This window comes from Vibrio sp. 1978 (genome assembly GCF_033344345.1).
In genome coordinates, this window is the sequence record NZ_JAWPOP010000020.1 from 1 (window position 1) to 57,671 (window position 57,671).

Sequence of the window (57,671 nt, forward strand, 5' to 3'; positions counted from 1 at the left end):
GACTTGGGTATAGAATACCACTGGAGTATATTCATGCGCATCTGTAGAAAGTGTCGCACTTCAAACTTGATACTAAGGGATGTATCTAATAAGGCGCTTCGTTATGGCCTTCTATTTTGTTTCGTATTTCTGCTTGCCGGTTGTGCGAAAAAGTTTTTATACAGCAATATCGATTGGTTCGTGCTCGATTACTTAGAGGACTATGTCTCGTTGCAAGGGGAACAAGAAGTCCTAGTGGAAGAGCGTTTATTATTGTTGGCAGACTGGCACAAGAAAGAGGAGTTACCATTATATATCGAACATTTAAAAGACCTTGAGAGATTAAAAGCGAGCGATATCACCTTAAATTACTTACAACAAAATCGAGATAGAATGCGAGCGCATTATGATAGAGTGGTCAGCAAAGCAGCACCAGATCTTTTTGCGTTAAGTTTGCAATTAACGAAAGAGCAAGAACGCGAGTTTTTGAGTAATGTACAAGAACATTATCAAGAGCGAAACGCAAAATATGCCGATAGGACAGAAGACGAAGTGCGTGAAATTATTCTGGATAACACTGAAGAGTGGATGGAAGAATGGCTGGGGAATCTATCAGGAAATCAGCGTCAATTAGCTCAAACATTTTCTCAGCAAGTTATTTTAAACAGCCCTTTATGGAGAGATTATCGAGCCACGGTATATCAAGAGCTCGAATACTTGTTCGACAACAAATCTAATGTTGTGACTTATCAAGATATATTTATGCGACTCTTGTTCGAGCCAGAGAGTTATTATAGTGAGCAGCTTTCTCAGAATATAGACTCTAACTTTGCATTGGTTGATCAACTGACATTAGATGTTTCTCGTTCGATGACCGATAAGCAATGGCGTCATTTTCGTGAAAAGGTTAAAGAGTGGCGAGTACTGGCTGAGGAACTTTTAGATTAAATTCATGCTTCAATGAGCGGAAGCAAAGCGCAAAAGCCTTTCTTATCAAAAAATGATTCAAAGCAAATTCTTATTGAACTAAGAGCGTAACATAGCGTGAGGTTTGATGAGGCAACGTCAGCTTATCAATGCATGATAAAGCCTCATCGTACAAAACAATGAGAATAAATATGAAACATTTAGTTGAAAGATTTCTTCGATACGTCACGTTTGATACCCAATCCAATCCACATGTGACGCTTTGCCCAAGTTCACCTGGTCAGCTTGTGTTTGCTGAGTTACTTAAAAAAGAGATGATCGAACTTGGCTTAAGTGATGTGACTTTGGATAAAAATGGCTACTTGATGGCTAAACTGCCAGCCAATGTTGATTATGAGGTTCCTCCTATCGGCTTCATTGCCCATATAGATACCGCGCCGGATGCATCTGGCAAAAACGTAAAGCCGCAATTCATCGAAGATTACCAGGGTGGCGATATTGCATTAGGGTTGGGGGATGAAGTGTTATCTCCCGTGCAATACCCAGATTTACATCACCTACATGGCCACAATCTTATTACTACCGATGGCACTACATTACTTGGCGCGGATAACAAAGCTGGTATCGCAGAGATTCTTTCCGCGGTAGCTCTGCTACTGGAAAACCCAGACATTCCACATGGCGACATTTGTATCGGCTTTACTCCGGATGAAGAAATCGGTCGTGGTGCAGATTTGTTTGATGTTAAAAAATTTGGCGCGAAATGGGCATACACTATAGATGGTGGCCCGCAAGGTGAATTGGAATACGAAAACTTTAATGCAGCAAACGCTGATGTAATTTTTCATGGTGTTAGCGTTCATCCAGGTACTGCAAAAGGCAAAATGGTCAATGCGATGAACTTGGCTGCGAAATTTCAAGTTCAAATGCCCCAAGATCAAACTCCGGAAACAACCGAAGGTTACGAAGGGTTCTTCCATCTAAAATCGGCAGAAATGGGCGTTGCACGAAGCGAGCTAGGTTACATTATTAGAGACTTTGACCGTCAAAGACTTGAGGATCGAAAAGCCTTTATGCAGAAACTCGTCGATGAAATGAACACGGGTTTACGCCATGGTTCTGTAGAGCTAAAAATAAAAGACAGCTATTACAATATGAGAGAAATGGTTGAGCCTTACCCTCATATCATTGAGCTGGCAAAGCAAGCGATGGAAGCGTGTGATGTGGAACCGATTATAAAACCTATTCGTGGTGGTACAGATGGTGCTCGTTTATCTTTTATGGGTTTGCCGTGCCCGAATATCTTCACCGGTGGTTTTAACTTCCACGGAATTCATGAGTTTATTTCTGTTGAAATGATGGAAAAATCAGTACTCGTTATTGTCAAAATTGCTGAGCTCACAGCAAAAAAACACAGTTAAAAGACTACGTCGAGACCTCTTGCAGATTTAATAACAAAATAGCCCAGATCTCTCTGGGCTATTTAACTATTAAGATGGGATACTAGCGCACGTCTTTGTCTTCAATTTCAATGTCTTCTAGCGGTAACCAGTCGACTTTCACACCCGCTTGATCGAACATATCTTGACTGACTTGGATTTTATCTCCCCAGCGAGATAAAAAGTCTTCAGACTGCTCAGGGCAGTGTACGTGTGAGATCCCTGTTTGAATGATCTTTGCCGCGCAGTTAGGGCAAGGAAAATGCGTTACCCAAATATCACATCCGTCTAAGTCACGTTTTGAGAACAAAATTGCGTTCTCTTCCGCGTGCAGTGTTTTAAGGTATTTCAACTCGCGCTCATCGGTGTCGACACTGTCAGAAACACCATGCGGATAGCCATTAAATCCAACAGATACAATGCGATTCTGTTTAGTAATAACGGCACCGACTTGTGTTGATGGGTCCTTACTCCAAGACGCCACTAGTTCTGCCATCTGGTAAAAGCGTTTCGCCCATTTAGAAATCATAGTCATCCTCTCTGTCGAAGGCGTTGAATTAATTGAATGATAACCCATTTATATTAAAAAAATAGTCAAAATCGGGGTCTTGAGTATGAAGGCGTCACTTTTTACCTTTTTAGCCACAAAACGTTCTTATCTTGAGCACTGAATCTCACTTTACGCCCGAATACAATACTCCCGTTAGTGTTTCCAAGCACACGCTAAAATTCGCGATCTCCTAAGGCGTATATTAAATAGTTATGATTGAGTTGTATGTATATTGCTCATTGAATACCACTGTTAACTAAATTACTTTATTTTCCTTTTGTTTCTCATGTTTACATTTAGAAACACCTTGGGCGCTTTTCAGTGAAGTTTTCAGTGGCAGCAAGGAGTAAGGTTGATAGGAATTCAACAATATCCTGTTCTATAAAGACGGTAAATACATGCAAAAGAAACCACTTGTCGCACTAATGGCGGCTACAGCAATCCTCGCTGGATGCGGGGAAGCTAATAATGCCCAAACGAAAGGTCAAGCGCCTCTCGTAGTGACTCAGGATGTCACGGTTATCGACTACCAACCGAGCAAGTCTTATATCGGTCGCATTGAAGCAGTAGAAGATACCAATATTACCGCGCAGATTTCTGGCTACTTAAAAGCTCGTCACTTTGAAGAGGGGCAAATGGTAGAAAAAGGGCAGCTCCTTTACTCTATCGAGCCATCTTCTTTTGAAGCCCAAGTCGCGAGTGCTAAAGCCGCACTTGCACAAGCTAAAGCGGCGCTAAAAAAAGCCGAATTAGATCATACTCGAGGTAAAAACTTGTTGCCTCGCGGTAGTATCTCTCAATCTGAGTTTGATGCTTTAACTGCGGCACTTCTTGGTGCGAGAGCAGAGCTAGAAGCGGCAAATGCTCAACTTAAACTTGCTGAAGTTAACCTTTCCTATACTCAAATCCGAGCACCTTTTAGCGGACGTATTAGTGATACCAAAGTGAGTACGGGTGATCTGGTTTCTCCGTCATCTGGCGTGCTGACAACTCTGGTGAGTTTAGATCCAGTTCATACCTCATTTAGTGTGAGTGAGCGTGAGCGTTTAGCTATGGGTATGGATCAAGTAAAAGGTGATGGCTCGGCTGAATCAAACCGCGTTGAAGTTCAGCTTGAACTGGAAAATGGACAGTTTTTTGAGCATCTTGGTAAGCTTGATTTCTTAGGTAATCGTATTGACACCAAAACGGGTACGATTGCTATGCGCGCGCTAGTGCCAAACCCAGAGCAGAAGTTACTTCCGGGTCAACACATCAAAGTGAACTTGAGAGATAAGAACACGAAAGACGTTATTGTTATCCCACGACGTGCCGTACAGACTGACTTAGAAGGTGACTTTGTGATGGTGATGGCTGAGGGAAGTGTGGCAGAGCGTCGTAACGTCGAGCTTGGCCCTCAGGTTGAACAAGGCATTATCATTCGAGAAGGGCTCGATCAGGAAGATACGGTTATTACACAAGGCCTACAACGTGTGCGTAATGGTGTAGAAGTGCGCCTTCAAGCACCTGCTGAAGATAAGCAGTAGGGGGCACTATGTTAAGTCGTTTCTTTATTCAGAGACCTAAATTCGCGCTGGTTATTTCGATCATATTAACGCTAGCCGGCGCGATCTCACTGGCGATTTTGCCAGTGGCTGAGTATCCACAGATAAGCCCGCCATCAGTAAGCGTTTCGGCTTACTACACTGGCGCGAGTGCGGAAGTTGTCGAGCAGGCCATTGCGGACCCCATAGAGACCTCAGTCAACGGCGTTGAGGATATGATATACATGTCTTCAAAGAGCGCGAACGATGGCTCTTACAGCCTAAACGTCACGTTCGATGTTGGCACCGATCCAGATATGGCGCAAGTTAACGTGCAAAACCGCGTGTCACAGATTGAGTCAAAACTGCCTCAAGAAGTTCGCATGGTTGGTGTGACGGTGAAAAAGCGTTCACCTGACTTGCTGATGGTACTTAACTTCTATTCACCTGATGGCAAATACGATGATCAGTTCTTGATTAACTACATTAACTTGAATGTAAAAGATCAGTTGGCTCGTGCGAAAGGTATCAGTGAAGTTAACGTGATTGGTGGTGGCGAATACGCAATGCGTGTTTGGTTAGATCCTGAAAAAATGGCCAACCTTAAGCTAACCACGTCAGACGTATACGCCGCTTTGGCTGAACAGAACGTTCAAGTTGCGGCAGGGCGTGTAGGTGCAGCACCATACAACAATCCGCAAGAAGTTCAGTTTAACCTTGTGACCAAAGGTCGCTTGGAAAGCGTGAGTGAGTTTGAGAACGTAGTCCTTCGAGCTAATCCCAATGGCTCTACGGTTTATCTGAAAGATGTTGCTCGCGTTGAACTAGGCAAAAAGTTCTACGATGGTAACGGTAAGTTCCGTGGCCAGGACGCGTCAATCGTTGCGTTGTCTCTTCAATCGGATGCGAATGCGTTAGAAAGTGGTCAGGCCGTCATGGAGCTCCTTGAAGGCTTGAGCAAAAACTTCCCAGAGGGAATGGAATACGAGACCAGCTACGATACAACCGTGTTCGTATCTGAATCGATCAAAGGGGTAGTAAAAACACTGATTGAAGCGATTCTATTGGTGATTGCTGTAACTTACTTGTTCTTAGGTAGTGCGCGTGCAACGTTGATTCCTGTTGTCGCGATCCCCGTTTCTCTGATTGGTACGTTTGCCATCATGCAGGCAACGGGCTTCACCATTAATACGGTTACTTTGTTTGGCTTGATCCTTGCGATTGGTATCGTGGTGGACGATGCGATTCTGGTTATCGAAAACGTCGATACTACCATGGCGAAAGACCCAACCATCTCACCGCGTAAAGCGACGTTGCTAGCGATGAAAGAAGTAACGGGACCAATCATCACGTCGACCTTGGTTCTACTTGCGGTATTCATACCCGTCGCCATGCTGCCAGGTATCACCGGTATCATGTATCGCCAGTTCGCTTTGACCATCTGTATTTCGGTTGTGATTTCATCCATCAATGCATTGACACTGTCTCCAGCACTTTGTTCTCTGGTATTGAAGCAGGGTGGGGGCAATACCGCTAACTGGTTCCAGGCTTTCAACCGAGGCTTAGAGCGCATCACTACGCGTTATGGCCAGATCGCTGGTTTCTTGGTGAAGAAGTCTTTACTGCTCGTGACGTTCTTTATAGTTGCTATTGCAGCGGTCACTTTCTTTGCGAAAACCACCTCTACAGCGTTTGTTCCTCAAGAAGATAAAGGCATTTTGCTGGTTAACGTACAGCTACCAGATTCAGCCTCTTTATCACGTACTGAAGAAGTCACCAATGATTTAATGAAAATGATCGGTGAAGAGCCTGGTGTGGATGGTGTGACGGTTGCGAACGGTTACTCGTTTATGACAGGCGCAGCAGCATCAAACGGTGCTTCTGTATTTATCAAATTGCATGACTGGGATACTCGTAACTCGCTGCAAGGAGAGCACTCTGCTAATGCTATCGCGGCACGTATTAACGGGCGAGCGGCGACAGAGTTACCTCAAGCGGTTGTTTTTGCGATGGGACCACCGGCGGTTCCAGGTATGGGCGCTGCGTCTGGTTTTGAGTTTGTGCTTGAAGACACGCTAGGGCGAAGTCGTACCGACTTGTCGATGGTCATGGGAGAAATGATCCAAGCGGCTAACCAAGCGCCTGAAATTGCCTACACGTTTAGCACGTTCCGCGCGAATGTTCCGCACTACTACGTTGATATCGATCGTGAGAAAGCGCAGCAATTAGGTATTTCGCTGTCGTCTATTTTCCAAACCTTGCAAGGCAACTTAGGTTCGCTTTATGTGAATGACTTCACCATGTTTGGTAAGAACTTCCGCGTAACCATGCAAGCTGATAGCCAGCACCGTAGCAGCATGGAAGATCTAGAGCGTTTCCATGTTCGTTCTTCGAACGGTGATATGGTCCCGTTAAGTACGCTAGTGAGCTACGAGCAAGTGTTTGAGCCTGATGTGGCGTGGCGTTACAACATGTACCGCAGTGCTATCATTCAAGGCCAACCAGCTCCGGGTTACTCTAGTGGTGATGCGATTGCAGCAATGGAACGCGTTGCTGCTGAAGTTCTTCCGCAAGGGTACACGTATGAATGGACAGGTATGGCTTATCAGGAAGTGCTCGCGGGTAACCAAGCCATTTATGCGTTTGCGCTGGCTTTGATCTTCATTTACTTGTTTATGGTGGCTCAGTATGAGAGTTGGAGTATTCCACTGGCTATTATTTTGGTGGTCCCAGTAGCAACGTTAGGTTCCTTCCTTGCGTTGAATCTAACTGGCACGCCGCTTAACTTGTATGCCCAAATTGGTCTTGTCTTGCTCATAGCCTTGGCGGCGAAAAACGCAATTTTGATTGTGGAGTTCGCCAAGCAAGAGCGAGAAGAAAAAGATGCTGATATCGATAGTGCAGCGGTTAAAGGAGGCACTTTACGTTTCCGCGCTGTGAATATGACATCTTGGTCATTTATTCTGGGTATCTTCCCGCTTATCTTTGCCGCTGGCGCGGGGCACGTGAGTCAAAACTCACTCGGCGTGTCGCTGATTGGTGGTCTATTGTGTGTGCTTCTAGCAGGTACATTCTTGATCCCAGGCTTCTACGCTCTGGTGCAAAGACAGCGTGAGAAAGTTCATGGTGGCAACACCAAGCTGGTTCCTCTTGATGATGAATAATCACATCCGAAGTGCGCAGTAAGCACGAAGTGACAATTGAAAAAAGCCCGAAGCAATGATTGCCTCGGGCTTTCTATTTTGAAAAAGGGTTATTTTAGCGCAGTTTTGAATTGTGCAACGGCTTCATCCATATCATGAGCTTGAGCAGAGACAGAGTTCACTTCATGCAAGCATTCCTGAGCGGATTGCATGTTATTCTCAGATATTGCGTTTAGCTCGGTGATTGAACCGCTAACTTGGTTCATAACGATACCTTGTTCTTCAATTGCTGAAGCTATGCGCTCCGAATTACCTTGAATTGAATGCATGTCAGTGATGATCTGCTGTAGGCTAGAATCCAGTTTTTCAGAAGCATTAAGTGTTTGTTGCCCTTGATCGTTACATTGATCAATATCAGCAACAACTGTAGACATTTGAGTTTGAATGTCTGCAACGACCCGCGTGATTTCCTCTGTGGATTGATGAGTTCGGCTAGCTAGGGCGCGTACTTCATCGGCGACAACTGCAAACCCGCGGCCTTGTTCGCCTGCTCGCGCGGCTTCAATTGCTGCGTTGAGAGCTAGTAGGTTGGTTTGCTCTGCAATTTCTTGGATGATGTTCACGGCACCACCAATTTTATCTACATGCTGATTCAGCGAGCCAATCGACTGCTGGCTGTTTGATAAAATCGTGGTTAGTTGACCGATGTTGGTTACCGTCGCCTCAACAACTCCTCGACCTTGTTCGGCATTATTCGCTGCCTGATGTACGCCTTCTACCGCAACTGATGTGCTTTCAGAGATTTCACCTATTGTGGCAACCATTTGCTGAACTGCCGTCGCCATTGATGCTGTGTGGTCAGTTTGCGTGTGGAATTGCTCCATAACGCCTTCTAACTCACGATGCATATTATCGGTACTTGCAGTGAGTTGCGCCGATTTTTCTTGGGTACTACTAATTAGATGCTCAAGCTTATCCAATAGGTCATTGAGGTGATGACTGATATCAAATAACTCGTCTTGACCTTTCAAATCAGATCGAAGTCCCATGTTGTTCGTTTCGCTGATACTTCGAATGGTGCCAAGTAAGCTATTCACTCGCGTATTGATTGAACGTGAAATTTGCCAAATCAATGCGAAAATAACGACTAAGATCAGAGCTGTAATGACCTGCTTGATGGTCGACATTTGTTCATCACGTTGTGCGGCAGCAGAGCTAAGGGCTGTGGAAAAGGTTTCAAATTGCTCTTCTACGGCATGGGATAATGCGCGAGTTTCACCGAGTAGGCCTTTGTCATAAGCAACCCCAACAACTTGCTTTTGGGCCGCCAATTGCTTACCTGTTTTGATAAGCTCCGGAGCATATTGCCCCTCAAGCAAGTCACTATTGAATAGTCCTGCTTTTACTGCAGAGTCAAAACGGACTAATGCCAATAACTGCTGGTGGTCTGAACGTTGTTTTGCTTCTAATAGTGCTTGTTCGTAACCAGCGAGAAGCCCACTCTTTGAATCAAGCCCGTATCGTTGGTAAGCGCTGACCAGATTCTGAAAGCCCCTTTGGTATGCGAGCAAGTCTTGCTTAAATTGTTGACTGGAAGGTAATTCATTACTCTTGAGTATGTTCGCAAGCTCTTTTTCTGTGTCTATAAACTTGTCAACATTGGCGTCAAACTTATTTAGATATTTGTCACTACTACGTAGTAGGAAATCTTTTTCATTTCTGCGTAAGTTGAGTAAGCGTATTTCTAGATCACCAACGAGTTTGATGGCGTGATTAAGATCATTGCTCTTATTTTCAAAATGGGATGACGTACCCAAAAGGGCCACGATGCCTAAAATGGCGATAACTCCGAGGAAGTAGAGTTTTTGCCTAATAGTCATATTGTTGTTTCCTGAATAAGTAACTAAAAAGAGAAATCCAATGAGATTTCCAAGGGCTAGCAAACGTTGTTCAACTAACATGTCGAGAAAACGACATGCACTAATACAGCACTTTTTTACGTTGCTGTTTTTTCGCTCCGTGCTTGTTTTTTGTATCAAGTCGTCGGCGTTGAGAAGCGCGGGTTGGTTTCGTTTTAATACGCTTCTTCTCCTGTAAAGCGGCAGCTTTTATCAATGCTTGAAGCCGATTTAGGGCGTCTTCCTTATTTTGTTCTTGTGTCCGAAATTGTTGCGCTTTGATGATGATCACGCCATCTTTACTTATACGACTATCAGAAAGTGCAAGTAATCGCTCTTTGTAAAAGTCAGGTAAGCTTGAATGCCGGATATCAAAGCGCAGGTGTATAGCGGACGCCACCTTGTTAACGTTCTGGCCACCATTTCCTTGAGCTCTAATTGGGGATAATTGAATTTCCCACTCTTGAATTGTGACGGAGTTCGAAATTTTGAGCATGATAAGTAAATGCCGGTAAGGACGATTGAAAGAGCTGATAAATTAACATTACAGATGCACAAATAGAAGAAAAGACATGAGCACGATTGATTTTAGACCCTATGAGGGATTCATATTTGATATGGATGGTACTCTAATCGATACCATGCCAGCCCACTTGGCAGCTTGGCAAGCAACTGCTGAGCGTTTTGATTTTCCGTTTTGCCAGGAATGGTTTCACAGTTTGGGAGGGATGCCGAGCTTTAAAATTGTTGAGGAACTAAATCGTGTGCATGAGCTTTCGTTAGATCCTAAAACTGTCGCGACATTTAAAATGGAAACATTCGCTGCTATGGAGCTTCATGGTGACGTTATTCCTTGCACGAGCATAGTGTTAGAGGAATATTTAGGCCATAAGAAAATTGCAGTCGGGACTGGCAGCCAACGAGAAAGTGCCATGCGCTTATTAAGTCATGCAGGTTTATTAGACAAGTTAGATGTTGTAGTAACCGCGAGTGATGTAGAGAACCATAAACCCTTTCCAGATACCTTTTTGGTGGCCGCGGAACAACTCGACTTGGAGGCGTCACAGTGTCTTGTGTTCGAGGATACTGAGTTGGGGAAGCGAGCGGCGCATGCAGCTGGTATGGATTGCGTTATGGTGCAAGATAATGAGTTGATCTTTTTCCCAAAACCATAGTGGCAATATCCCTTAATATGAGATCAAAATGGGGTGCAAATGCACCCCATTAATTTTTACCACATCATCGATCATGAATCATAGATGCTTATTCTGGTTGAACTAGCTCTTGGTATTCAAATGAAGGTACCACAACTTCTACGCGACGGTTTTTCTCACGACCTTCGCGAGTGCTGTTGTCAGCAACTGGGTTTTCTTCACCCATACCTTTAACTGTCAAACGATCTGAACCAATGCCAGCTGCGGTTAGGTAATCAGCAACAGATTGAGCACGACGCTCAGACAGTTTTTGGTTGTATGCCGCAGGGCCTGAGCTATCCGTGTAACCAGTAATCTCTACTTGAGCTTGAGGATATTCGTTCAAGAATGAAACAAAGTTGTCCAGACGTTCAGAAACGGACTCTGTTAACTTAGCACTATCGAATTCAAACGTACCTGTACCGTACTCTTCTTTGTGCACCTTGCTCATCATCACTGGTTCTGGATCTGGCTCGATCACTTCTTCCGTTACAACTGCTGCAACAACTGGAGCTGCTGCGAATTTGTAGTTAACACCGATACCAAAGAAGTTAGCATCCATGTCGTCCCACACGTCGTCAGACATGTCTTGGTAACGTTGGTATTCAGCGCGAACACTCCAGTTTCTATCGATCGAGTATTCAGCACCCAAAGAACCTGTTGGGACAAAGTCTGTTTCGTCATCAGACATCATGTAAGCACCACCGATCTTAGCAAACAGATTCCAAGAGTCGTTTAAGTGCCAGTTGAATTTAGGTGCAAGTGTTAAAGCCGTTAGATTGCCGTCAATCGTATTAACCGTGTTAGCCCCTGACATCGAGTTAGCTTTGTAGTCGCCTAAGAAGTCTACGCCGTACTCTAGCCCGATGATATCGGTAAAGTCATAACCGATATGTAGTCCTGCACCAAACGCTTCATCATCACAAGGGCTATTTAGATAGCAAGCGTCGTCAAGTGTAGTCATGCCCACTTTGCCCCCGATGTACATTTCAGCTTGAGCAGAGTTTAAAAGCGCGCTACTACCAGCTACCACTGCTGCTACTGCAATTGCTACTTTGTTCATAATGTTTCCTTGTATTGATTGCATATTAACTTCTACTTCGTTTTATCAAAAAATTAGAAAAAACCAGCGTTTATAAGAAATTAGTTTAATATTCTAATCATTTCATATCAAGCAACAATATATTTGAACTTGATCAACATTTACTACCCAAAAATACCTCACAAACTTCTGATATTTCTTACATTGTAGTAAAGATTTTTTGGTGCATAAGAAAATTGATGATTATTTTGAACTTTTTTTCGTAAACTTTACTTTACATTGTGCGCAGTAGTTAACAGGTGTCTTTTATTTGCATTTATTTGCAAAAACTGATTGCAAGTCTACGCCTAAGCCGATAAGTTACTTAAACGCTAGACAGAAAATGACCACAGCCCTTGATGCTGCTCGCTTTGTGAACAATGTTGCAATGAGTTCAGTTGGTAAAAATGGGGTCGGAAATAAAACCAGGAAGTAGAAGTAATGTTTCAAACTGATGATGTAAGAATAAATAGAGTAAAAGAGTTATTGCCACCTGTTGCAGTATTAGAGAAGTTCCCAGCGACTGAAACCGCTTCTTCGACCACTTTTGATTGCCGTAACGCCATTCACAATATTCTTGAAGGAAAAGACGATCGATTACTCGTGATCGTTGGCCCGTGTTCTATTCACGATCCGGCTGCCGCGGTTGAGTACGGTAAAAAGCTAAAAGTATTACGTGATGAACTGGGCGAGCAGCTTGAGGTTGTTATGCGAGTTTATTTTGAAAAGCCGCGTACGACCGTTGGTTGGAAAGGCCTTATCAATGACCCTTACTTAAATGACACCTATAAGCTAAATGATGGTCTACGTATCGGACGTAAACTTCTTCTTGATCTAACCGATATGGGCTTGCCAACGGCAAGTGAATTCTTAGATATGATCACACCTCAGTACGTGGCGGATTTGATCAGTTGGGGCGCTATCGGTGCTCGTACGACAGAATCTCAGGTTCACCGCGAGCTAGCTTCTGGTCTTTCTTGTCCTGTAGGTTTCAAAAACGGTACAGACGGGAATATTAAAATAGCGAGCGACGCGATTCGTTCTGCAAGCGCTTCCCATCACTTCCTTTCAGTAACAAAATACGGTCATTCCGCGATCGTAGAAACCGCTGGTAATCCAGACTGCCATATTATTCTACGTGGCGGTAAAGAACCAAACTACAGTGCAGCACATGTAGCTCAAATTAAAGATGAGCTGGACACCGCAGGTCTGCCGAAAAAAGTGATGATTGATTTTAGCCATGCTAACAGCTCGAAGCAGTTCAAGCGTCAAATGCTGGTGTCTGATGATGTATCCGAACAAATCTCTGCTGGCGAAGAAGCCATTTTTGGTGTGATGATCGAGTCTCATTTAGTTGAAGGTCGCCAAGACTTAGTGGATGGCAAAGCAGCCACTTATGGTCAGTCGATTACTGATGCATGTATTGGTTGGGAAGATACGGAAACGGTACTTCGTCAGCTTTCTGATGCAGTAAAAGCGCGCCGCAACAAGTAAGCTCAACAGAAAAACTTTTTAAAAGCGAAAAGTGAATAGTGAAGAGCCAGAGGTACTATGCCTCTGGCTCTTTTTGTTGAGAATTACTCTCATATCTTTCTATTGTTTCTGCTTTCCTATATGTTATCTGTATACGTTGTAACCAAAAGGAATTTGGAATTGAATCGTAATGTATGGCTTCTATCCCTCTGCCAAGCCTTATTAATGACAGGGAATATTTTACTCATATCTGTTATTGCCCTTATTGGCAAAACACTTGCGCCGTCATCAAGTTTTATCACATTACCAGTTGCACTGCAGTTTTTGGGACTGATGGCCGCGACAATTCCTGCGTCGCTAATTATGGGCAAGTTAGGGCGTCGCCTTGGTTTTAGCCTTGGTAATGTCATTGGCATTTTGGGTGCTAGTCTAGCGACGTATGCATTAAGTCAACAAAACTTCTATCTGTTCTGCATGTCTACGTTTTTGCTTGGTGTTGGTATAGGTTTCGGTACTCTATACAGGTTTGCTGCCATTGAAGTGTGTGAAGAGTCGGCAAGGCATAGGGCGATTTCGATATCTATGGCGGGTGGGGTGTTAGCGGCGATCCTTGGGCCTAATCTGGCCGTGTACTCGCAGCAGTGGTCAGATGATGGCTTATACATTAGTGCATTTGCTGTGCTTGTCGTGCTTTATATAACCGCGTTGGTTGTGCTACAAACCATTCGTTTTCCACCTGCACACACGCAGGCGCTACACGCTAAGGCGGATAAGCTGAGACTGATTATTCGTCGACCTAATTTCATGCTGGCCGTTATCGCGGCAATGGTTGCGTACGCGGTGATGAACATTTTAATGACAGCAACTCCTTTAGCGATGATTGGTTGTGGCTTTGATTTTGATAAAGCGGCGGGAGTGATCGAATGGCACGTGTTGGGTATGTTTGCACCTGCGTTTGTCACGGGCCGTCTGATAGAGCGGTTTGGCGCTAAGAATATGATTTTGGCGGGTGGGTTGCTATTTGTTGCTTGTATTGGAATTAATATACATGGAGTGTCTATATGGCATTTTAGTCTTGCTTTAATCCTGTTAGGAATAGGGTGGAACTTTATGTTTATCGCAGCAACCGGGCTGTTTAGTCAAAGCTATGAAGCGAAAAACAGAAGCAAGGCTCAAGCGTTTAATGAATTCTTCGTGTTCAGTTGTGTCACCATCACCGCATTACTATCTGGTTGGCTTGAGTCTACCGTAGGTTGGCAGAATCTTAATCTGTATGTTCTTCCATTTGTGTTACTCGTTATCGCGATGTTTGCGTTAAAAACGAATAAAAAGCCAGAATCACAAACCGCTTAATTAAGTCTTAATATATAACCCGGCCTATCGTGTCGGGTTTGTTTATTAGCTCAAATCAACAATCTCCTCTTTATGTTTTTATCGATAATGTGAATTCCCACAATAAAAATGTCGATTTGATAAGACTTTTTATCTAACTTTTTGTAATAAAAATAAAAATCCTGTATATATCTTGCCGAAAATCAATAAAAACTAAAGAAGTTTCGTCTATGTCAGCCAATATTTCTCATAAAGCTCAAGAAACTCTCGTGAGGGAGTCTGAGGAACTCGTCTCAACAACGAACTTACAAGGTGTTATTACATATTGTAATGAAGCCTTTTGCCGCGTTGCTGAATACACTCACGAAGAACTTGTCGGTCAGAACCATAATATAGTTCGTCATAAAGATATGCCTAAAGCCGCTTTCGGTGATATGTGGGCACGCCTTAAACAAGGTAAAGCCTGGCGTGGAATGGTTAAGAATGCCACTAAGTCTGGCGGTTACTATTGGGTTGATGCTTATGTCACCCCTATCTACGAAGACAACCATGTTGTTGGGTATCAATCAGTGCGCGTGAAACCAAAGCGAGAGTGGGTTGATATTGCGACAAAAGCCTACAAAAGCATGCGTGCTGCAGAGAAGTCTGGCCGAACTTGGTCGTTGAAAATCAATGAAACCATTCGCTATGCGATTCTACTTGGTGCACTAACCGCACCTGCAACCGCATATGCGTTGTCTGTTGAAGGGCCGTTGGCTTGGCTTGCAAGTGCGTTACCTGCAAGTGTTCTAGCTCTGTTATTCCGCCAAGAGTTAATTGATACACCTCAGCAACTTAAAAAGTTACAAAAGCAATATGACAGCGTAAGTCGCTTGATCTATTCTGGTAACACGGCATTTTCGATTGCCGATTTCCATATCAAAATGCTATCCGCAAGAATTCGAACCGTGTTAGGAAGAATGACTGACTCCGCATTGCCTTTGCAGCATTGCGCCGAAGAGCTTAGTCAAACAACGGCAGAAGTCTCGGCTGCATTAAATCAGCAAAATACCGATATTCATCGTGTGCGAGATGCTACCCAAGAGGTGGAGTTGTCGGCAAATTCGGTTTCTTCGAGTACCAATGATGCCCATATGTTGATTGATGATACATTGAAGTCATGCTTGATGGCGAAGGAGACCATCGATCAAACGCACACCAATCTAGCGCAATTAAGCCTTCAAGCTGAAAAAGCGACGGAAACGACGTATCAACTGAGTGATCAGGCGCAGAAGGTGAACCATTTGATGGAAGAGATTGGTGGGATCGCAGAGCAAACCAATTTACTGGCACTTAACGCGGCGATTGAAGCAGCAAGGGCAGGGGAGCAAGGTCGTGGTTTTGCTGTTGTAGCTGATGAGGTCCGCGCGCTTTCTGGGCGTACATCCAATGCAACTGAACAAATCCAAGCTTCTATCTCCACTATGTTGGCAACGATTCAAAGTTGGCAGAAAGATATTCTGGCAAACAAAGAGCAAACCGATGCCTGTTCTCAAGTAGCAGAACAAAGTGCGTTGCGTTTGTCTGAAGTTGAACAGATGATGCAAACCATGAGTGGGCTGATGGTTGATGTAGCAGAAGCGGCGAATAACCAGTTAAAGCTATCTAGTGATGTAAACCAGCACATTCATTCTATCGCTTCGACCGCAGAACAAAACTTGGCAGCAACACATTCAGTTGAACAAAACAGCCGACAGTTGAAAGACCAAGTACAAGATTTCTATCAGCTCGCACTTCGATTTGAAGACAAATAGTCGTAACGAAAGTTGTGATGTTTATGTCCTGGCTGCGTTTATACGAATAGGAGCCAGATAAAAGAAAGCCCCGCCATTGCTGGTGGGGCTTTTCAGTTTTCACATTCGCAATAGAGAAAACTGACTATCTTTTTACTGCAATTACGCGAGTAGCTCTTTTGCTGTGTTCACTACGTTTTCAGTCGTGAAGCCAAACATTTTGAATAGTTCGCCAGCTGGTGCAGATTCACCGAATGAAGTCATACCGATGATGCGACCGTCGAAGCCTACGTACTTGTACCAGAAGTCAGCAATACCTGCTTCAATTGCGATACGTGCTGTTACGTCTGATGGCAGTACAGCTTCACGGTAAGCGGCGTCTTGTTTGTCGAATGCGTCTGTTGATGGCATTGAAACAACGCGTACTTTCTTACCTTCAGCAGTTAGCTGTGCTGCTGCTTCTACTGCTAGTTCAACTTCAGAACCTGTTGCGATAAGGATTAGCTCTGGCTTGCCTTCGCAATCTTTCAGAATGTAAGCACCTTTCGCGATGTCTGCTACTTGTTCTGCTGTGCGCTCTTGTTGCGCAAGGTTTTGACGAGAGAAGATAAGTGCTGTCGGTGCATCTTTACGTTCAATCGCTAGTTTCCAAGCTACAGCGGACTCAACTTGGTCACATGGACGCCATGTGCTCATGTTTGGTGTTAGGCGTAGCGATGCCATTTGCTCAACTGGTTGGTGAGTTGGACCATCTTCGCCAAGACCGATAGAGTCATGCGTGTACACTTGGATGTTCTGAATTTTCATCAGCGCAGCCATACGCATTGCGTTACGTGCGTACTCCATGAACATTAGGAATGTTGCGCCGTAAGGAACGAAACCACCGTGTAGCGCGATACCGTTCATGATCGCTGTCATACCGAATTCACGTACGCCGTAGTGGATGTAGTTACCAGAGAAGTCGCTTGCTTCTAGAGACTTAGAACCAGACCACATGGTTAGGTTAGAAGGTGCTAGGTCAGCAGAGCCACCCATGAACTCTGGTAGTAGAGCACCAAATGCTTCTAGAGCATTTTGAGACGCTTTACGTGATGCGATGTTTGCTGGGTTAGCTTGAAGATCAGCAATGATTTGGCTTGCTTTTTCTTCCCACTGTGCAGGAAGCTCACCGTTTACGCGGCGTTTAAATTCAGCTGCCAGCTCAGGGTACGCTGCTTCATAAGCTGCAAATTTCTCGTTCCACGCTGCTTCCTTAGCTGCGCCTGTTTCTTTCGCTGACCATTCTGCGTAGACTTCTTGCGGAATTTCAAAAGGACCGTGCTCCCAACCTAGTTCTTTGCGTGTTGCTGCAATTTCTTCAGCGCCTAGTGGTGCACCGTGACAGTCGTGTGAACCAGATTTGTTTGGTGAACCAAAACCGATGATAGTCTTAGTACAGATTAGAGTAGGGCGAGGATCCGCTTTTGCAGCTTCAATCGCTGCGTTGATTGCTTCAGAATCATGGCCATCTACTGCTGGGATTACGTGCCAACCGTAAGCTTCGAAACGCTTAGGTGTGTCGTCAGAGAACCAACCTTCAACGTGACCGTCGATAGAGATGCCGTTGTCATCCCAGAATGCGATCAGCTTGCCTAGACCAAGAGTACCTGCAAGAGAGCATGCCTCGTGCGAAATACCTTCCATCAGACAGCCGTCGCCCATGAACACGTAAGTGAAGTGGTCAACGATGTCGTGGCCTTCTTTGTTGAATTGCGCTGCTAGCGCTTTTTCAGCTAGAGCCATACCAACCGCGTTAGTGATGCCTTGACCTAGCGGACCCGTTGTGGTCTCGATACCTGGCGCGTAACCATACTCTGGGTGACCAGGAGTTTTAGAGTGAAGCTGACGGAAGTTTCTCAGATCGTCGATAGACAACTCGTAACCTGCAAGGTGCAGTAGAGAGTAAATCAGCATTGAGCCGTGGCCGTTAGACAGTACGAAACGGTCGCGGTCTGCCCACTCAGGGTTTGATGGGTTGTGGTTTAGATGAGAGCGCCAAAGAACTTCAGCGATGTCAGCCATACCCATAGGTGCACCTGGGTGACCAGAGTTAGCTTGTTGAACACCATCCATGCTTAGCGCACGGATTGCATTTGCTAGATGTTTACGATCCATAGTGATTACTTCTCGATATTTGATTTAAATAGAGGGAACTCGCCGAAACAAGTTCAAATAGAATTTTTTGAAAATAGTGCTGATGGTAAAAGCGAGTAGACGGGCTACTCGCTTTTGGTAAGCAATTAAAGCTTAGCTTCGATCATCGCTTCTAGTTTGCCTTGGTCAACGGCGAAGTTGCGGATACCTTCAGCCAGCTTCTCAACAGCCATTGGGTCTTGGTTATGTTCCCATAGGAATTCAGCGTGAGTCATTGGTGCTGGACGCTCAGCTGCGCCTTTAGAATCAACTAGTTTCTCAACTACTTCACCTTCAGCTGCTTCTAGTTCTGCAAGTAGAGCAGGAGCGATAGTTAGACGGTCACAACCAGCTAGTTCTAAGATCTCACCGATATTACGGAAGCTTGCGCCCATAACTACAGTTTTGTAGCCGTATTCTTTGTAGTAGTTGTAGATCTTAGTTACAGATAGTACGCCTGGATCTTCTTGAGCTTCGAAGTCACGGCCTTCTTTCGCTTTGTACCAGTCCATGATACGACCAACGAATGGCGAGATTAGGAATACACCCGCTTCTGCACAAGCACGTGCTTGAGCGAACGAGAATAGAAGCGTTAGGTTACAGTTGATGCCTTCTTTTTCTAGGATCTCAGCTGCGCGAATGCCTTCCCAAGTTGAAGCCAGTTTGATAAGGATACGGTCGTTAGTGATGCCAGCATCGTTGTACATTTTCACTAGTTGACGAGCTTTCGCTACGCTGCCTTCCATATCGTAAGATAGACGAGCGTCTACTTCTGTAGAGATACGACCTGGGATAGTTTTTAGGATTTCTTTACCGATGTTTACTGCAAGCATGTCACAAGTATCTTGAACTTGTTGAGCTTTGTCGTTGCTCTGTGCTTTAGCGTATTCGATTGAAGCATCGATTAGAGGTGCGTACTCTGCGATTTGAGCGGCTTTAAGGATAAGAGAAGGGTTAGTTGTTGCGTCTTCTGGCTGATACTTTTTAATTGCATCAATCTCGCCAGTGTCTGCTACTACAGTCGTTAGTTTACGAAGTTGCTCTAACTTGTTGCTCATAATCGATCATCCTATTTAAATGGGCTTAAGCGTGATTTTTGTTATCACAGCTTGTGCATTTGCAAGCGAGTTAGCTAACCGTCTCATCGCATTTAATGAGACATCTGCTCAGCCAACTACGGAAAATTTCGTTACCGAACAAATGCTATGAACATTTGATCGATAGCTGAGTAAATGATGTGTCCATATTTATCCTATCTATGCTGAAAGTCAATCGCTGAAATGGACTTATAGTGAACTTCATCAACGTTTTTTTACTGTGTGTTTAGTGGTTAACCCAAATAAACGTTTGCCCTTATTGTTCAAAGCTTGAGCGTTGTCCAAGAGGGTAAAAAATTGTAGTGAGAAAATGTTATTGCGATGAGCAAATGTAGCGTTTAAATTGATAAAGAACATATGCTAAGTCAATGAGCATATGTTCACTTATTGCATACAATATCGATCCTCTTAAAGGGCGAGAGAAACCATGAGCAGTTCTAATCAAGATATTTCCATTGAAAACACGGATTTGTTGACAGAGATTTCCGTCGCGTATTATCAAGACGGTGCGACTCAGGAAGAGATATCGAGAAAATTTGCCATATCACGCGCAAAGGTCGGGCGAATGCTCAAGCAGGCGCGTGATGAAGGCATTGTTGAAATTACCGTTAAATACCATCCGGTGTTCAGCGCCAAGATTGAACAACGTTTGATCGAGCGATTCGGCGTTAAGCGCGCGCTTGTTGCTCTTGATCAACCGAATGAAGAAGCGCAACGACTACAGGTATCGGGATTGGTGTCCAATTATCTCACTAGCACGCTCAAAAACGGCATGGTGGTGACGGTCGGACAAGGGCGCAACGTGTCGTCTGTCGCTCACCATATTGGTGTTATTACGCCGCGTGACTGTAAATTTGTGTGTGGTATTGGTGGTATTCACCCGCGTGGCGGTATGTATAACGCCGACCATATTTGTCGTCAGTTGGCGAAGAAATATGGGGGGACCTCTGAAACCCTTTATGCGCCGGCATACGCAGAAAATAGAGAACAGAAGTTGGCCTTCATGCAAAATGCAACCGTGAAACAAACGCTCGACCTAGCACGTAAAGCCGATGTTGCTTTGGTTGGTATTGGTGACATGAGCGAAAACAGTTACATGGTCGACTTAGGTTGGTTTACGCCTGATGAAGTGGTTCAGTCGAGACTTCAACAAGGTGTGGTAGGGGATTTTGCAGGTTATGACTTCTTTGATATTCACGGTAATGTAGCGAACACGGTAATGAGTGACCGAGTAATTGGACTTGGTATTGAAGAGTTTCGGCCGATCTCGGAAGTTATTGCGATCGCAGCTGAGAACAGCAAGCCACTCGCTCTACTCGGAGCATTAAGAACTGGAGCGATAGACGTGATCGCCACGAGCGTTAGCAACGCATTAACCGTGCTCAACTTAGATGAGCAAATGCACGGTAACGCGACATCTGAACGCTAACGGAAATAGTCGGCTTTTGATGTAGTCAGGCTATGAGGAGGGACAAATCACTCATAGCCAGTTTCTATTTCGAAATGACAAGTTTGGTTTAGAAGCTGCGTTTAGTTTATTGGAACACATCATCTTTAGATAAACGTAAGATACTTTGTTAAACAGACACTTGTCTTAACACTCGATAGGTAGAGAGTGGTCTGCACCCCATTCGGTCCAAGAACCGTCGTACACCGACAGGTTGTCCAGACCAATTTGATACGCCGCGAGTAATAAAATGCATGCGGTTACACCGGAACCGCAACTAAAAATAATCGAATTGTCACTATCTATCGTTAGTGCGCTAAATATCTGTTGCAACTCTGAATTTGGTTTAATGTGACCGTTGGTCAAGAGTTCTTGAAACGGTAAGCAAACCGAATTTGGAATGTGCCCACTACGTAGACCTTCTCGTGGCTCAGGCACTTCACCAAGGAAGCGAGCTTTGGCTCTGGCATCGATGATATTGGCACTTTTATTGGTTGAATGAGCAAGAACATCTTGTGCACTCAAAAAGGCATTTTGGTTGAGCTTGCCCGCAAAGTTGCCTTCTTCGCTTGGTTGCGATAGGGCACTTTCGACAGGAAATCCGGCTTCAATCCAAGCAGGAAGACCGCCGTTTAAGACTCGAACATTATCATGTCCCATAGCTTTGAACATCCACCAAGCTCTTGGCGCGGCTAAAGTGCCAGAGTTGTCGTAAACCACAATCAAATCTTCGTTGTTCAAACCGAGTTGTTTCGCATTTTGGTTGAAGCCTTCTTCTGTTGGCATCATATGCGGCAGAGAAGAACCGGGTAAGCAAAAGTCATTGTCGTAATCAAAGCGTAAAGTATTTGGAATCCACTTATCTTGAATCTTTTTGCCTTCAGAAGGGATTTGAAACGCAATACTAGCGTCGAGGAGCTTGACGTTAGGTTGGCCGAGAAGGCTATTGAGTTCATCAGTACTAATCAGTGCTTGCATTGTCTTTAGTTTGCTAGGTGGATAATCTTACTGTTTTACAACAAAAAAATCGCATGTTCAAAAGAACGATGCGATTTTTAAGCTTGAGATTGAAGATTTATGATGAAAGGTCGCTTTCGCTATGCCTTCAATCTATCTAGTTACATGGTCCAAGTGTTGTCTCCAGAAGTAATCACTTTCTGAATTGGGTCACTGCCGTCATAGAACCAAATTTCAACAAGTAGGCTACCTTGGCTATCAGAAACATTAAAGTCGACGTTTGCTGTACCGTTGTTGAGTGGAACCGATGCGACTTTGCTTGGATATTTTGCATCGTAGTTACCTGAACTGTTCTCGACAAACTCTTTGTACACGCTTAGGTGTGCACGTTGTGAAGAGAAACCACTGATGTCTACATTGAGCGTACCCTCCGTCACTGGGTTGTAGCTAAAGCCATCCGGTACTACTAGGTCCTGCATGGTTGCATTTTCTACAGTTACGGTAGTCTCTTCTACGGTTATTTCTTCCTGCTGGGTTGTGTCTTCCTCTGCAACGGTGGTTTGGGTTGGTGAAGGTGGTGTACTGTTACCACCTCCGCCGCCACCGCCACAAGCTGTTAGTGCTAATCCCATGATGATTGTGATAAGTGCTTTCATAATGTTATCTCCCTATGGAATGTAGCATTTGTTAGGTGTTGGAGCGGTGTGCCAATCTGTGCTTCGTTCGCCACCAGACTCAGCCCAAGTTTGGAATTGAGGGTATGCATCGACCATGTCTACACGCTCTAGCGGCCAATCCCAATCTTCTACTATCAACAGTGCCCAAGGTAAGTTGTTTGCTGTTTTGAAGTACACACCTTGCGCAGGGTCACTTGCATCGACGCCGACACCGAAGAGGTTTTGGTCATCAAACTGTTCTGTTGGTGCTTGGTCTGCTAAGTGAACTTCCCATTTACGACCTGGTTGGAAGGTAATCCCGTCGCCATGGTAAGTCCCCGGCGTTGCGAAGATGAACGGGTCGTATGGCATGGCTTGAATGGCTGAACGGTCAGATCCTTCAGTGAAGTACACATTCAAGGTAAAGGTGAGTGAAACGTTATCATCACAGCCAGACTCGGTACGGAAGTAGCTACAGCTGCTAGCCGCGTGTGTGCTTAAGTCTTCACTGATGATGAAAATGGCTTCATCAGAAATACTTTCCAAACCATTAGATGCTTGTTCTACACCATTGAAGGATAGCGTTGTTAATCCGTTTTCAATCGAGCTTCTCAATACACCCGGTAGTCGGATTGCGAAGCCATTTTTGTAACTTGCGCCGTAGGCCGCTAGGTCACCTGTAATCTGGATATTCTCAACATGACCAGCAAGACTGGTTTCAGTGATGCGGAATTTCACGACCACATCGTTCATGTCGTAGTCTGCGGTGTATGGCCAATTATCTTCATAAGCCACGGTGGCGTAATCTTCTGCACTCGGGAAATATTCCACTGAGTAGCCATTACCAGTGATGGTAATTGGGTAATCTTCCACCTCACCAGATGTCGAACCACCATCGTAGTTTAATCCGGTTTGTTGGCTAAAGCGGAATCGACTCCAGCTTGAACCTTCCGTTGCAGCGGTTGAAACGACAAACGGTAGGGGATTATTACCCGCAGACAGTAATTGGTCAGTAAAGACTTGTTCGCCTTCATCATCAAAGTCACCATCGCGGTTCCAGTCAAACCATGCTGATAGGTAGCCAGAAGTAGAAGCCGTCACATTCACAATTGAACTTAAGCTTGGGTCAAGTGCGGATACAAAACCAACACCATCTTCATCAGCGGTGCCAACAGAGTTGTCGTTTGCCTGACCGTCTGCATCACCATCTGGAGCAACAGAACCAAGCCAAGTTACACCGTCCACTTCGTGGCGAGGACCGTTTGACGCAAGCGTGGTGTGATAGCTGTCTGGAGCATCACCAAAATCAATTGGCTCGTCTTCGTCAATCACGGGAGCATTTGCACAACGTGCACCGTCATTTTGGCTTGAGCTTGGACCGTTGGATACAAACTCAACCGCAGGAACGATACCTGCTGCGATATTGGCTGCGTTACCTTCCGAAAGGTCAACGCGATAGATTTTGCCATCTTGGTTACGTGACACGTAGTAGTTGCCGTTTACATCGAAGTAGCCAGCACCAAATGTGCCTTTCTCACCTGTGTCACCTATCGCAGTTGCGCTACCATTTGATGGGTTGAACTGATATAGCACACCAGAGTTGTTGTCGATGCCGTAAAGGGAGCCATCACCTGGATGGAATGCAAAGTCGGTTAGGTTCACTGTCGCTGTTGAGCTGATTTTCACGATGCTCAATGTCGCATTTGGATCAGAATCGAGCGGAGAAAGGTCAATGGAGAAAAGTCCTTTGCCTTTGCGGTACAAGTAGTAGACGTGGTTGTAAACGTCACCTACGTAAAACGTGTGGTCGGTAGGAAGGCCCGAAACATCAAGCGTCTCTGCTTGGAAGTCTTTACCAAGACGAACAATCTTTTTGTTTGTGGTGTCGTAGCCGTAGATATAACGGTCAGTGAAGTTAAAGCCTACACCGTTGATGCCCGAAGCCAAACCTGTGTCGTCCTCTAAAAGAGTCGTAGAGCCTGTAACCAAATTGACGCCATAGATTTGAACCGGGGTTGATTGGAACAGGTATGCTTGGCTTGGGCACGTATCAAATGGCGCCGCTTGTGCGTAAGCGCTCGCTATTAGAGACCCAAGTAGTAGTGATGTCCTTTTCATAATTCGCCCTCTCATTGGTTCGTGATATATGCAATGAAAGGAATGTGCCAAGTTTTAAGTTGTTGAATTTTATTGATTTAATATTTGTAAGAAGAAGGGTTGTAAATCTGATTGTCAAAATGAGAAAAAGCCCAACATTGAGTTGGGCTTTTTGGGAATGATTAGAGGTTTAGAACTAACTACAAACCGGACAGGTGGGCATTTTCATCAGATTCATTTCTCGCCAAGACATGCTGAGCGCGTCCAAAATCAGAATTTTGCCTTTCTTTGGTTGGCCGTAATCAGCAATCACTTTAATCGCTTCCATCGCTTGTACTGCGCCAACAATACCCACAACAGGAGCCATGACTCCGGCTTCGACACAACTTAACGCACCGCTGCCGAAGAGGGCACTTAAGCACTGGTAACATGGTTGCGCTGGGTCATCATAAGTAAACACACTCACTTGGCCTTCCATGCGAATGGCCGCGCCTGAAACTAGCGGTGTTTTGGCCGCAAAACATAGGCGGTTAAGTTGATTGCGCGTATCAACGTTATCTGATGCATCGACAACAATAGTGTGCTCCGTAATCAGGCTCTCTAACGCGGTATCATCAAGACGTTTTGCGATGGTATCTACGATAATGTGCGGGTTAAGCTCGCGTAGCGCATCGGCCGCCGACTCTACCTTCTTACGACCAATATCCGCATCGTGGTGCAGCACTTGGCGCTGAAGGTTAGACAGCTCGACGATATCATCATCAATCAGCGTGATTTTACCGACACCAGCCGTCGCCAAATATTGGCTCGATGCACAGCCTAAACCGCCAGCACCAAGCATCAATACCGATGCTTGTTTGAGTGCTTCTTGTCCTTCAAAGTCAAACTGACGAAGAATGATTTGGCGGTTGTAACGCAACATTTCCTGATCGGAAAGAATATCCACAACGTCTTCCTAGTAAAGGGTTGAGTTGAATAGTTGAATCTGAACCGTTTCGCCCACTTCAACTCGGCCGCGTTCACGTTCCAATACAACAAAACAGTTCGCTAGGCTCATTGAGCGGAATGCACCAGAGCTTTGGTTACCGGTTGTTTCAACCACAAACTTGCCATCTTCCAATGTATAGATGCCACGTTGGTAATCGGTACGACCTGGCGCTTTCTTAAAGGCGGTTTTGGTTGTTGCTGGAATAGACTCGGGTGCTTTCCATTCGGTATGGCCTGCAAGTTTTGCCAGCATTGGTTGAACAAGCACGTACATAGTAAGGACTGCAGAAACCGGGTTACCTGGCAGACCACAGAACCAAGCTGTACTTAGCTTACCAAATGCGAAAGGTTTACCCGGCTTGATTGCTAGCTTCCAGAAACCGATTTCCCCAAGTTCTTCAAGGATGTCTTTGGTGTAATCCGCTTCGCCTACACTGACACCGCCTGAGGTCACAACCACATCTGCCAATGTTTGCGCTTGTTCAAAGGTTGCTTTTAGAGTCTCTGGGCAATCTGGAATGATGCCAAGATCTACGGCTTCACAACCGAAGTTCTCAATAAGCGGTTTAATGCCGTAACGGTTACTGTCGTAGATTTGACCTTCGTCTAGGGGCTCGCCTAGTGGTTTAAGTTCATCACCAGTAGAGAAGAAAGCAACTTTTGGCTTACGTACTACTGTCACATGGCTCACACCAAGAGACGCAATCATCGGAATATCGCGAGGTGTTAAACGTGCGCCTTTTGCCAGTACGATGTCGCCTTGTTTGATGTCGTCACCTGTTGGGCGGATGTTGTTTTGCGGCTTCACGTCAGTTTGGTTGAACTGAATACCAGTATCCGTTACTTCTGTGTTTTCTTGCATGATAACGGCATCACAACCCTGTGGGATTTTTGCGCCAGTCATGATGCGAACACAGGTACCTTGAGGCCATTCACCTTCAAAAGGTTGTCCTGCAAATGATTTACCTGCCAGAGGCAATACAGAAGATGACTCAAGATCTTGAATGCGAATAGCGTAGCCATCCATTGCTGAGTTATCGAATGGCGGTACGTGAATAGGAGACAGGATGTCTTCTGCCAGTACAAAACCGAGTGCTTCAGCAAGTGGAAGAGAAAGCGTTGTTTGGATAGGTTTGATTCGCGATAGCATTTTGTCCATCGCTTCTTCAATTGGCATCAAGCCAGGTGCGTCGCAGCAGCCCATTGAGAAAATCCTGTGTTCTTTTGTTTTGTGGCAACTTTACCATAAAAAGGGGACCGAGTAAGAATGTCCACCTATAAAATATGGGTGTAATTATTCAAAAATCCGAGTATCCTTGTCAGCCATCCGAAAGGGGTAAAAAGCCCGCGGAGCTCAATAAAATCAGCTCAGTACCTATATTTGATGTGACTTGGTGTAAAGACACGAAACTGAGCAGCTCAAAGCGAAAAATATGAATGCAATTTTGATTGGGTTTGTATTGAAGCGGAAGTAACAAAAGAGGAAGTGGAATGTCAGGTCTTAGCGAGTCAGCGAAGTTAGTAAAAGAAGCGCTAGAGCAACGCGGTTTGGAAACGCCAATGCGTCCAAACAACGTAAGTCGTGAAGAGAAGAAAGAGAAGATCGAACACCACATGCGTGAGATCTTAGGTCTACTTCAACTTGACCTTACCGACGATAGCCTAGAAGAGACCCCTCACCGCATTGCTAAGATGTACGTTGACGAAATCTTCTCTGGTCTGGATTACTCCAACTTTCCTAAAATCACAGTGATTGAGAACAAGATGAACGTGAGCGAGATGGTTCGCGTGAAGGACATCACCGTGACCAGCACTTGTGAACACCACCTTGTGACCATCGATGGCAAAGCTGCTGTGGCTTACATTCCACGTGGCAAGATCATTGGCCTATCAAAGATCAACCGTATTGTTCGCTTCTTTGCCCAGCGTCCACAAGTTCAAGAGCGTATGACTCAGCAGATTCTTGTTGCACTTCAAACGTTGCTTGAGTCTGATGATGTAGCAGTGACAATTGACGCAACACACTACTGTGTGAAATCTCGCGGTGTGATGGATGCAACCAGCGAAACGACGACGACAGCGTTGGGTGGTATCTTCAAAAGCAATCCAGCAACACGTGCCGAATTTCTGCACGGTTTACGCTAGGTAACTAAGCAAGTTTCTAAGAGGATGGCAAACGCCATCCTTTTTTTATGCTTGTTTAGAAAATGACTTCATGATTTCTGGCCAATACATTTTGACGTAACCTGCCGATACCCAAACAACCAATACAGTCGCGATACTGAGCTCTAGAAAACCAAAGTCGTGTAGCCAGTGCCAGTGAGGGTGCGATTCGGCAAAAAAAGAGGTTAAGCGATGCATTGCGATAGCGCTGATCACGGAAGGAAAGGTTACTGCCGCGATAGAAGGTTGAAACTTCAAGCGAAGTAAGCGGAAGTAACATAAGTAGATCAATAAAGTCATAGTGATGGCGATCCCGGCCAATGCGCCTGTTAGTATCGGATCAGGTAAGGGAAAGTTCACCAAGTATGCTGCTAATGATAAGTTTACCGGCGCGGCCATAATCGCGAGGGTCGGTCTTGCTCGCCTTGGTAGAGAGCCGAAAAACACCAAACGATACAACACGAGTGGCAGCATGAAGAAATAAATGCCGATGCACATCATCGCTAGCGTTTCGGAGAATAAGTTGTGACCTAGTTGAGAACCGGCTAGTGAACTACTGATCAGCCCCACCGGATAAAGAAACCAACTCGGTACGATATTGGACATTTTGAAGTTCATTAGCTGAAAGCTAAAAAACAGCACCATCATAGTAAAATGCAGCAAAAGCGCCATAAACCAAAGTGGATAAGCGATGATAGGCGCTACAGCGGCAAGATAATCTGCAAGGATCAGTAACGCCATACTCATTGGTGCCATTAAACTACCACTCAGCGGGTGACGAATGTCGACCATGAATAATCGTGGATTAGCGGCATATTTTATGAGTACAGGGGCGAGTAAAAGTGCGCCGAGTGACGCCAAAAATGGGCGTATCGGTTCACCAATCTCAGGAACATAGAGTGCCCAAGCTTGCCCTAAACCTATCATACCTAGTGCCAACGCGGCTTGAGACGGCGGGACACTATAAAACTGCACAAGTCTTCTCCAGTTCAAATCTACTCCATTTGATTTTTGCCTGAATGAAACGAAACATGACGATTTGGATGAAATGCTCTATTTAAGTAGCGAATACTAACAAGTATGGAGAGGGGTTTCTCATGAAAGGTGGTGAGCAAATATCAGAGAATGATAATTTTGTGAGTTTGGTATCGAATATTTGGGAAAAGATGTAAAAATGCAGAGTTTATCGCTCCAAACCCTTCGATAGTCTGGAGCGAAGTGATAACAAAGAGAATGTTATGTTGATTGATTCTCCGGTAGATCCTGCTGGCGTAACTTTTCGTTTTTGATTGTACGATGCAGCAGCTGGCTGTAAATAGGTTGTCCACCCAACAATTGAGCAATAATCACAGCGCCCAAACAAGTAATGATCAATGGCAGGATTAAGTAGTAGTTATTCGTCATTTCAATCACTAACAGAATACCAGTAATCGGTGCACGTACCGTTGCAGCAAACAGGGCACCCATGCCCGCAATCGCAAATACACCAGGCTCGATATCAAGCGCAGGGAGCAAGACATCAGCACTTGCTCCGAACGCATAGCCAAATAAGGTTCCCAGAGCAAGCATAGGTGCAAAGATGCCTCCCGGCGCACCAGAACCAAAACAGAGCAGGGTTGTAATTACGCGACCAAAGAAAAGCAAAACTAAAATAGATACCGAGTAGTTACCGTTAGTAATGTCAGGAATAAGGCCGATACCACCACCAGTTAGTTGGGGTACGTACAAAAGAAGCAAACCAAACACGCCTCCCAGTAGCGAACCCACAATCAAGTAGCGCTTACGATCGTTTTTGTGAATGGCGACAAAACTGTCTTGTGCCACGGTAATCAGTTTATTGAAGATCACGCCAAACACGCCAAACAATGCGCCAAGCAATAAAAACAGCCATAGGGTTTGAAGCTCTGGCGACTGGTATTGCGGCATAGTGATAACGGCGTCTTGCCCGTTGATGGCGCGAAACACTATGTTCGCCATAATGGCAGAAATGATCACTGCGCGAATTGAGATCAAAGAGTAGCGAAACTGAGGTCGCATTTCCTCCACAACGAACATAATGCCTGCGAGTGGGGCATTAAAAGCCGCAGCCAAACCGCCAGCAGCACCAGAAGCGAGCAGGGAGTGGCGGGTATCGTCATCCTTTACGCGGAATATATCGGTCACCATTCGACCAACAGCGCCCCCCATTTGAACGGTTGGGCCTTCACGACCCAGCACCATACCTGAGCCAAGTGCGCCCATGCCGCCGAAGAATTTTACTGGTAGAACTCGCCACCAGCGCACTGGACGAATACTATCCATTGCCCCTTCGATTTCAGGAATACCAGAACCTGCCGCTTCTGGCGCAAAGCGGTGCACAAGAAAATAGCCAATAAAAGCTAAAAGTGCGCTAATGAGAACCGCTGCCAGCCACAACGGTAGAACATTACCAATTTCGCTTCTTAACCATTCTGTTCGTGTTTCAGAAACGAAATGAACGGCAAGCTCGAAATACGTACCGACAAAACCAGCCAACGTACCCACAATGGCGGCCATAATGAGAACAGAAAATGGTGTTGACCCTCGAGAGACAAACTGGTTAATCGCATCTTTCGGTACGTGCGCCAACACAGATTTCACAATTCTCTCGCGTTTGGTCATTAACAAGCTCTCCTGTTGCCGGGGGGGAAGGGACGAAAGAAAGTATACGCTTCGCAGAGTCTAGACCTAATCAATAAAGATGCAATTTAGCTTTTCACTATTGAGTGTTTGAAGTGTCGCGATATTATTCATTCACTCAGATTGTGCTATTGCTCTCATAATTTAGGATAAAAAACTTGTTTTTTGAGAAAAATGAACCATTCTTTAAATGTAAAGCAACATGACTGCTTCAGAAGGAGGGATGTGAGGTTTTACACACAATTTGGATGGATTCAAACCCTACGGTAAGTCCTCGTTTTATGTTCGGGATGCATCAATAGACATCGCCGATTCGCACACTCACGATTGAGTAACGAGGTAGAGGCGCACGCACATGTGCGCCTTCTTAATTTCTGCGTTATAACTTTCATCACCATAACTTTCATCGCCACCTGCCACTATTTTTCTCTTGAACATTTTCTTGCAGTTAGTAATGTCTTGGTTCGATGTCAACCAACTAGAGCAGTGCATGCGCTTTTATCTTCGACTCTTACTTTCTTTATGTTTTTGTTCGGTAACGTTTCCGGCACTTTCAACGCCGAGCTGGTGGCAAGACACGTTGTCAGCTATGCCATATTCCAATCTAAAAGAACGTATAGAAAAAAGTGGGAGCTGGTATAGTTGCGAAGTGCAGCTGCTAGACAATTCAACGTTTATCAGCGCATTTTGTTTGGATGATTTTTCGTACTACCAGCAGCACTTGTATGGTGAAGTGGTTTTGAGAAGAGAAAGTGCTCAGTTCTCGTTTCTCACTGAATACGAGTGGCAGCGTCTGAATGACTTACTTCTCAACTTAAGAAAGGATGGGTTAGTTTTACGCAGAGTTACTATCGGACAAGAACACTATGATGTCGTTGAAGCTCTGGAAAAGAAATCTTCCGAGCTTGTCGATAAAGAAGTTATTTTGTTGATGAACCGCTATCCACAAGAAACGATTCGAAGTTTGCTTTGGGTAAAACCGGACGAGTTTCTGACGCCATCACCGTCCTTAAATGTGCAATTGCGCAGTGATGGCGAAATTATCGAGGTCAAAGTGACTCGTTTTTAGATTCTTTATGGAGAGATAGGAAGGTCGCCATTGCAGACTCATCCAAAAAACCATCCGATTTTTTGTGAGCGCGCAGGTATTGATAGCCTGCGATTAGCTTGCGGTGTAGCTCTTCTGCATCGTCTGACAACGGCTGATTCATAACGTGTTGAAAGGCAAGTTTGTACGCATCCATATCCACGACTTCAGCACGGCGATATAAATAACCACATCCCGTTGCTAACCATTCGAGAGAGCAATTGGCGCGCATTGCAATTTGATTTGCTTTGGTTAGGCTAGGTTCACTGCCTTTAAGGTATTTGCGTATTAAAGCTTCAGACACATCGACGCGTCGAGCGAACCCGCTGATGCTTTCTTCTCCGATCAGGGTGGCTAGGCGTTGGGCAAAAGACATATTTCGTACTCCAGTTCGAATTGCGAAAGTTTACCCGTTGAGCTGGTACGAAAACAAGACTACGATGAATGCAGATCAATTGAAGGAGAAAACCCATGGTTGCAAAAGTAGTAACTGCACCAAAAGGCCCAGAGTTCTCAGAGCTGGTTCAAGGATATTGGCGTGCAGTTGAGTGGGGAATGACGGCTCAAGAGCGTTTGTCATTTCTTAAGCAACACATTGAGTTAGGCATTACGACAGTCGATCACGCCGACATCTACGGTAATTACGAGTGTGAGGCGTTGTTTGGTGAAGCGTTAGCTTTAGACAAGAGTGTTCGTGAGCAAATTCAGATCGTGACGAAATGCGACATCAATTTGTGTGGCGATAAAACGCCAGAGCGTAAGATCAATCACTACGACACGAGCTCAGCACATATCTACCAATCGGTGAATAATTCGCTAGAACGTTTGAATGTGGATGAAATCGACGTACTTTTAATTCATCGTCCTGACGTGTTAATGGATGCGGACGAGGTTGCAGAAGCATTTTCTGAGCTTCACAAAGTCGGCAAAGTGAAGCACTTTGGCGTGTCTAACTTCACTCCACGCCAGTTTGAACTGCTGCAATCTCGCTTAGGTAAGCCGTTGGTTACTAACCAAGTGGAAATCAACCCACTTAACTTTGAGGTTGCTCACGATGGAACGCTTGACCAAATGCAAATGTTGCGTACGCGACCAATGGCTTGGTCTTGCCTCGGTGGAGGTTCAATTTTTAGTGGTGACAGTGAGCAAGCTGTTCGTGTCCGTAACGAATTAGAAGCAATTCGTGAAGAAGTGGGCGCAGCGAGTATTGACCAAGTAATTTATGCCTGGGTACGTCGTTTGCCATCTAACCCTATTCCAATCATTGGCTCTGGTAAAATCGAGCGTGTGCAAACTGCAGTTAATGCATTGAACATCGAACTTACTCGAGAGCAATGGTATCGCGTATGGGTGGCTTCTAAAGGTCATGGTGTGCCATAGAATTGATATCTTATCGATGAAATTGTTATTAAAGGCATCCTCTAGCAGGGTGCCTTTTTAGTTTTAGCGCGTTACTGTTTACCCATTATGGAAATGGAAAGAATGAAATTCGAGCAAAAATGGGCTTTGGATGTTAGCTGCAACTTTTTGCTTACTTTGGGTGGAGGAGTTTTACCCATGTTTGTTTTATGTCACTAAACAGCGAATGTGATGCTTGCTTTTTAGTCATTTTGTTCACTCATTCATTCATATTGCGTATGCTTATTGAATAATAAAGAAATAAAAAACTCGTCAGTTTTCTCGTATTACATGCTGTAACAATCTGTTAGACTCCGGCGCAGATTGTGGAATATAAAAAGGTGATTGAATGTCTTTTCCCGTACTCATCTGTGATGATTCAGCGTTAGCACGCAAACAGATGGCGAGATCACTACCAGCCACATTGAATGCCGATATTACGTTTGCTATCCACGGAAAAAACGCGCTAGAAGAACTCGAAAAAAACGAGTTTAAATTGATGTTTCTTGATTTGACCATGCCAGAAATGGATGGCTTTGAAACACTAGAGCACATGCAACGGTTGGGGGATAAAACTCCGGTGGTTGTTGTGTCGGGGGATATCCAACCTAAAGCGAAAGAGCGCGTGTTCGCACTGGGTGCAAAAGCGTTTATTCAAAAACCGATCGCCAAAGATGAACTCAAGAAGGCGCTTAAAGAGTTGGTCGAGCCAGAACCTCGTCCTCAAATTATCACGCCTGTCTCTATTGAGTTACCGATTTTACGTCGTCGCGATATTTACATGGAAGTGGCTAACGTTTCAATTGGTCGAGCAGCCGATGCATTGGCGCGTCACTTTGATGTGTTTGTGCAACTACCTCTGCCGAACGTCAATATCTTTGAAGTGAGCGAACTTCACATGGCCCTACGCGACTTGGCGTCGCATGACAACGTATCGGGTGTTTGTCAGGGATTTTGTGGCGAAGGTATTGCTGGCGAAGCGCTAGTGATTTTGAGTGATTCAAGCGTATCTGATCTCAAAAAGTTGATGAAAGTACCAGCAGACAGCGAAGAGCTAGAAGAGCTTGAGCTGCTAATGGATATTTCTAATATTTTGGTGGGGTCGTTCTTAAATGGTTTAGGCGAGCAGTCTGAAGTCCGATTCTTCCAAAGTCCACCAGTACTCCTTGGTCAGCATATCTCAATTGACTCGATCATTGAATCTACAACTGGAGCATTCAGCCGCACGATGACATTCGAAGTGAGCTACAACATTGAAGGAACGTCGATTCGTTGTGACTTGTTGTTTATGTTTGTGGACGAATCCTTGCCGCTGCTTGATAACAAACTGTCTTATCTAATGGAGGAGTTCTAATGTTGAATATGCCAGCAGAGTTTGAACAATTCCATTGGATGGTGGATATGGTACAAAACGTTGACATGGGCTTAGTGGTCATTGATCGAGATTACAATGTACAGGTCTGGAATGGGTTTATGACTCATCACAGTGGTTTGCAGTCTCATGATGCGATAGGTCGTTCTATATTTGATATCTTCCCTGAAATCCCACAGGAGTGGTTTAAATTAAAAACAAAACCAGTGTATGACCTAGGCTGTCGCAGCTTCATCACATGGCGACAACGACCTTACTTATTCTGCTGTCGCAATGTTCGACCAGTTACGCAGCAAGCGGAGTTTATGTACCAGAATGTTACGTTGAACCCAATGCGCACACCGACTGGAAAAATCAACTCGTTGTTTTTGTCTATACAAGACGCGACGGCTGAAGCTCTGATGTCTCAGAATCAATAGCGATAAAAAACTTTCTCAAAAGCCAAGGTCCGCCTTGGCTTTTTTGTATACTTATAATTGTGTTTCCCAATGCGTAGAACGTGAATATGGACTTTAATCTCGCCCTAAAACTCTACACCGCAGAGCAAGTAAAAAACGGTGAAACGCTGGCTGCGCAAATGGCTGGTGTTTCTATGTATAGCTTAATGCAACGCGCTGGTATGGCCGTGTATGAGCGCTTTTTACATCTGTATCCTAAATCAAAAAATATCTTAGTGATTTGCGGTAAAGGGAATAACGGTGGCGATGGTTACGTATTTGCATCTCTTGCGAAACAAGCTCAACTCAATGTACATGTTTTCCAAATTGGTGATGTATCTGTGCTAAAAGGTGATGCTTTGCGCGCATACGAAGACTGGCAGTCAATCGACGGTGTTAACAATGATTGGGATGAATGGAATACCGCATTGCTAGAAGCAGATGTGATCATCGATGCCATGTTAGGCACTGGTTTAAGCGGTGAGGTTCGTTCGGAGTATCGTCGCTATATTGACCAAATTAATCAAATTCATACCCCTGTGATTGCAGTCGACGTTCCTTCTGGTCTGTGTGCTAATACAGGTGCAGTTTTAGGTGATGCTATTCGTGCCGAGCATACTGTAACCTTCATTGGGGTTAAACAAGGCTTATGCACTGGACAAGCGAGAGATCGAGTTGGCGAGCTCTACTTTTGTGGTTTAGGCGTCAATACTAAGTTTGATACTATCGAAGTAGAAAGTGCATTAGGTATTGATCATCAGGTTGTTTCAAGATTAATGCCCAAGCCAAATCCAACGGTCCATAAAGGTGACAACGGGAAGTTGCTTTGTGTTGGTGGCAATCAAGGGATGTCTGGAGCGATTCGTTTATGTTCCTCCGCTGCGATTAGAGCCGGAGCGGGTTTAACTGCCGCAATTACTCACACGAGTAGCCTTATTCCACTGCAGGTTGGTTGCCCAGAAGTAATGAGCCAGAGCATCACCGCTGACTTACTCAGGGATACTGAGAACGACTTAACTAAACGCATTCGCTGGGCTGACGTATTAGTGTTTGGTCCTGGCTTTGGAGATGATGAGTGGGCTTATCAAGCCTATCAATATCTGGCTCAAGAGCAGAAACCTAAAGTTGTTGATGCTGATGGCCTCAATATTCTAGCGATGCTGAGCCAGCGATGCGATGGCACTCTGGTGTACGACAACCATCGAGTGATCACGCCGCATCCTAGAGAGGCTGCTCGACTACTAAATGTAACCATTCAACAAATAGAAAGTGACCGATACTCTGCTGCAAGACAACTGCAAGAGCGTTATGGCGGTGTAGTGGTTTTAAAAGGCGCGGGGACGCTTATTTACGATGGAACGAGAATGTACGTCTGTCTAGCGGGTAACGCCGGAATGGCGACGGGGGGAATGGGAGATGTGTTATCTGGAGTCATTGGTGCATTACTAGCCAAAGGTTTACCAATTTCTGTTGCCGCACGTTTAGGTGTGGTACTTCACAGTCATGCTGCTGATATAAACGTTAGTCAGCATGGTCAAATTGGTCTTTTGGCAAGTGATGTCGTTAGCACTCTTCGTACCGCTATCACCCAAGAGCTCTATCGAAATTAATTAGATTTCATGCATTGCAGAGAAAATTGGTCGATTTTTTTGAGTACTTTTTTACGAATTAGCAGGGCATCTTAGTATTAGGTGATTGAGTTTTAGGCAGATTTGAGAGGTGATGCGTTTTAATTTTTAAGATATGACGCAAAGGTTTGCGCAATGGGTTAACTTAAGTGCTTTCTCAAGTTGTTGATAGTTATAAATAATAAGAGGTTTTGGTGACTTGGGGAGCGTTTTTGATATGCGATTTTCAAGATGGTATCACAAAAAAAATTCAAATATCAGACTTGTAGGAAATAAATCACAGCCTATAATGCTGAAAACCGGAGCGTCTGCCAACGCTCCGGTTTTTTTGTGTCCGAAGAACAGTGAACTCGTCTGCCAACGAAATCACTACGCACTCTGAAATGACACATATACATATGAATCAAGGAATTACACAATGCGTATCGAACAAGAACTTAAGTTAGGTTTTAAAGATGTACTGTTTCGCCCGAAACGTTCTACCCTTAAGAGCCGTTCTCAAGTAAATTTAACCCGCGATTTTACATTCAAGCATAGTGGTCGTCAATGGTCTGGTGTGCCGGTAATCGCAGCAAACATGGATTCGGTTGGTAGCTTTGCAATGGCTAAAGCGCTGGCTGAGCATGGTGTAATGACCGCTGTTCACAAACATTACACGGTAGAAGATTGGGCTGAGTTTGCTAAATCAGCAGATAAAGTAACCATGAATAACGTTATGGTGTCTACTGGGACATCTGACGCAGACTTCCAAAAAACCAAAGACATCATGGCACTTTCAGATGAATTTATTTTCATTTGTATCGACATTGCAAATGGTTACTCAGAGCATTTGGTCGAGTATGTTGAACGCGTGCGAGCAGAGTTCCCAGACAAGGTCATTTCTGCAGGCAACGTGGTTACTGGTGATATGTGTGAAGAGCTAATCCTAGCTGGTGCAGACATCGTTAAAGTGGGTATCGGCCCAGGCTCTGTATGTACAACTCGTGTAAAAACGGGTGTTGGTTACCCGCAGCTTTCTGCAATCATCGAGTGTGGTGATGCAGCGCACGGCCTTGGTGGCATGATCGTCGGTGACGGTGGCTGTTCTTGTGCGGGTGACGTAGCGAAAGCATTCGGTGGTGGCGCGGATTTCGTAATGCTAGGTGGGATGCTAGCGGGTCACGAAGAGTCAGGCGGCGAAGTGATCGAGAAAGACGGCGAGAAGTTCATGAAATTCTATGGCATGTCGTCGAAGAGCGCGATGGACAAGCACTCAGGTGGTGTCGCTGGCTACCGTGCGGCCGAAGGTAAAACCGTATTATTGCCATACCGTGGTAGTGTTCACGGCACTATTCAAGACATCCTTGGCGGCGTTCGCTCAACATGTACATACGTAGGTGCAGCAAAGCTTAAAGAGCTAACCAAGCGTACTACATTCATCCGTGTTCAAGAACAAGAGAACAACGTGTTCGGTAAAGAGTAAATCGACTGAATGTAAAAAGTGTAAAAGCAACCATATATTGATATTTGGTGCAACCATAATTTGATATTGCCTCTTCATAAGTCTATTGCTTTTTATGTTTATGACATTTTTGAAGGGGCTATTTTATATCTGCTTTAGGATGAAATACCTAGCTAAGTGAGTTTGTTTAACACTTCTATCATGGCGTAGGTTTTTCCAACTTGAGCATTGTAATTTCTCAAACTTAACTAAGCGGCAATGAAAATACATGCTTAACCATAGGAGCCATCGTAATCGCTAAGTCATTAAATAGGCGAGGTCTTCCAGGTTGGTTCCCTTGCTTGATTTGCTTCCATAGCTGAACCGTCTCTTAATTAAAAATGTCCGTTAACAGCGGGTGATTAAAGCTTGGTTGTTGTGTTTCCAATTGGTTGTTCTGTAGCGAGGCTGGCTATTAGCCTAAGTATATGAGTGAACTTAGCTGCTCAGCTCATGGGTTGAAGATTTAGTTGCCTGATTTAGGAAACAAAGCTAGTACCCGGCACTAATTTGAATTTTAAGGTAATAAATCACGAATATAACAGTAGAAGTGAAAGACATGCGCTTAATCTGATTAAGCGCATTTTCTGTGTTTTAAGTTTAGTATTTCACTTCGTAGTTCAAGTGGAAGCGACGACCCGGTGCGTTGTAGTAACGTGAGTTGTTACGCTCTGATTGCGCGTACGCCGTCATGTAGTCTTCGTTGAATAGGTTTTCAACAGCGAAGCTTAACGTACCGAACGGAAGATCGTAGTCCACACCAGCGTTTGCAACGAAGTAGCTGTCTACTGCGTATTTCGCGCCAGAAGTGATTTCATCTTCTTTATCACGGTTGCCTGAGTAAACCAGCGTCATGTTGTAGCGACCGAATTCGTAAGCGTCGTAACTGATAACAGACGTTACTTTCAATGGTGCGATACGCGTGCCGTCTAGTGGTTCCCAGCCGCTGTCTTCGTTAAGTTTACGCTCACCTTCTTGCCAAGAGATCGTGCTGTCTGTACGAAGGTTAGCAAGAATGCTGTAACCAAGCGTTGCTTCCGCACCCCAAACTTTTTCTGGTGCACGAGTACTTTCTAGCGCATCGCCGGCTTCGTTTACGTTCAGTGTCGAACCTAGGTCAGATTCGCTGTAGAACGCTGCAAGAGAGTAGTCCGCTTCACCAAGGAAACCACGCACACCCACTTCGTAGTTGTCAGTAGTAATTGGCTTGATAGCACCTTCAACTGTTGAGCTGTTGCCAGAACGAATGTCACGTAGTGCTTCGTTCGTTGACATACCTTGCGCGAAAGATGCAAACAGCTGGTGGTTGTCGGTCAGATCGTGTGTCACACCAATGTTGAATAGGAACTCGTCAAAGTACGGATCACCGCCTTGAACTTGATCACCTGCATTGTTGTGCGTGTTACCTACCGTGAAATCATCCACGCTTAGGCGAACGTACTCGTAACGGATACCGTAAGAAAGAACTGTGTTATCGCTTACATCAGTAATGAACTGTGCGAATGGTGCGATAGCAAATTGCTCTACATCCGGTGTGTTGTTGTAGAAACCGACGCTGTTTGGCTGTTTGAACGACTGTTGTTCAACGTCCATACCCCAAGTCACGAATGCCCAATCAATTTGGCTAGAGATGTTGGCTTTCACGCCGAAACGATCAAAATCTGTCTCGTTGTGGCCATATAGCGTTTGACCAAAGGTTGGAGAATTTGGGTTCTTATCTTTCATCGCAAGCGTGAACGTCTCAGTATCTTGAGCCATCCAGTAACCCGTTACATCGAGCATACCTAAGCTAAAGCCCAGATCTTGGTAACGCGCTTGGTAGTTAGCGAACGTACGTGTCACATCGTTTGGTTTCGCGCCATCTTTGCCTGCAACGCCGTTGTTGTAACCTGGGCCACAGTGAACCGCTTCGGCAGGTTTGCCGTTAGCTGCATCGCCATTCGCTGCACACCAGCCGTCGTTGTCAGTAATGTTACGAACGCCAACAGTCAAAGTCAGTGAACGATCTTCGTCGATGTTACGGTTCCAAACGCCGTTTACGTTTAGGTTGTCCATGTCATCTTCGTTGTTTACCGAAGGTAGGCGGTCACCGTTAGCATCGTAGCTGCCGCCACGTTGCTCGTAACCCAGACCTAAACGCCATTGATCTTTCTTATCACCGCCAGTCGCTTCTTGGTAAACGTTCCAAGTGAACGCATCGCTACCAAACTCTTGGAAGCTTGTGCCAACTTTAGTGCGATATTCTACTGCGCCTTCTTCTGGCATTTTGGTGATCACGTTGATGATACCGCCCTGTGCGCCAAGGCCGTATACCGCAGAACCACCGCGGATAACTTCGATACGCTCAACGTTTTGCGGATCAATCGCCGACAACTCTTGGCCAAAATCTAGGAAGCTGTTGTTTTGTGCAACACCGTCAATCAATAGCAGAACGCGACGACCACGGATTTGGTTTTGACCTTTGCTGCTCAGGTTACCGTGAACAGAAGTCCCCATACCTGGAACCAAGGTTGAAAGCACATCGTTGATGCTGCGGCTTTGGTTCAATTGAGATTGAAGTTGTGCTTGGTCGATAACGGTCACAGAGCGAGGAACGTCGTTAAGCAGCTGTTGAGAACGGCTTGCGGTAACAACCATTGTTTCCATTGCTTGGACTTGGTCGTTACTTTCCGCTGAAACGCCGAAAGGTGAAAGAGTAATTGCACTTACCACTGCAATATTTAGCTTAGATAGTTTGAGTTTCATAGCTTCCTGCAACTAAAAGTTGTCTTTTATAAACTTGTTAATAAATTGATTTAGCTAGCGATTATTGAGCACTTTGTAATTACGTGGTAGTCTAGCACGCAAAGAAGTAATGTAAATATCAATAATTATCATTTGTAATTTAATGGGCAGTTTTACAGCAGTCGTTATCATTTCAATAATTAGCCAAATGCTGTCTATTCAGCTTGCTTATGCAAGTGGATTAAACGCATCAGTTGTCGATGATCTAGACCATACTATTTCGACGTCGAATGTGACCCATTTCCCGCGTGTTGCAAGCGTGTCTACTTTTGGTGCAGAGCTAGTAATAGCAATGGGTGAGAAGCCTGTTGGTGTATCCGATTATCCTGGTGGATTTCCTCCTTATCTTTCTGCTTTAAATGACGTGCCAAGTCTTGGTAATCGTTCAAGAACCAGCTTTGAAGCTTTGTACGATGCGAAGCCAGATTTGGTTGTTGGTTTGGGGCGAATGTTAGAGCCTTACTATCAGCGCTTCGTCGAAATCGCACCGCCTCTCGGTTTTGATTTGATTACTTTAGAAGACAGTTTTTCTGCGGTAGAGCGTGCAAGCATGGCAATGGGGCGAGAAGAGCAAGGGAAATCACTAAATATGTGTTTTCAGACTTTTCTTGATGAAATGCAATCAAAGCTCGGTAATAGACAGTTTTCTGGTTTATTTCTGACAAGTGCAGGCGTCACTCCGCGAGCATACTACTCACACTTTATGTCCGTTGCTCTTATGGAAAAATTGAATATCCGAAGTGCGAATGGTGACTCGCCGTACGCGACGAAAACGCCTTTTTCTGGGCAAGTGGGTCTTGAGTGGTTGGTAAAACTCGATCCCGATGTGATTTTTATGTACCAGAACGCCGAGCCACAATTTACCGAATCGAAAATTTGGCAAAGCCTAAAAGCGGTGAAGAACAATCGAGTTTACTTGGTTGATATGACATGGCGAGAGCCAGAAGGGCCACTTTCACGAATTTGGGTCGCGATGGATATCGCCCACAAAGTGTATCCCGATCTTTTCCCTGCGCCTTCTGTTGAACGAGTTTATGAGGTGATCAATGGCTCATGTTCTTAGGATAACCAAACCAAGTGCGGTGATGGTTCGCAGTTTGGCGACGGCTTTGTTACTAGCTGTGGTTTATGTGTCTTTGTCGAGTGGCATTTACCATTTTGATGCCCAGCAGATCATGGCGTTTTTGATTCCTGATTCAAGCAGCCAAGCATCTTTAGTGTTTTGGGAACTACGTTTACCTCGTACCTTGATCGCACTCTTTGGTGGGGCGGCGTTGGCGGTATCCGGCTCGCTCATGCAAGACATCGTTCGCAACCCGTTAGCGTCTCCAAACCTGACCGGTGTGATGTCTGGCGCAGCGCTTAGCGTGTTGACGGCGACCATGTTTTTGCTGCCATTGCCAACGTTGTTTTGGGGGATTGTAGGTGGTTTGCTTGGCGGTGCCATTACCTTATCCATTAGTTGGAAACAGGGCGTCACACCAGCGCGTTTGGCGTTAGCTGGCATTTCCGTGAGTGCGTTTTGCCAAGCAGCGGTGACCTACATTCTTCTGTCGGATCGCGTAGACAGTGAGTCACTGTTTTTCTGGTTAACGGGCAGTAACGCAGGCGCGAATTGGTCGGTGTTTACGCCGCTTGTTTATACCGTCATTCCTGCGTTTATATTGCTTGCGGTGACACATCGACAGCGTGGTTACTTACTGCTGGATGACACGGTTGCTCGTGGTTTAGGTATCGCGATTAACCGTTATAGATTGGCGTTTGGTTTTGTCTCTGTCGTGCTTACTGCGGTTGCGGTTGGTGCATTTGGTCCTGTCGGTTTTGTTGGCCTTGTTGCCCCTCATCTCGCTCGCATGATGGGGTTGGGACTTGGCGGTGCAGCTTTGATTGGTGCGGCACTCGTTACCGCAGCAGATCTCCTTTCTCGAACCCTGCTTATGCCGTTGGAAATTCCGATTGGCGTCATTACCGCGACTTTAGGTGCGCCTTGGTTTCTTATGTTGATTGTTCGTGAGCTGAGAGGGAAATAATGAAAACGCGTTTCTTATTCCCTTGCTTGGCTTTGCTGGTGTTCGCTCCTGCACTGTTTATCGCTTCTAACCCAGAGCTTAGACAAGCAGGTGAACTGTTTATTACTCGCGGTACTTACCACCCATTTTGGTCGCTAACGTTACCAAGATTTTTGCTGGCGATTATGGCGGGTATGATGCTGGCAGTATCAGGCTTATTGCTGCAAACCACCCTCAAAAACCCGTTGGCAGACAGCGGTATTTTAGGGGTGAACGCTGGTGCTTCTCTTGGTGCTGTTTGTGCGATTTTGTTGCCCGCTTGGTTTAATTGGAATATCACCACAGAAAGCGCGTTGCTGCTGTTTTCAATGGCGGGTGGTTTGCTCTGTGCGATTCCTGTTTTGATCGTTAGCCGAATCGGAAATACCAGTCTCACTCTACTCACAGGTGTAGCGATCACGGCGATTCTTGGCGCGTTGAGTTCGGCGCTAATCTTCACTATTGGTCAGGGTAAAACCGATATCGCATTGCAATGGATGGCGGGTGGTATGTACGGCCGAGGTTGGGAACAAGTGAGTTATCTTTTGCCTTGGTTCTTGGCCTGTTTAGCGTTCATTATTTTGGTGTATTTGCCATTGAAATGGGTACGCTACGATGACGCGATTTTGCGTGGCATTGGTATCAACGGTGCTTTGCTGCGTTTGGGGATTTTGTTAGGCACAGTATTTATTACCGCGCCCGCCGTCTCAGCCGTTGGGCCAATTGGTTTTGTGGGATTGGTGATTCCGCACATTGCACGTTTGCTCAGTGCGAATGATCCTTTGCGAACCATGTTTATGACTTTGACTTTCGGCGCTGGCTTCCTCGCACTTTCAGATGTTTTAGCCAAACACTTACTGTTCCCAACCGAAATTCCAGCGGGCGTGATTACCGCACTGCTTGGTGTGCCATTTTTCCTCTTCTTGTTAAGGAAACACTCATAATGACCCTATCTTCAAAAGGGCTTGAAGGGCAATCGCTCACCTCAGGCTACAACGATACGATGATCTTGAACGATGTGAACATCCGTCTTCAAGAAGGTAAGGTAACGGCGTTCATTGGTCCAAATGGGTGCGGTAAAAGTACGCTGATGAAGACCTTAACCGGTGCGATAAAAGCGAAAAAAGGCGACGTGACTTTTAAAGGCAAAGCGCTTAACCAATGGAAGCTTAAAGATCTCGCTAAACACATTGCGATTCTGCCTCAACATCCTACGGCACCAGAAGGTGTATTGGTTGAGCAGCTTGTTGCGCTTGGTCGTGTTGCTCATCGCAAGTGGTATCAGGGCAATAGTGAGCGTGACCAAGAAGTGATGACTGAGTCGCTTGCTTCTGTCGGGTTGTCTGGTTACGAAAAGCGTGTAGTGAGTACGTTGTCGGGTGGTGAGCGTCAGCGCGTTTGGCTGGCGATGTGTTTGGCGCAAGAAGCACAGTGGTTATTGCTAGATGAACCAACCAGTTATCTCGATTTAGGTCACCAACTCGAGTTACTCGAAGTACTCGATAAGTTGAACAAGGAACGCAACTTAACCATTGTTTATGTTCTGCATGAACTGAGCCAAGCTGCGCAGTTCTGCGATGAACTGGTACTAATGAAAAAAGGTCAGATTTTAAAACAGGGATCGCCTTTGGATGTGCTCACTGAATCGACCCTTGAATCGGTGTTTAAAGTGGAAGGAAAAATGGAAGTCATTGATGGCTACGTTTACTGTTTACCAAAAGCTTATGTTCGTGAGGAAGCGCGTTAATGGAAAACCTGTTTAATCAGTTTCGTACTTTGGTGGCTTTGCCTGAGAATGTTAAAACGCTGAGCATCACCGAGCAGCAAGCCATCTTGAATCGACACGAACCTTTCTTCCGCTTACGTTTTGTTGAACAGCCGAAAGGCATTAAAGCCAGTGAATGGTTTGAGCGTGATTTTCCTGCTGTTGTGCAAGATTACGCAAACTCTATTGAGGCAAAGCTGCCTTTTGCCGTGCCTATCTGGCAGAAAGTGTTCAACGCGATTTTGTTGACGTCGCTGGTCGGTCACCGTGTGGTGTTTGATCGCGTGTTGCAGTTAACACTCGATGATCTGTATCTGACCATTGGTGAAGACCATCGTATCGCAAGCATTGAAGTGTTGAGTGCAACGCCTTTCTTTGCTCTTGAGGCTGGTAACGAAAACGCGATGCAAGTGGAGTCAGAACTGGCTTTAGATGAGAAACTTGCGCAATTCATTACGACGCTCTCTGAGCCATTGGTGCCGCTGTACAAAAAGCAGAAAGTTAGCCCGAAAGTGTTTTGGGGGAATGCCTTGTACGCGTGTGATTTGGCGTTTTCTAAACTTGCGCATCAACCATTAGCCAATGACAGGTTAGATCTAGACGTGCAAGCGGCATCAAAGTGGCAGCAAAACCTATTTAACGCGGTAACACCAAAAGGCGGTGAGTTAAACACGGTAAAAAAGGTGACCTTTAATGGCTTTCAAAAGCTCTACGTGAGACGAGAAACGTGCTGTCTGAAATACAAAATTGAAGGCAAAGAGAAGTGCTCAACCTGTAACTTGCACGATTCAGAAATCCAAGAAAACATCATGCGTATGAACATGCTTGGGTTATTTCAGTAAAATCGATAAATTATCATTTTTTATTGACCACATGTAATTTCAGTAAAAGTCGCTTATTTGAAAAGGTTTTATGTGATTTAGAGCAAAGTTATGGTCTACTGTAGTTGCGGATAAATGACAGTAGGAAGAATACACGAATCGAAGTGGCTGTTGTTACCTATTTGACTGCTCATACCGTTGCCATTCCGCTGTTAACTCTGCTTTTTCTTTTCTCGCTGCAATCAGCATTTCTATATTTACGTCAGTGTTTGGGTGCCTTTGAATGTATCGTTCGTAATCAACCGGAACACCATTGATGTGCAGTTCAAGATGTAAATGCGGCCCTGTTGTTCTTCCTGTGTTACCCGTTTTCCCTATCACTTGTCCTCGGCTGATCTTCTCACCAACATGGACGTTGCGCTGAGATAAGTGTAGGTAGCGTGATACAGAGCCATTTGTGTGGCGGATATTAATGTAGTTGCCGGCAAAACGGTTGTAGCGGGACTTTAAAACGACGCCATCAGCAATACTACGAATCGGTGTACCTACAGGTGTGGCATAATCAGTGCCTAAGTGCGGAGTCGTTATATTGGTCACTGGATGTGTTCGCTTTAAGTCATAGTCAGAGCTCACTCTGTAGTTTTTATCAAAGGGTGAAGAAAACATGAACTGATTATTTATCGACACACCATGCTCATCAAATACGTTACCGTGACCATCATTGATAATAAATAAATCAGTTTTACTGCCTAAATAGTAAAAAGAACTAATGTAAGTTTCATTTTTACTATTTAATTTAGTTCTTAAGATAAAGTTATCACCTCTTTTAATAGAGTCAATAATATTAAACTTGCTTTTGATAAGTGCTAATAGCAAGTTGATCTCTTTTTGACTCACTCCTGATTTTAATAATGAAGCGACAAAAGAGTATTCAACAACACCGATAGTGATTTTTTGCCTACGAGTATTCTTATTAATTGGTGGCTGCACATTCTTACTTTCGAATTCTAAAGGCTTGATGGTAGGTAGCCTATCCACAGGAGTGAGGAAGTAGTGAGAAAGCGATACGCTAATCAATATGATTAACGCAGTAGTGATAAAGGCTACGGTAGGAGCTTGCACACTCCTTTTTATTATTAAAATAGTCATTAGTTTTGTTGATTTATCAATACTGACAGTTGTGCGTAGAGTATAATATTTTAAATAAAAACTAGCATTAAAGCATGAGTAATTCCTCTGTTTTAACTAAGTTAATAATTATAGGATGTAAGAATAATTTTAATAATTCAGTCAAAGTGACGGTTGGCTTGGTGTTTATGCCTATTTTGTTGGTGTTAATGTCACGTTGAGAAAATATTTTTCAATAATATAATCTCGGGAAAATATATTTTGCCAAATTACTATGTTCGCTAAAAATACGCTGAAATTAACATTAGGTCTTACGCTTACATCTCTTTTATTGAGTGCATGTGGTGGTGGTGATGGAGGAGACAACACACCGCCAGCTAGAAGCAAAGGAAGCATTTCCGGTATGGTGTTTGACGCCCCAGTCAATGGCGCCAAGATTGAGGTTTTCGAGTTCAAAAATGGAAACTTAGGTCGGAAGTTGGCTAACACAACGTCTGATGCCTTCGGAAACTATCTGCTAGAGTTTGAATCTTCGTCAATGCCTCTTTTTGTTGTTGCAAAAGAGGGGAGTTATACCGATCCGTTTACAAATGAAACGGTATCTGTGAGTAATGCGAAGACACTTAAATTTGAAGGTGTTGTGAACTTTAAAGAGGGGAGTGAGCAAAAGTTAATGCTTACTCCGCTGTCGAACTTGGCAGCAGGCTTGGCAAAGTACAAAATTTCTCAGGGGGCCACAGATGAAAGTGCCTTTTCAACTGCTTTGGATAGTATCAATAGCATGTATGGCTTTGACGTAAATGAGACCAAACCTATTGATATTACCAAAGGTGGGCAAAGCAGCTTTGCTAGTGTAGGGCATCAATACGGCGCTTTATTAACAGCATACTCGTCTTACTCTTACGATCTTATTAAAAAATACGGCAACAGCGATAACGTCTACACTTCGATGCACTTCGCTGACATCCAATATCGGGATGTTATTGCAGATGGTGTTCTTGATGGTCTTGAAGTGAGCCAGACTTCCGGAGCAGTGACTCCCCTCAGCTTTGGACAGAAAAAGATAAACAGCGACGTTTATACACGTGACTTATCTCAACATGTTTTGATCGTGGTAAACGACCCAAGTATCAATATTTCTGGTACTGATGCTGCCGACTATGTCGACTTTAGTAAGAAGCTTAATGACTTAGGTACATATGGCAGTACAGATGGCGTCATTCCACCGCGAGATGGGACGGAGATCGATACCACAGCGCCTATCGTGACACGCATTGACCGTGATGTACTTGCTGGCACCGATAAAGTTGATCTAAAAATTGTTGATGATATCGGTGTAGAAGACGTATCCGCCTTTATTCAGTATCAGATTAATGGCTCTTGGTCTGGTGAATTTCAATGTAACGACATACAAGATTTTGGAAGCACATTCTGTTCGGTTGAATTTGATGATTTTGAAGTTGGCCTTCGAGAGACCAACGTTAAAGTTAACATTAATACCAAAGAGATCGATAGTGTAGATATGAACCCTGCCACAGGGCTCTCAAACGTAACAGCAGCACGGTTAGTCTTATATACAGCGGATGTACTGGGTAATGAGTTAATTCCAGGCAGCCATTCGGGTCTTCATATCAACTTTGAATGGGATAACGATGCGCCTGTTATCGATATTACATCGGCGAGTGCAATTAATAACCAACTTAAAGAATACGTTCTGAAAGGGGTTGTAAAAGAAAGCTCGCAAGAGATTAGTTCGGTCAGTATTTCATTTAAAGATGGCTTACATGAGGGCGTCACATGTTCTCCTGTCACTGTAGAGTCTGGAAATGCTTGTGAGTTTAGTAAGGCTTACCCAACTGATGAATTCCTATCTACGACGGTCTTTGAGGTTCGAGCGAGGGATAGCAAAGGCAATACGGGCTCTGCGCAGCATGCAGTAAGTCGTGACGATCAAGCGCCAGCACAGACGATAACCTATCCTGAAGGTACGTCAATGACGTACGTAAATGTGGGTTTAGATGGTGAACGAACCACTTACGATGGTATCTACTCTCAAGATACGTACACCCCAGACAATGTTCAAGCAAGCCGCGATTTCCTGAAGATTGATTATGCGTACGCAAGTTTAGGGATTAAGAACTCATTAAAAGGGATAGATTTTAGTAACTTCAACGCTAATTTATTGAAAGAGAATAAAATCCCTTATGTTCGTGTGAAAGTTTCAGACGTAAACACCGATACGGTTTTAGGCTCCAACGCTAATAAGCTTAAGCTCGTCGTCAAGTACTACGTAAGCCAAAACAACGATAACAACTACTCACTTCAGCAAGTTATTGATACAACGGCATCAGATGACGATTACATCGCAAAAATTCCGCACGAAACGCTGTTAGATAGCAATGGGCGAGTAGAGGATGTCATCTATTACATTCCTTTTGTAAGAGATATTTTGGGTGACAGCTTTAAATCGGTATCAGAAAACAGTAGTCAAAAGTTAGTCATTCAAACCATCGATGAGTCTGATAACGAAAGTACTCCAAGAGAAGTATATTTTAGAAGTAGCTTTGACCTACCAACCATAAAAGTGGTGACACCATTTATTGGTGCGCGAGCTCAACTTGAAGGGTTGAGCCCAAGTGGTGAATTCACTTCACTTGCAAGTTGTACCACTATCCAGCAACTGGAAAGTGACCAGTCTATGGCTCTTGACGTAGCGAGCTGTGAAACCACAACTGACGTAGTGAATTATGATTTCATGCGTGTTCGTTTAATTGGTATCGAAGGTAGTGAGCCATACTATTACCAATGGAAAAGAGATCCAGGGACCAAGAAAGTAACGGTTGACTTAAACAAGGCCAATATTGGTGTGTATTTTAAGCTCAAAGGTTCTCAAACTTACTATATTACTGAACTATCGACATATCAGACTGGTTTGTTTGATTTCCAGTGGGATCAAGTGACAGCGGGAGAGAAAACTTCAGAACGTGCGATTCAAATTCTTGATGAGGTGCGCTACGCGTTATCAGGTACGAATAACAACTCATTCTTTGGGTTTGATCCAACGGTTGTGTCTTATGCAACCAATGAAATGCTTACGACTAAAGCGATTCCAGACAAGCCATCAAATGACTATCTACACCGATTCCTTGTTGAAGCAATTGATAGTATTGCCGAGAGAATGCCAAGAAATAACTCATTAGATTTTGCATCTGCTATTTACGATGATTTTAGCTACGATGGAAAAGCAAATGGTATAGGGGCCGGAGGAAGTCAAGTTACGCTCGATTCTTACACGTTTGGCGCTGAAACTTACCGAAAAGATCTGGCGCAATCCTATTATGAAATCATGGCGAGCAAATACGGTATTGAGACCAATATCGCGCAGCTCTATGCTGATGATATTTCGATGGCTAATCCTGACTTAAATGGTAAGAACATTTTTGATACAGAGGGTAGCAGTATCGATACCTTGCCGCCGCAGCCAAAATTAACCATTGAAAGCGGTAGAGAGACGATGGTTGGTAATAGGCTTTATATCGCTGGCGAGGTTGTTTCTAAAATTGTCCTAGACGATCCTTCTGGTATTGTAGGAACCGACGCTCACGGCCCGAAGTTTAGCACGATGTGGTATCAAGCCAATGAGCCAAATATTGAAATACCACTGGACATCAACATCGTAGAAAACTCAGACAGCAGCAATGCTTATCGAAAAGAGTACTTCTTCATCCTTAACTCCCAGTCTAGTGAACTAAAAGATATTATAGAGTTTGCCGTGGAGACCAGTGCTATGGACCCACATGGCAATGCGTATGGTTATAATGGTAAATCTCCGTTTATAGAATCGGTGTTTATTGATAACGATTTCCCTAAGGCCAGTTACCTTCCACCCAATGATGTCGATGGTAAACCTGTAGAAAACGGTATTTATTTAAATGCGAACAATACTCATGAATTAACCTTCAAGGTTGAGGATATTGTTGGTGATAAGCTTGCCTCGAGGGGCCTTGTTTTCTACCAGCAAACCGGTGAAAAAGTAACATACACACCAGAAAACTTTGCAAGTAACTCGAAAGACGCGTTTAAAGTCAAACTATGTACGGGCGAGATTTGTTCAAATCAAGGCTCTACGATTTATCCTGGTGATGGAGATTGGTTAGTTGTTGCAGCAGCAGAGGACAACTTAGGTAACTCCGTTTCAGAGTTAACTAGCACCGCTCCGAGATTCAATATTCGTATCGACTCTGAAGCCCCTATTGTAAAAAGTGAGCAGGTTCAAAGCCGTTTAGGTGGTAATAACCAATGGGCACCTGTCATTGATTGGGGGACGTTAAGCTCTGGCAATAACGTAAAAATAGATTTGCGCCGCGGATCTGGTCAGGCTCTGACATTAGAAAGCTGTGACCCTCTAACAGAGGCGTGTGACGTACCATACCTAGTTGGTGAACAGCCTGACGTCAAAGTCCAACTGGTTTCAAAAGCATTTGATTACGATGAATGGAATGAATTTTACGTCACTGCGACGGACAACGCTTACCCTGCCAATGTCAGTACAACAGGGAAATTCACATTCCAAGTCGATAACAAAGGCCCTGAAATCATCCTAAATACACCTTGGGTTGAAGACACATTGTCCAAAGAGAACTATGTCATAGGGCGTGAGTTCAACGTGCGATTTAAATCCGTAATAGACGATTCAGACCTTGAGCAAGTCTCGCTGTATCAAAGTGGTAAAGATTCGCCAATTAAGACAATTGTGCCAACGGATTCATCTAAAGAGTTTGTCATGTCTCTTATCAAGAGTGACACAGATAAAATAGACATTTCTGAAGATGAAAAAACAACGTCATTGTATGTAAAAGCAACCGATATTTATGGTTTTGAGTCTAGTTCTAACACGCACAAGGTTATTCTTGATCGTGATGGACCAACATTAGGATTAAGTGGTTTCAATGCGAATGACTACTACTTAGGTAACTATGTCTTTGACCTAACGGCGCTAGACCTAAATGCAAACGGTGATGTTTCAATTAATGGCGTAAATCGAGAAAGCCTAGAGTATTGGACGTTTAGCGATCTGGAACCATTACCTGGCTCTCCCGGTACAAAAATCAATGAGGATCTCAAAGTGAGCCTTGGTGATTTAGGTACGGGTACACACAAGGTTCGTTTAAAAGGGTCTGATGTTCGTGGCAACACAACCTTAACCAGTGATGAGCAAGATTTTACCGTCAAAGTGTACAACTCAATCCCGCAGGTGACGCTGGCGATGAGTTACACGGATGGAACGCCAATTACAAACAACACCATCTATCAAGATGGGAATATCGTACTTACGCTTGATATTGTTGATGATAGTGGCGTTGATCGAATTGACTCAACTTATAGATTCTCTGGAGAGCAAAACGGGACTAACTTTACGTTCTCAGAAACCGCAGATGGCACTTGGATTGCAAAGTTGCTTTCTACACAAATTGCCAAAGATGGTAATTATGAACTTGATATCAAAGTTTATAACAAAGTTCGTTACCTTGATGAAAAAGACCGAAAGGTTGGAAAAGTAAACCAAACCTTTAGCGTACAGCGTGAAGGCGTGGTTCTAACAGTTGAAAGCCCGCTGGACTTCCAAAATTACTTATCTGATGGTGTTCTTGATGTCACCTTTACTACATTGAGTGCGGTCAAAGCCAAAACGTTAGAGTGTTGGGTTCGTGAAGAATACAACTCTCTGGATGCGCCACCAACTAATGAGCAACCAACTTCTGGTGTTATCAACGTATCGCAAGAACCTTACAGTTGTAGTGTCAATGTTGGGCAAAACATGACCAAAGCACCTGTTACTTTGATCACTAAAACCTTGGGTACAAATGGGCGTGAAACGATCAACAAGTTCAATTTCTCGATGGTGGATATTGATGCACCGACAGTCGTAGATGGTAACTCATACAGTTTTAAAGGAAGTGATGTTTGGTTTGATGAAGCTTTGAAGAAGAAGATGCTCACATTTGAGCTCTCTTTCAATGATGCTTTATCAGGCGTGAATACCGAAAGTTCAGATGAATATCCAAAGTTGGTTCGTAATCTTGGCAACAAAGCTTATACACCAACGACTTGTGCCAAAGGTGTTGGAAATATCAAGTGTACGTATTCTGAATCCTATGCCGATATTATTGATGGCCTGAGTACAACTCAAGAATACAAAATCAAGAACTTATCTGATTTAGCAGGAAACTTGACGCCAGAGCACGATCTATTGCTTGAATTACCTAAAGGTTCGGTAGTCGTTGAAATTACTGATCCGGTTGGAAACACAACCATTAATGGTCAGCAGCTTGTCGCCAAGTTCAGAATTAAGCTGTATGAAAACTCTAGGCTAGACAATGTGATGGCCAGGTTTGGAACGGAATCCTACAACTATAAAGATAATCCGGAGAAGTTTGCACAATTAGAGGTGTGTGCAGATGATCCAACCTACAAGTGTTCAACATTTACAAGTGAACTTCCTAGCGATGCGGATGGAAAAACGATCAGGACGACGATTACAGCAACGGATGTTTGGTCGAGAGTCGGTGAAGCGACCGTTGATATTAAAGTTGACAATACATCTCCAAGTGTTGGCGATGAGATTATCGTAACTGAATCGCCAACAAATCCAGATAATGTTCGTTTTCGTTTCGACATAACAGACACTGGTAGCAGCCTGGCAAAAGTAAACTATTCAATTTTAAACCCAAGCTATCAAGAAGAAAGAGTAGAGGATGGGAACGGTTCATCTACGTACTTTGAACTACCGAAATCTCAGTTAGAGGGGCGTGGTTCAATCACGGTTGATATCAAAGCGACAGATAGTGTTGGGCTATATTCAGACATCAGAAAAGTCATTGATATTAGTGTTCCTAAAGTCACGGTTGATTTCGATGGAATTACGAGTTTGCAGGGGGGCAAACTGTTTTTTACCAAGGCGAGCCAGCCGTTTACGGTATCTACTGTGGAAGGAGAAAGAGTGAAAGCTTCACAATATTCTGTGGAGCTTATTCCAAGCCTCGGTGATTCCTTGCGTTACTCAGGTGATGTTATCTCATCTAGTGGTAATGGAATGATGAACTTTGCCGTCGATAACCAAGGGTCATACACCCTTAAGGTGACGGTGACGGACTCAGTTGGAAGAGAGAATACAAGCTTTGAATTACTGGGCAAAAGTTATGATGGAAAGGTTATCGAATCTATTGTTGATTATGACGCTCCAAGTATTTCGGGCTTAAGTGCTAATCAAATTTCTAAGGTACCGACAAACGATAAGTATCAGCTAGAAATTAGCGCATACATTACAGATAAAAATTTAAATCTCGTCACGTCAAAAGCGGTGAGTGGTGGCAGCACTGTGGCTCCTCAAGCGATTACTGAGCCGACAACCGAAGCGGGGCCTTATGTCATAAGCTATTTGTTACCTAAAGGCGATCATACGATCACGGTGGCAGCAACAGACAAGGTGGATAACAAGAGTGAAAGTTCTATTGACGCGCATGTGGAAGCGGCAACCGTTCCCGGGCTAAGTATATCTACTGCTTCAAGCGCCCCTCTTTTTGGAGGTGAAGAGATTACACTTACGTTTAACTTTACAGAAGAAGTTACTAACTTTGATATCTCAGATGTCCACCTTGTCGCTAGTGATAACGGCGCAACAGGAACGTTAAAGCAAGATACGTGGTCCACGTCAGACAACGTTACGTGGACGGTTAATTACATCAGTCCAGAAAAGCAAGATAAAAACATAACAATACAGGTAGAGGATGATAGCTACCAAAGTACCAACACCATTCCTGGAAAAGGAAGCAGTTTAAATATCGCGGTTGAAGGAACCTTACCAAAACTGACCAATGTGACATTTAACCCTGAGCATCAGAGCGTGGGGCAAAGCGTGAGTATCTCGCTTGAGTTTGATAAAGAGCTCCAAGAGGCGACCGCTACGCTTGGCGGAAATCGCATTAGTTCTCTGTCAGCAACGGCAGATAAAAAGGTCTGGGTTGGTGATGTACAAGTTCCGAGCACCGCGCTGTTAAGTGTCGACTTGGTTGTTAGTCAATTTAAAGATTTGACTGGCAACATAGGTGAGGATAACACCGCTCACGAATTACCGATCACGCCAACCTTAGCTATTGCGCCAGTGGGCAGTGTGGATGAAACGCATGCCGCCACGCTACAATTCGAAGGCACGTCGACACGTTTTGACGGTCAGTCCCTGCGTTTTGAAGTAAAAGCCCAAGGCAGCGCGACGGTATTGAAAAGCAGCAGTGCGACGGTACAAGCCGGTGGCAATTGGACCAGTGACGCGATTGATATGAGTCACCAAACCAACGGCACTTATACCGTGATTGTGACAGGGACGAACTCTGCGGGCATTGAAGTGAGTGAAAGCCAGAGCTTTACACTGGCGCAGTCTCTGCCAACGCTGACTAACGTGACGTTTACGCCTGAGCACCAAGCCATCGGCCAAAGCGTGACGGTGACGCTGGAATTCGATAAAGATCTGCAATCCGCCGCAGCGGAGTTAGGTGGCACGACGATCACCTCGTTAGTGGCAACCGCGGACCCAAGTGTTTGGACTGGTGATGTAGTGGTACCAGACTCGTCAGAGCTGAATGTGGCGTTACTAGTTCGTGACTACCAAGACTTATCAGGGAATACCGGTAGCCAGAACACGGCTTACTCCATGCCGATCACGCCGACCTTAGCTATTACGCCAGTGGGCAATGTGGATGAAACGCATGCCGCCACACTACAATTCGAAGGCACGTCGACACGTTTTGACGGTCAGTCCCTGCGTCTTGAAGTGAAAGCCCAAGGCAGCGCGACGGTATTGAAAAGCAGCAGTGCAACGGTACAAGCCGGTGGCACTTGGACCAGTGACGCGATTGATATGAGTCACCAAACCAATGGCACTTACATCGTGATGGTGACGGGGACGAACTCTGCGGGCATTGAAGTGAGTGAAAGCCAGAGCTTTACACTGGCGCAGTCTCTGCCAACGCTGACTAACGTGACGTTTACGCCTGAGCACCAAGCCATCGGCCAAAGCGTGACGGTGACGCTGGAATTCGATAAAGATCTGCAATCCGCCGCAGCAGAGTTAGGTGGTACGACGATCACTTCATTAGTGGCAACCGCGGACCCAAGTGTTTGGACTGGTGATGTGGTGGTACCAAGCACGTCAGAGCTGAATGTGGCGTTGCTTGTTCGTGACTACCAAGACTTATCAGGAAATACCGGTAGCCAGAACACGGCTTACTCCATGCCGATCACGCCAACTTTAGCTATTACGCCAGTGGGTAATGTGGATGAAACGCAAGCCGCCACGCTACAATTCGAAGGTACGTCGACACGTTTTGACGGTCAGTCCTTGCGTCTTGAAGTGAAAGCCCAAGGCGGCGCGACGGTATTGAAAAGCAGCAGCGCAACGGTACAAGCCGGTGGCACTTGGATCAGTGACGCAATGGACATGAGTCACCAAATCAATGGCACTTATACTGTGATGGTGACGGGGACGAACTCAGCGGGCATTGAAGTGAGTGAAAGCCAGAGTTTTACATTGGCGCAGTCTTTGCCAACGCTGACTAACGTGACGTTTACGCCTGAGCACCAAGCCATCGGCCAAAGCGTGACGGTGACGCTGGAATTCGATAAAGATCTGCAATCCGCCGCAGCGGAGTTAGGTGGTACGACGATCACCTCGTTAGTGGCAACCGCGGACCCAAGTGTTTGGACTGGTGATGTGGTGGTACCAAGCACGTCAGAGCTCAATGTGGCGTTGCTTGTTCGTGACTACCAAGACTTATCAGGAAATACCGGTGGCCAGAGCACGGCTTACTCCATGCCGATCACGCCGACCTTAGCCATCACGCCAGTGGGCAATGTGGATGAAACGCATGCCGCCACGCTACAATTCGAAGGCACGTCGACACGTTTTGACGGTCAGTCCCTGCGTCTTGAAGTAAAAGCTCAAGGCAGCGTGACGGTACTAAAAAGCGGCAGTGCAACGGTACAAGCCGGTGGCACTTGGACCAGTGACGCGATGGATATGAGTCACCAAACCAATGGCACTTATACTGTGATGGTGACGGGGACGAACTCAGCGGGCATTGAAGTAAGTGAAAGTCAGAGCTTTACACTGGCGCAGTCTCTGCCAACGCTGACTAACGTGACGTTTACGCCTGAGCACCAAGCCATCGGCCAAAGCGTGACGGTAACGCTGGAATTCGATAAAGCATTGCAAGGTGCTGTGGCGGAGTTAGGTGGTACCACGATCACTTCATTAGTGGCAACCGCGGACCCAAGTGTTTGGACTGGTGATGTGGTGGTACCAAGCACGTCGGAGCTCAATGTGGGGTTGGTTGTTCGTGACTACCAAGACTTATCAGGGAATACCGGTAGTCAGAACACGGCTTACTCCATGCCAATTACACCGACAATACACCTAGACGTTATCAACGATGTTACTGGAGTGGAAAGCATGACAGTAAGTGGTAGCAGTGAACGGTTTGAAGATGGTGAGTTCATAGATATTAAAGCAGTCGACGCTGATGGTACAGAAGCCACAGGCATGGCTACCGTGCTTTCAGACTCATGGACAACTGATTTAGATCTTTCAGGACTGAAGGAGGGGGTAGTGACGATTTATGTAAATGGTACCAACAAGCTTTCCGCCTCTGCCGAAGAGGCTCTAGCAACATTTAACTATGATCGTTTCGCAAGAACAGCCTGCTTAGGTGCTGTTTACAACCGATATTTTAGTGATAACAAAACTTTAAAAAATGCGGCATAAATAAAGCGAGCGTTTAGCTCGCTTTATTTCTTTGGGACTTTTTGTGATATTTATCAAAATAATTGCCTTTATTGATAAGTTACTCGAATTAATGAATCGTCTTAATACAAGGCTGAATAACTATAATAACTAGGCCAATGTTGCTTTTAGGTGTGTATGAAGTGATTGTGATGGTTGCTCGGCAGGTGCTGTGGTGAATGTGTCGCGTTGAAAATCTTTTTAAATATTATATATTTACGCTCGTTTCTGTACTCTGAGTATAGTGTTCTGCATGAGGTCGATGGGTAATACCTCGCCTCTTTAACTCGCGATGAAGCAAATTTAATCCTAGCAAGCTTCAGAGCAGTTACTTTTGTGAGTGCG

General features: G+C 44.8%; 38 protein-coding genes. 22 read left to right on the forward strand and 16 right to left on the reverse strand.

Annotated features, from left to right (window positions below):
* Positions 1 to 33: 33 nt before the first annotated feature.
* Together R8N49_RS17815 and pepT are read left to right on the forward strand one after the other, a co-directional pair.
* Entirely contained in the window at positions 34 to 927 is an 894-nt protein-coding gene (locus R8N49_RS17815; RefSeq protein WP_318190036.1) for a DUF6279 family lipoprotein, read from the forward strand.
* Between the two features lie 170 nt (positions 928 to 1,097).
* Positions 1,098 to 2,327 (forward strand): peptidase T, encoded by a 1,230-nt coding sequence (gene pepT / locus R8N49_RS17820; protein ID WP_017635192.1) that lies wholly within the window; start codon positions 1,098 to 1,100, stop codon positions 2,325 to 2,327.
* A gap of 82 nt (positions 2,328 to 2,409) precedes the next feature.
* On the opposite strand, the gene R8N49_RS17825 is transcribed toward pepT, so the two are convergent.
* A complete protein-coding gene (locus R8N49_RS17825) occupies positions 2,410 to 2,874 on the reverse strand; it encodes a dCMP deaminase family protein (RefSeq protein WP_005373515.1) in 465 nt (154 codons plus the stop codon).
* Between the two features lie 419 nt (positions 2,875 to 3,293).
* Here R8N49_RS17825 and vmeY point away from each other — a divergent pair, with 419 nt between their 5' ends.
* Positions 3,294 to 4,421: a multidrug efflux RND transporter periplasmic adaptor subunit VmeY gene (gene vmeY / locus R8N49_RS17830; RefSeq protein ID WP_017635193.1), complete on the forward strand. Its 1,128-nt coding sequence runs from the start codon at positions 3,294 to 3,296 to the stop codon at positions 4,419 to 4,421.
* A gap of 8 nt (positions 4,422 to 4,429) precedes the next feature.
* Complete coding sequence (vmeZ, locus tag R8N49_RS17835; RefSeq protein WP_017635194.1) at positions 4,430 to 7,582, forward strand: multidrug efflux RND transporter permease subunit VmeZ; 3,153 nt, start codon at positions 4,430 to 4,432, stop codon at positions 7,580 to 7,582.
* Between the two features lie 89 nt (positions 7,583 to 7,671).
* Here the strand turns inward: vmeZ and R8N49_RS17840 are convergent, their stop codons facing one another.
* Both R8N49_RS17840 and arfB read right to left on the reverse strand, forming a co-directional pair.
* Positions 7,672 to 9,441 (reverse strand): methyl-accepting chemotaxis protein, encoded by a 1,770-nt coding sequence (locus R8N49_RS17840; protein WP_053307241.1) that lies wholly within the window; start codon positions 9,439 to 9,441, stop codon positions 7,672 to 7,674.
* Between the two features lie 100 nt (positions 9,442 to 9,541).
* Positions 9,542 to 9,955: an alternative ribosome rescue aminoacyl-tRNA hydrolase ArfB gene (gene arfB, locus R8N49_RS17845; RefSeq protein WP_017635196.1), complete on the reverse strand. Its 414-nt coding sequence runs from the start codon at positions 9,953 to 9,955 to the stop codon at positions 9,542 to 9,544.
* A 76-nt stretch (positions 9,956 to 10,031) separates the two neighbouring features.
* On the opposite strand from arfB, the gene R8N49_RS17850 reads away from it, so the two are divergent.
* Complete coding sequence (locus tag R8N49_RS17850; RefSeq protein ID WP_318111099.1) at positions 10,032 to 10,634, forward strand: beta-phosphoglucomutase family hydrolase; 603 nt, start codon at positions 10,032 to 10,034, stop codon at positions 10,632 to 10,634.
* Positions 10,635 to 10,722: 88 nt separating this feature from the next.
* Here R8N49_RS17850 and R8N49_RS17855 read toward each other — a convergent pair whose 3' ends face one another.
* Positions 10,723 to 11,715, reverse strand: a complete 993-nt coding sequence (locus R8N49_RS17855; protein ID WP_017819897.1) for an OmpA family protein — start codon at positions 11,713 to 11,715, stop codon at positions 10,723 to 10,725.
* Positions 11,716 to 12,174: 459 nt separating this feature from the next.
* Between R8N49_RS17855 and aroG the strand changes: the two genes are divergently transcribed.
* The 3 genes from aroG to R8N49_RS17870 all read left to right on the forward strand — a co-directional run bounded on the left by aroG (position 12,175) and on the right by R8N49_RS17870 (position 16,331).
* Positions 12,175 to 13,227, forward strand: a complete 1,053-nt coding sequence (aroG, locus tag R8N49_RS17860; RefSeq protein WP_017635200.1) for a 3-deoxy-7-phosphoheptulonate synthase AroG — start codon at positions 12,175 to 12,177, stop codon at positions 13,225 to 13,227.
* Positions 13,228 to 13,386: 159 nt separating this feature from the next.
* Positions 13,387 to 14,559, forward strand: a complete 1,173-nt coding sequence (locus R8N49_RS17865) for an MFS transporter (RefSeq protein WP_021035943.1) — start codon at positions 13,387 to 13,389, stop codon at positions 14,557 to 14,559.
* A 209-nt stretch (positions 14,560 to 14,768) separates the two neighbouring features.
* Positions 14,769 to 16,331, forward strand: coding sequence for a methyl-accepting chemotaxis protein (locus R8N49_RS17870; RefSeq protein WP_158173413.1), 1,563 nt, complete (start codon positions 14,769 to 14,771; stop codon positions 16,329 to 16,331).
* Between the two features lie 141 nt (positions 16,332 to 16,472).
* Here R8N49_RS17870 and tkt read toward each other — a convergent pair whose 3' ends face one another.
* Both tkt and tal read right to left on the reverse strand, forming a co-directional pair.
* Positions 16,473 to 18,464, reverse strand: a complete 1,992-nt coding sequence (tkt, locus tag R8N49_RS17875; protein ID WP_258489108.1) for a transketolase — start codon at positions 18,462 to 18,464, stop codon at positions 16,473 to 16,475.
* A 125-nt stretch (positions 18,465 to 18,589) separates the two neighbouring features.
* Positions 18,590 to 19,540 carry a transaldolase gene (gene tal / locus R8N49_RS17880; RefSeq protein WP_005373488.1) on the reverse strand — a complete coding sequence of 317 codons (951 nt, stop codon included), beginning with the start codon at positions 19,538 to 19,540 and terminating at the stop codon, positions 18,590 to 18,592.
* Positions 19,541 to 20,006: 466 nt separating this feature from the next.
* Here tal and R8N49_RS17885 point away from each other — a divergent pair, with 466 nt between their 5' ends.
* The gene (locus R8N49_RS17885; RefSeq protein ID WP_005387670.1) at positions 20,007 to 21,008 is read left to right on the forward strand and encodes a sugar-binding transcriptional regulator; all 1,002 of its coding nucleotides are present in this window, start codon (positions 20,007 to 20,009) and stop codon (positions 21,006 to 21,008) included.
* 165 nt (positions 21,009 to 21,173) lie between these two features.
* Here R8N49_RS17885 and R8N49_RS17890 read toward each other — a convergent pair whose 3' ends face one another.
* From R8N49_RS17890 to moeA, 5 genes are all read right to left on the reverse strand, one after another.
* Positions 21,174 to 22,004, reverse strand: coding sequence for a sulfurtransferase (locus tag R8N49_RS17890; protein ID WP_054701847.1), 831 nt, complete (start codon positions 22,002 to 22,004; stop codon positions 21,174 to 21,176).
* A 140-nt stretch (positions 22,005 to 22,144) separates the two neighbouring features.
* Positions 22,145 to 22,639 carry a hypothetical protein gene (locus tag R8N49_RS17895; RefSeq protein WP_054701851.1) on the reverse strand — a complete coding sequence of 165 codons (495 nt, stop codon included), beginning with the start codon at positions 22,637 to 22,639 and terminating at the stop codon, positions 22,145 to 22,147.
* A 12-nt stretch (positions 22,640 to 22,651) separates the two neighbouring features.
* Positions 22,652 to 24,757: an LruC domain-containing protein gene (locus R8N49_RS17900; protein WP_186585441.1), complete on the reverse strand. Its 2,106-nt coding sequence runs from the start codon at positions 24,755 to 24,757 to the stop codon at positions 22,652 to 22,654.
* A 175-nt stretch (positions 24,758 to 24,932) separates the two neighbouring features.
* The gene (gene moeB / locus R8N49_RS17905; RefSeq protein WP_186585440.1) at positions 24,933 to 25,682 is read right to left on the reverse strand and encodes a molybdopterin-synthase adenylyltransferase MoeB; all 750 of its coding nucleotides are present in this window, start codon (positions 25,680 to 25,682) and stop codon (positions 24,933 to 24,935) included.
* 9 nt (positions 25,683 to 25,691) lie between these two features.
* The gene (gene moeA / locus R8N49_RS17910; RefSeq protein WP_045412151.1) at positions 25,692 to 26,927 is read right to left on the reverse strand and encodes a molybdopterin molybdotransferase MoeA; all 1,236 of its coding nucleotides are present in this window, start codon (positions 26,925 to 26,927) and stop codon (positions 25,692 to 25,694) included.
* Positions 26,928 to 27,214: 287 nt separating this feature from the next.
* Between moeA and folE the strand changes: the two genes are divergently transcribed.
* Positions 27,215 to 27,868 (forward strand): GTP cyclohydrolase I FolE, encoded by a 654-nt coding sequence (gene folE, locus R8N49_RS17915; protein WP_005373478.1) that lies wholly within the window; start codon positions 27,215 to 27,217, stop codon positions 27,866 to 27,868.
* Positions 27,869 to 27,913: 45 nt separating this feature from the next.
* Here the strand turns inward: folE and R8N49_RS17920 are convergent, their stop codons facing one another.
* Positions 27,914 to 28,861, reverse strand: a complete 948-nt coding sequence (locus R8N49_RS17920) for a TDT family transporter (protein WP_005373475.1) — start codon at positions 28,859 to 28,861, stop codon at positions 27,914 to 27,916.
* Positions 28,862 to 29,122: 261 nt separating this feature from the next.
* Complete coding sequence (clcA, locus tag R8N49_RS17925; protein WP_186585438.1) at positions 29,123 to 30,526, reverse strand: H(+)/Cl(-) exchange transporter ClcA; 1,404 nt, start codon at positions 30,524 to 30,526, stop codon at positions 29,123 to 29,125.
* Between the two features lie 472 nt (positions 30,527 to 30,998).
* On the opposite strand from clcA, the gene R8N49_RS17930 reads away from it, so the two are divergent.
* A complete protein-coding gene (locus R8N49_RS17930) occupies positions 30,999 to 31,613 on the forward strand; it encodes a hypothetical protein (RefSeq protein ID WP_250157666.1) in 615 nt (204 codons plus the stop codon).
* Here R8N49_RS17930 and R8N49_RS17935 read toward each other — a convergent pair.
* A complete protein-coding gene (locus R8N49_RS17935) occupies positions 31,594 to 32,007 on the reverse strand; it encodes a helix-turn-helix domain-containing protein (RefSeq protein ID WP_005387686.1) in 414 nt (137 codons plus the stop codon). The two genes, R8N49_RS17930 and R8N49_RS17935, sit on opposite strands and share 20 nt — an antisense overlap.
* Positions 32,008 to 32,102: 95 nt before the next feature.
* Between R8N49_RS17935 and R8N49_RS17940 the strand changes: the two genes are divergently transcribed.
* From R8N49_RS17940 to R8N49_RS17960, 5 genes are all read left to right on the forward strand, one after another.
* Positions 32,103 to 33,011, forward strand: coding sequence for an aldo/keto reductase (locus R8N49_RS17940; protein WP_005387688.1), 909 nt, complete (start codon positions 32,103 to 32,105; stop codon positions 33,009 to 33,011).
* A 367-nt stretch (positions 33,012 to 33,378) separates the two neighbouring features.
* The gene (locus tag R8N49_RS17945; protein WP_005373466.1) at positions 33,379 to 34,383 is read left to right on the forward strand and encodes a response regulator; all 1,005 of its coding nucleotides are present in this window, start codon (positions 33,379 to 33,381) and stop codon (positions 34,381 to 34,383) included.
* A complete protein-coding gene (locus R8N49_RS17950; protein ID WP_005373463.1) occupies positions 34,383 to 34,820 on the forward strand; it encodes a PAS domain-containing protein in 438 nt (145 codons plus the stop codon). The genes R8N49_RS17945 and R8N49_RS17950 overlap by 1 nt, the downstream gene beginning before the upstream one ends.
* An 86-nt stretch (positions 34,821 to 34,906) precedes the next feature.
* Positions 34,907 to 36,448, forward strand: a complete 1,542-nt coding sequence (locus R8N49_RS17955; RefSeq protein WP_186585436.1) for an NAD(P)H-hydrate dehydratase — start codon at positions 34,907 to 34,909, stop codon at positions 36,446 to 36,448.
* A gap of 436 nt (positions 36,449 to 36,884) precedes the next feature.
* The gene (locus tag R8N49_RS17960; RefSeq protein ID WP_005373458.1) at positions 36,885 to 37,928 is read left to right on the forward strand and encodes a GMP reductase; all 1,044 of its coding nucleotides are present in this window, start codon (positions 36,885 to 36,887) and stop codon (positions 37,926 to 37,928) included.
* 618 nt (positions 37,929 to 38,546) lie between these two features.
* On the opposite strand, the gene R8N49_RS17965 is transcribed toward R8N49_RS17960, so the two are convergent.
* Positions 38,547 to 40,691, reverse strand: coding sequence for a TonB-dependent receptor (locus R8N49_RS17965; protein WP_186585434.1), 2,145 nt, complete (start codon positions 40,689 to 40,691; stop codon positions 38,547 to 38,549).
* A 142-nt stretch (positions 40,692 to 40,833) separates the two neighbouring features.
* On the opposite strand from R8N49_RS17965, the gene R8N49_RS17970 reads away from it, so the two are divergent.
* The 5 genes from R8N49_RS17970 to R8N49_RS17990 are packed head-to-tail and all read left to right on the forward strand — an operon-like array spanning position 40,834 to position 45,385.
* Positions 40,834 to 41,793, forward strand: coding sequence for an ABC transporter substrate-binding protein (locus tag R8N49_RS17970; protein ID WP_047101249.1), 960 nt, complete (start codon positions 40,834 to 40,836; stop codon positions 41,791 to 41,793).
* Positions 41,777 to 42,760 carry a FecCD family ABC transporter permease gene (locus R8N49_RS17975; protein ID WP_186585432.1) on the forward strand — a complete coding sequence of 328 codons (984 nt, stop codon included), beginning with the start codon at positions 41,777 to 41,779 and terminating at the stop codon, positions 42,758 to 42,760. Before R8N49_RS17970 ends, R8N49_RS17975 begins: the two co-directional genes overlap by 17 nt.
* The gene (locus R8N49_RS17980; protein ID WP_318190031.1) at positions 42,760 to 43,722 is read left to right on the forward strand and encodes an iron ABC transporter permease; all 963 of its coding nucleotides are present in this window, start codon (positions 42,760 to 42,762) and stop codon (positions 43,720 to 43,722) included. Before R8N49_RS17975 ends, R8N49_RS17980 begins: the two co-directional genes overlap by 1 nt.
* On the forward strand, positions 43,722 to 44,525 hold the full coding sequence (locus tag R8N49_RS17985; protein ID WP_186585428.1) for an ABC transporter ATP-binding protein: 804 nt from the start codon (positions 43,722 to 43,724) through the stop codon (positions 44,523 to 44,525). Before R8N49_RS17980 ends, R8N49_RS17985 begins: the two co-directional genes overlap by 1 nt.
* Positions 44,525 to 45,385 carry a (2Fe-2S)-binding protein gene (locus tag R8N49_RS17990; RefSeq protein WP_186585426.1) on the forward strand — a complete coding sequence of 287 codons (861 nt, stop codon included), beginning with the start codon at positions 44,525 to 44,527 and terminating at the stop codon, positions 45,383 to 45,385. Before R8N49_RS17985 ends, R8N49_RS17990 begins: the two co-directional genes overlap by 1 nt.
* A gap of 153 nt (positions 45,386 to 45,538) precedes the next feature.
* On the opposite strand, the gene R8N49_RS17995 is transcribed toward R8N49_RS17990, so the two are convergent.
* Complete coding sequence (locus tag R8N49_RS17995) at positions 45,539 to 46,513, reverse strand: M23 family metallopeptidase (RefSeq protein WP_054865523.1); 975 nt, start codon at positions 46,511 to 46,513, stop codon at positions 45,539 to 45,541.
* 253 nt (positions 46,514 to 46,766) lie between these two features.
* Between R8N49_RS17995 and R8N49_RS18000 the strand changes: the two genes are divergently transcribed.
* Positions 46,767 to 57,308: a tandem large repeat gene (locus R8N49_RS18000; RefSeq protein WP_318190032.1), complete on the forward strand. Its 10,542-nt coding sequence runs from the start codon at positions 46,767 to 46,769 to the stop codon at positions 57,306 to 57,308.
* Positions 57,309 to 57,671: the final 363 nt, after the last annotated feature.

Excerpts from the sequence above, each read along its gene's own strand:
- R8N49_RS17815 (WP_318190036.1), top strand. The coding sequence starts at position 34 with ATGCGCATCTGTAGAAAGTGTCGCACTTCAAACTTGATACTAAGGGAT.
- pepT (WP_017635192.1), top strand. The coding sequence starts at position 1,098 with ATGAAACATTTAGTTGAAAGATTTCTTCGATACGTCACGTTTGATACC.
- R8N49_RS17825 (WP_005373515.1), bottom strand. The coding sequence starts at position 2,874 with ATGATTTCTAAATGGGCGAAACGCTTTTACCAGATGGCAGAACTAGTG.
- vmeY (WP_017635193.1), top strand. The coding sequence starts at position 3,294 with ATGCAAAAGAAACCACTTGTCGCACTAATGGCGGCTACAGCAATCCTC.
- vmeZ (WP_017635194.1), top strand. The coding sequence starts at position 4,430 with ATGTTAAGTCGTTTCTTTATTCAGAGACCTAAATTCGCGCTGGTTATT.
- R8N49_RS17840 (WP_053307241.1), bottom strand. The coding sequence starts at position 9,441 with ATGACTATTAGGCAAAAACTCTACTTCCTCGGAGTTATCGCCATTTTA.
- arfB (WP_017635196.1), bottom strand. The coding sequence starts at position 9,955 with ATGCTCAAAATTTCGAACTCCGTCACAATTCAAGAGTGGGAAATTCAA.
- R8N49_RS17850 (WP_318111099.1), top strand. The coding sequence starts at position 10,032 with ATGAGCACGATTGATTTTAGACCCTATGAGGGATTCATATTTGATATG.
- R8N49_RS17855 (WP_017819897.1), bottom strand. The coding sequence starts at position 11,715 with ATGAACAAAGTAGCAATTGCAGTAGCAGCAGTGGTAGCTGGTAGTAGC.
- aroG (WP_017635200.1), top strand. The coding sequence starts at position 12,175 with ATGTTTCAAACTGATGATGTAAGAATAAATAGAGTAAAAGAGTTATTG.
- R8N49_RS17870 (WP_158173413.1), top strand. The coding sequence starts at position 14,769 with ATGTCAGCCAATATTTCTCATAAAGCTCAAGAAACTCTCGTGAGGGAG.
- tkt (WP_258489108.1), bottom strand. The coding sequence starts at position 18,464 with ATGGATCGTAAACATCTAGCAAATGCAATCCGTGCGCTAAGCATGGAT.
- tal (WP_005373488.1), bottom strand. The coding sequence starts at position 19,540 with ATGAGCAACAAGTTAGAGCAACTTCGTAAACTAACGACTGTAGTAGCA.
- R8N49_RS17885 (WP_005387670.1), top strand. The coding sequence starts at position 20,007 with ATGAGCAGTTCTAATCAAGATATTTCCATTGAAAACACGGATTTGTTG.
- R8N49_RS17890 (WP_054701847.1), bottom strand. The coding sequence starts at position 22,004 with ATGCAAGCACTGATTAGTACTGATGAACTCAATAGCCTTCTCGGCCAA.
- R8N49_RS17895 (WP_054701851.1), bottom strand. The coding sequence starts at position 22,639 with ATGAAAGCACTTATCACAATCATCATGGGATTAGCACTAACAGCTTGT.
- R8N49_RS17900 (WP_186585441.1), bottom strand. The coding sequence starts at position 24,757 with ATGAAAAGGACATCACTACTACTTGGGTCTCTAATAGCGAGCGCTTAC.
- moeA (WP_045412151.1), bottom strand. The coding sequence starts at position 26,927 with ATGGGCTGCTGCGACGCACCTGGCTTGATGCCAATTGAAGAAGCGATG.
- folE (WP_005373478.1), top strand. The coding sequence starts at position 27,215 with ATGTCAGGTCTTAGCGAGTCAGCGAAGTTAGTAAAAGAAGCGCTAGAG.
- clcA (WP_186585438.1), bottom strand. The coding sequence starts at position 30,526 with ATGACCAAACGCGAGAGAATTGTGAAATCTGTGTTGGCGCACGTACCG.
- R8N49_RS17930 (WP_250157666.1), top strand. The coding sequence starts at position 30,999 with ATGTCTTGGTTCGATGTCAACCAACTAGAGCAGTGCATGCGCTTTTAT.
- R8N49_RS17935 (WP_005387686.1), bottom strand. The coding sequence starts at position 32,007 with ATGTCTTTTGCCCAACGCCTAGCCACCCTGATCGGAGAAGAAAGCATC.
- R8N49_RS17940 (WP_005387688.1), top strand. The coding sequence starts at position 32,103 with ATGGTTGCAAAAGTAGTAACTGCACCAAAAGGCCCAGAGTTCTCAGAG.
- R8N49_RS17945 (WP_005373466.1), top strand. The coding sequence starts at position 33,379 with ATGTCTTTTCCCGTACTCATCTGTGATGATTCAGCGTTAGCACGCAAA.
- R8N49_RS17950 (WP_005373463.1), top strand. The coding sequence starts at position 34,383 with ATGTTGAATATGCCAGCAGAGTTTGAACAATTCCATTGGATGGTGGAT.
- R8N49_RS17955 (WP_186585436.1), top strand. The coding sequence starts at position 34,907 with ATGGACTTTAATCTCGCCCTAAAACTCTACACCGCAGAGCAAGTAAAA.
- R8N49_RS17960 (WP_005373458.1), top strand. The coding sequence starts at position 36,885 with ATGCGTATCGAACAAGAACTTAAGTTAGGTTTTAAAGATGTACTGTTT.
- R8N49_RS17965 (WP_186585434.1), bottom strand. The coding sequence starts at position 40,691 with ATGAAACTCAAACTATCTAAGCTAAATATTGCAGTGGTAAGTGCAATT.
- R8N49_RS17970 (WP_047101249.1), top strand. The coding sequence starts at position 40,834 with ATGGGCAGTTTTACAGCAGTCGTTATCATTTCAATAATTAGCCAAATG.
- R8N49_RS17975 (WP_186585432.1), top strand. The coding sequence starts at position 41,777 with ATGGCTCATGTTCTTAGGATAACCAAACCAAGTGCGGTGATGGTTCGC.
- R8N49_RS17980 (WP_318190031.1), top strand. The coding sequence starts at position 42,760 with ATGAAAACGCGTTTCTTATTCCCTTGCTTGGCTTTGCTGGTGTTCGCT.
- R8N49_RS17985 (WP_186585428.1), top strand. The coding sequence starts at position 43,722 with ATGACCCTATCTTCAAAAGGGCTTGAAGGGCAATCGCTCACCTCAGGC.
- R8N49_RS17990 (WP_186585426.1), top strand. The coding sequence starts at position 44,525 with ATGGAAAACCTGTTTAATCAGTTTCGTACTTTGGTGGCTTTGCCTGAG.
- R8N49_RS17995 (WP_054865523.1), bottom strand. The coding sequence starts at position 46,513 with ATGACTATTTTAATAATAAAAAGGAGTGTGCAAGCTCCTACCGTAGCC.
- R8N49_RS18000 (WP_318190032.1), top strand. The coding sequence starts at position 46,767 with ATGTTCGCTAAAAATACGCTGAAATTAACATTAGGTCTTACGCTTACA.